Below are 55470 nucleotides of genomic sequence, written 5' to 3' on the forward strand. Positions count from 1 at the left end.
ACGGGCGGGTCATCGACGAGCAGACGGAACAGGCCGGGGAACGGCTCGCCGCCCTCCTCGGCCATCTGTCGTCGCGTCTGCGGGTGGGTGCCTTCCTCGCCGCCGCCCTGCACCTGCTCCCGCCCGCCCTCACCGCGCTGCGCCACCGGTATCCGCTCGCGGACGTCTCCGTGGAGGACCTGCTGTCCGACCGCGGGGTGGAGCGGGTCGCGGCGGGCGAACTCGACGTCGCGGTGATCGCCTCCTGGGCCCGGCCTCCAAAGCCGCCGCCGCACATCGCCGCGCACCCTCTGCTGCGGGACCCCATGGTGATCGTCCTGCCCGACGACCATCCGCTGGCCACCGGCTCCCCCGCGGACTCACCGCTGCGCCTGGAACAGCTGCGGGACGAGTCCTGGGTGACCATCCTGGCCGGGCACGCCGCCCGCGAGCAGCTGGACCGGGCGGCGGCCGGGGCCGGGTTCACCCCGAGGATCCGCTTCCAGACGGCGTCCTACGACGTGGCCCAGGCGCTGGTCGGCACCGGCATCGGCGTGGCGCTGGTCTCCCGGCTGGCCCTCACGCCGGTCCGCGGCACCACGCACCGTCCTCTCGCCGAGCCGGCGCTCCACCGCGATCTGCACGCCGTGACCAGGTCGGACACCGCGCTGACCCCGCTCGCGGACGTCTTCCGCACGCTGCTGACCGACGTGGCCGCCGACCTGCGGAGCACCTGGTCCCACGTCACACCCTGACCCCCTTGATCGATCATCGACCGGCCGGTTTAGCATATGAGCGCCACCTAGCTCGATCGAGAGTAGATCTGTGACTGTCAACGACGACTCGTTCACCAACTGGAAGAACCGCGAGGAGATCGCGGAGTCGATGATCCCGATCATCGGGAAGCTGCACCGGGAGCGGGACGTGACCGTCCTCCTCCACAGCCGCTCCTTGGTGAACAAGTCGGTGGTCAGCATCCTCAAGACGCACCGCTTCGCCCGCCAGATAGCCGGCGCCGAGCTGTCCGTCACCGAGACGATGCCCTTCCTCCAGGCGCTCACCACGCTCGACCTCGGCCCGTCGCAGATCGACCTCGGCATGCTCGCCGCCACCTACAAGGCCGACGACCGCGGTCTGGACGTCCGGGCGTTCACCGCGGAGGCGGTCGCCGGGGCCACCGGCGCCAACAAGATCGAGCGGCGCGAGCCGCGGGACGTCGTCCTGTACGGCTTCGGCCGCATCGGCCGCCTGGTCGCCCGGCTGCTGATCGAGAAGGCGGGCTCGGGCAACGGCCTTCGGCTGCGGGCCATCGTGGTGCGCGGGGCCGGCGGCGAGGACATCGTCAAGCGCGCCTCGCTGCTGCGCCGCGACTCGATCCACGGCCAGTTCCAGGGCACGATCACCGTGGACGAGGAGAACAGCACGATCCTCGCCAACGGCAACGAGATCAAGGTGATCTACGCCGACGACCCGTCCCAGGTCGACTACACGCGGTACGGCATCCGGGACGCCATCCTGATCGACAACACGGGCAAGTGGCGGGACCGCGAGGGCCTGTCCAAGCACCTGCGCCCCGGTGTCGGGAAGGTCGTGCTGACCGCGCCGGGCAAGGGCGACGTCCCGAACATCGTGCACGGCGTCAACCACGACACGATCAAGCCGGACGAGCAGATCCTGTCCTGCGCCTCCTGCACCACCAACGCGATCGTGCCGCCGCTCAAGGCGATGGCCGACGAGTACGGAGTGCTGCGCGGGCACGTCGAGACCGTCCACTCCTTCACCAACGACCAGAACCTGCTGGACAATTACCACAAGTCGGAGCGCCGCGGCCGGTCCGCGCCGCTCAACATGGTCATCACCGAGACCGGTGCCGCGTCCGCCGTCGCCAAGGCGCTGCCCGACCTCAAGGCGCGGATCACCGGCAGCTCGATCCGGGTCCCGGTGCCGGACGTGTCGATCGCGATCCTCAACCTCCAGCTGGCCCGCGAGGCGTCCCGCGAGGAGGTCCTGGACTACCTCCGCGAGGTCTCGCTGACGTCGCCGCTCAAGCGCCAGATCGACTTCATCACCGCCCCGGACGCGGTCTCCAGCGACTTCATCGGCTCGCGCCACGCGTCGATCGTCGACGCCGGCGCCCTGAAGGTGGAGGGCGACAACGCCATCCTCTACCTCTGGTACGACAACGAGTTCGGCTACTCCTGCCAGGTGGTCCGGGTCGTCCAGCACGTCTCCGGCGTCGAGTACCCGACGTTCCCCGCGACGGCGGTCTGACCCCCGCACCCGCGACGGCCCGGCCCCCGCACCCGCGGACGGCCGGGCCTGACGGATCCTCGGCGCACCCGTCGGCCCCGGCGCTCCGGCGTCAGACGAGGTGCGCGAAGACGACCAGGTTCTCCGTGTAGTCCTTGACGTCGTGGTCGTAGTCGCCGGCACAGGTGATCAGGCGCACCTCGGGCCTGCTGGTGTCCGCGTAGACGCGTTCGCTCGGAAAGTCGTCCTTGGCGAAGGTGTCCGCGCTGTCGACCACGAACTCCGCCTTGGTGCCGTCGGCCCGGAACACCGAGAAGCCGTCACCGGGCTCCAGTTCGTCCAGCCGGGCGAAGACGGCCGCCGAGACCTTGGTGTCGACGTGTCCGGCGATGATCGCGGTGCCCGCCTCGCCGGGTGCCGGACCCTCGGCGTACCAGCCGACGAGGTTGGTGTCGGCGGCGGGCGGCGGCTGGAGCTGGCCGGTGGCGGCCAGGGTGAGGGTGGTGAAGGGGGCGTCGACCGCGATCTTCGGGATGAGCAGGCGGGTGGGCGCGGACCGGGTCAGCGCGTCGCCGGCCTGGCGGCCCCGGCCCGAGGGTACGGCGTCCGCGCTCCCGTCCGGGGTGCGTCCCGAGGCGTCCGAGGTCTTGCCGTGTCCGCCGAGCAGCGCCACGGCGAGGAGCAGGACAGCGGCGACCCACACGGGCAGCCGTCCGGCACGCCGAGTGCCGTCTCTTTCCTCGGACTCGCAGGCGTCGGCGCCGGGGTCGTCGGGGGTCTGGCCTGAGGAGCCAGCGGCCATCGGAGGTCACCTTTCTGGGCGCGGCGGCGGAAGGGGCGGTACGGGGCCGCGGCCCCGTCCGAGACGGTCGGCGGCCGCGGCTCCCGTATGTACCGGCCCGTCAGGACGCGGACCCGGCGGCCTTCCTGCGCCGCAGCGCGTAGGCTCCGGCGGCCCCGACGCCGAGGACGGCCAGCCCGCCGGTCGTCACCCCGGGCGTGGCGAGAGCGCCGCCGCCGGTGTGCATACCGCCGTGCGGCTTCTCGTTGTCCTCGTCGTCGCCCCAGGAACCACCGCTGTCACGGCCCTCGCCGCTCCCCTTGTCGCCCTGGTCGCCCCTGCCCCCCTGGTCGCCCTTGCCCCCCTGGTCTCCCTTGCCTCCCGACCCGTCGCCCTTGTCCTTGTAGGACTCGGGGTCGAACTTGCTGTCGTTGCCGCTGTCCGAGTCCCAGTCGTCGCTCAGCTTGGCCGCGGCGAGCACCGCGTGGCTGCTGTCGTCCTTGAGCTCCTTGCTGTAGGAAAGATCGTCACGGCCTCCGTTGTCCTGGTCCCCCGCGACCGCGGCCTGAGCGCCGGGTGCCGCGAAGGCGAGGGCGGCGGTGGCGGCCGTCGTCGCGAGGATGATGCGGGCAGAACGCATTTCGATGTCCTTCCGCCGGTGCCGGGCAGCGGATACTTCATCGGCTGGAACGACCCGGCCTCGACATGAACCACCGTCAGCCAGCGCCACGCCCCGCACCATCCAGGCCGCCCATCCGTGGCCACGACACGCCCAACACCATCCGGCTGGGTCAATCCCGCTCCGCGGTACAGGGCCGTTCGGGGGTTTTCGGCGCCGTCCTCGGCGTGTCGCGGCGTCAGGGGCCTGCCGCGCGGCCGGTGACCGACGCGCGGCAGGCAGCGCCGGAGGGGTGGAGGAGACGCGCGAGCGGGCCCAGGGCCGGGTGAGAACGGCCGTGCGGCGGAAGGCGGGCGTCCTGGGCGGACTCCGTCGTGCCGTCGTACCCGCACCGGGCGGCGGGTGGGCTTCGGGCAACGCGCAAGCACACCAATTCCCCTGTGGCGCGCATGAGTTGTCGAGCCGTCGGGAGGTCGTCCTCCCCCGTCCGGACCGGTCGGGTCGTGCGGCCCCGCGGCCGCGGCTAGCCTCGGTCCGACAGTCCGCCTGACCAGCACCAGGACGCCGTATGCCCAGCCGACTTCCCCGACGTGTGCTCACCCTCCTGCTCGGCGCCCTGACCGGCGTGAGCGCCGTCGCGGCGCCCGCCCGCGCCGCGCGGGGCGGCGGCCTGACGGAGTATCCGATCACCACCACCGCCGACAGTCTCCCGGCCGGGATCACCGCCGGGCCCGACGGCGCCCTGTGGTTCACCCAGTCCGGTGCCGACCGGATCGGGCGCATCGCGGCGGACGGCACCGTCACCGACCACCGCACCCCGACCCCCGGCAGCGCGCCCTTCGCCATCACCGCCGGACCCGACGGCGCCCTCTGGTTCACCGAGCAGGCCGCCGGACGCGTCGGACGGATCACCACCTCCGGCGCCGTCACCGAGTTCGCGCTGCCCCGGGCGGCGAGCGCACCCGCCGGGATCGCCGCCGGGCCCGACGGCGCCCTGTGGTTCACCGAGCCGGGAGCCGACCGGATCGGGCGGATCACCACCGCGGGCAGGATCAGCGAGTACCGGGTGCCCACGGCCGCCGCCCTCCCGTACGGCATCGCCGCGGGCGCCGACGGCGCCCTGTGGTTCACCGAACTGGGCGGCGGCCGGATCGGACGGATCGACACCGGCGGCCGGACCACCGAGTTCCCGCTGCCGAGCCGCGCCGACTTTCCCGAGGACATCGTCGCCGGGCCCGGCGGGATGTGGTTCACCGCCGCCGGGGCGGGCTCCGTGGACCGGATCGACACCGGCGGCCGGGTCACCCGGTTCGCGCTGCCCGGGACCGACGGCGACCCCGGCGGGATCGCCGCGGGGCCGGACGGCCGGGTGTGGTTCACCGACCGGTCCGGACGCGTCGGCCGGGTGTCGGCGGACGGCGCGATCAGCGTCGTCCCGGTGCCCGCCGGGCCCGACAAGTCCCTCTTCCGGCTCACGGCGGGGCCCGGCGGCACGGTGTGGTTCACCGAGCTGCTGGGCAACGCGATCGGCCGGATCGAGCCGTCCTGAGCGGCGCTACCAGGTCACCGGCAGCCGCTCCGGGACGCGCTTCATGAAGCCCGTGCGCCACACCAGTTGGGCGGGCGGCACGGCGAGGGCGAGATCCGGCAGCCGGCTGAGCAGGACCTCCAGGGCGATCCGGGCGTGCACCCGGCCCAGCGCGGTCGCCGGACAGTAGTGGGCTCCGCCGCCGAAGGAGAGGTGGTCGGCGGCGTTGTCCCGGTGCACGTCGAAGCGGTGCGGGTCCGGGAACTTCTCGGGGTCCAGGTTGGCGCCCTCCACGAGGACGAGGACGAGGTCGCCCGCGCGGACGTCGGTGTCGCCGAGCCGGACGTCCGCCAGCGCGAGCCTGGGCAGCGCGTCGGCGATGGAGAGGTTGACGCGCAGCAGTTCCTCCACCCCGGGGCCGATCAGGTCCGGGCGGCCCCTGAGGAGGTCGCGTGCCGTGGGACGGGTGAGCAGATACACCAGGGCCATGGCGAGGAACCCGGAGGTGGAGACGGTGCCGGCACCGAACATGGTGACGCCGACGGTGGCCAGCATCTCGTCGCTCGGGCGGTCGCCGCCGGGGCCGTCCCTCAGCGCGGCCAGGTCGCCCATCAGGCCGTGCGTGTCCGGGTCGTCGAGCAGGGCCGTCATCCGGGCGATGTCCCGGTCCCAGTTGATCCGGGCGCCGGTGACCGGGCACGCCGAGTTCATGAACGCGATGTCGAGGCCGCGCAGGAACGCCGGTGCCTCGGTCTGCGGGATGCCGAGGATGCGGCAGTGCAGGCCCGCCGAGTACGGCTCGCAGAACGCGCCCCGCAGGTCGGCCGTCGGGCCGTCCTCGACCAGCCGGTCGACGAGCCGGTGCGCCTCGGCGCGCAGCCACTCGACGAGGCCCGGCGCCTTCGGGTTGAGGGCCCGCAGCACCGCGCGGCGCAGCCCGGCGCCGGTGATGTTGCCCATGTTGTTCACCACCTCGGGCGGGATGGTGAGGGCGTACTGGCGGGGCACGCCGGGCGCCGAGGTGTCCTTGAGGGAGAACCGGTCGTCGCGCAGCACCTGGTGGCACAGCCGGTACGACGACACCAGCCAGGCCTCGTCGCCGGCGATCGTGCGGACGCGCCGTACCGGGGTGGCCGCGCGCAGGCCGGCGACCTCGTCCGGCACCCGGATGCCGTCCCAGGAGAACGGGAAGGCCGGCAGGTCGGTGGCGGCGGTCATGCCGGGGCTCCTTCGGCGGCGGGGGTGACGATCGCGTGCCCCTGGTTGCGGGAGGCGCGCAGTCCTGCGCCGCGGGCGTACAACAGCTCGGCCATCGGGAGCAGTTGGTGGTAGCAGTTGAGCGAGGACGGGACCTGGAGGATGGCGGGCGTGTCGAGGAAGAGCGGGGCCTCCGCGCACACGTACTCCAGGCACACGGCGCGCTGCCGGTCGCTCGCCTCCTCTCCCCTGGCCGTCAGGAAGCGGCTGACCAGGGCGTCGCAGACGGCCCTGAAGTCGGCGTCCTCGGCCAGCCGGTCCCGCAGCCCGCGGTGGATCTCCCGGTAGGCGGCGTTGGTTCGGAAGTGGGACATCGGCTGCCAGCGCAGCCGGGTGCCCCGCGGGTCGGCCTCGGTGACGGCGTCCCGGACCTTGGCGCGTACGCCGCGCAGGTTCTTCACCGCCTTGCGGCGGGCGGCGTCGGGCGGGTAGCCGGACGCCTCGTACATCTCGGCGACGTACAGGTCGGTGTAGACGAAGTCGGCTCTGTCGAAGTGGTCCAGTCCCCAGTGGGCGAGGTCGTGCAGGCGCCGGGCGGAGAAGTAGCTGTTGCCCGGGGACACGCCGATCACGGCGTGCGCGCCCTCGTCGTGGATGACGTGGCAGTGGGAGGTGTAGGGCTGAACCTCGAAGACGTCGGCCATCAGCACGGATGCTGTGGTCAAGGGGGGTACCCTCCGCCGCTCGCTAGTCCCTGCGGGGCCCAGTGCCCCCGGTGTGGCGACGCGGCGGCCCTCACGCTAGCCGCACCCGTCCGACACGGGTAGTTACCGCTTGGGTTTGGCCGGAATCCGTCGTGGCGGTGCGGCCGGCCCCCGGGAAATACAGGTGCTTTCAGGACGGGGAGGTGGGACTCTCCTCTACGGCCCGATGAGTACCGCAGGGGGAGGTTCCGTGCCGTCGACCAGGGCGCCTTGGGTTTTTGAGCCGCGACGGCCCCTACTCTGGGGGCCGTGGCGCAGCACGACGAAGATCCCGGCGCGGCGGCCGCCCGGCTCACCGGGCGGCCCGTCGCGGCCGTGCGGGCACGCTCGGCCGGCCTGGCGGAGGCGACGCTCGCGGACGGGCGCGCCGTGATGGTCAAGCGAGGTGACGGTGCCGGGGCGGCGGCGGCCGAGGCGGCCGGGCTGCGCTGGCTGGCCGCCGCCGGTGCGGTCGCGGTGCCGGGGGTGCTGGGGCAGGACGGGCGGTGGCTGGTGACCGAGCTGGTCGCGGTCGGACGTCCGGGCGCCGAGGCTGCGATCCGGTTCGGCCGGGGACTCGCGGCCCTGCACGCGGCCGGGGCGGCCGACTTCGGCGCGGCGCCGCCAAAGGGCCCGCGCGACGCGTGGATCGGCACCGCCCCGATGCGCAACGAACCGGGTGGCGACTGGCCGCACTGGTACGCCGGGCACCGCGTGCTGCCGTACCTGCGGACGGCGGTCGACCGCGGGACGCTGCGGCCCGGCGAGGCCGCGGTGGTCGAGCGGGTCTGCGAGCGGCTGCCGGAGCTGGCGGGGCCGCCGGAGCCGCCCGCCCGGCTGCACGGGGACCTGTGGAACGGCAACGTCCTGTGGGGCGCCGACGGCCGGGTCCGGCTGATCGATCCGGCCGCGCACGGCGGGCACCGCGAGACCGACCTCGCGATGCTCCGGCTCTTCGGCTGCCCCTACCTTGACCTGGTTCTGAAGGGGTACCAGGAAGTGGCCCCCCTGGCCGCCGGCTGGGCGGAGCGCGTGGGAGTGCATCAGCTGTTCCCGCTGCTGGTGCATACCGCGCTCTTCGGACGGGGCTACGCCGAACAGACCCTGGAGACATCCCGGACCATCGCGGGCATGTGACGCCGTCACATGCCGTACGGGCATGTGAAATCGGCCACGGGCGGGAACGATTCGTCGCTGATTTCCGGCTGGTTCCTTAACGAGCCCTTAATTAGGACTGAGATTACGGAGAGTAAGGAAACCAACCACGCGTTCGAATCGTATAAGTGCATGGAAGAACGAAACAGGGAGAGACCATGCAACCGTTCGCGCTCAACTACGCACGCCCCGCAGTGCAGTTGGACGTCACCACTCCGTACGCGTATGACTCCGGACTGCAGTTGAACGTTCTCCTCGATGGCCGGATCGCGGCCACCGATCACGCAACGCTCAGAGCCTTGGGGACCACGACATCAACCGCGGGCTCCAAGACGCACTTCGACGACTGAACGCGGGTCCCGACGATGACCGTGCTCATCCTGACCAGTGACGAGGACGTGACGGCGGACATGGTGGTCCTCCGGCTGCACGAGGCCGGAGTGCCCGTCGTCCGCCTCGATCCTGCCGATCTGACCAGCGGTGTGGCCCTGTCGGGCGAGTATGTGCAGGGCGCCAGTCGCGGACATCTGTCCGTGAACGGGCGCCTGGTGAGCATGCAGGGCCTTCGCTCCATCTGGGTGCGCAGGCCGGGAGTGGCCGCCGCCCGGGCCGCCCAGCCGTCCGACTGGCTGACCGAGGAGTCCGAACAGGCCCTGTACGGCATGCTGCGTGGGACCGACGCGCGCTGGATGAACCATCCGGACGCGGCCCGCCGGGCCCGCCACAAGCCATGGCAGCTGCGGCTGGCGCAGCGCAGCGGCCTCGCCGTGCCCGCGACCCTCATCACCACGTTCCCGCAGGCGGCCCGGGAGTTCGCGGCGCGCTTCCCGGACCTGGTGGTCAAGCCGGTGTCGGGCGCGCATCCGCAGGAGCCGCCGCGGGCCGTGCCGACCAGCCGGGTGGCGCCGGACGCCGACTTCTCGGCGGTGGCGTTCGGGCCGACGCTGCTGCAGCGGCGGGTGGCCAAACGCGCCGACATCCGGCTGACGGTGGTCGGTGAGCGGCTGCTCGCCGCCCGCAAGCCGGTCAGCCCGGACGCGCGCCCCGACGACGTGGACGTACGCTTCGCCCCGTCCGACTCGCCCTGGCTGGCGGCGGAGGTGCCCCCGCGAGTCGCCGAGGCCGTCCATACGTATATGAAGGACGCCGACCTGGCCTACGGTGCCTTCGACTTCGCGGAGGACGCCGACGGCATCTGGTGGTTCCTGGAGTGCAACCAGTCGGGCCAGTTCGGTTTCGTCGAGATGGACACCGGTCAGCCGATCGCCGAGACCATCGCCGGCTGGCTGGCGCACGGCACGGAGCAGTACCGGCCGTACGTCGACGGCGGGCGGAGCACGACGCCCTGACGGTCCGGGCAACGTGGCGGGACCGGGTACGGAGAGAGGAACGCGAGATGCGCATCGGACTGCTGGGGACGGGCCCCTGGGCACGGGCGGCGTACGCCCCCGCGCTGGCGGGGCACGGGTCGCTGGAGTTCACCGGGGTGTGGGGCCGCCGCCCGGCGGCGGCGGCCGAACTGGCCGAGGAGTACGGGGTCCGGGCGTACGACGACGTGGAGGCGCTGTTCGCCGACGTCGACGCCGTGGCGGTGGCGCTGCCGCCTGCCGTCCAGGCGGAGCTGGCGGTGCGGGCCGCGGCGGCGGGCCGGCACCTGCTGCTGGACAAGCCGCTCGCGCTCGGCGTCGCGGAGGGGCGGGCGGTGGTGGAGGCCGCCGAGCGGGCCCAGGTCGCCTCCGTGGTGTTCTTCACCACCCGCTTCCAGAGCGAGCCGGAGGAGTGGATCGCCGAACAGGCGGGCACGGGCGGCTGGTTCACGGCCCGGGCACAGTGGCTGGGATCGGTGTTCACCGACGAGAGCCCGTTCGCGGCGTCGCCGTGGCGTCGTGAGAAGGGCGCGCTGTGGGACGTGGGCCCGCACGCCCTGTCCGTGCTGCTGCCGGTGCTGGGCGACGTACGGCGGGTCGCGGCCGCGGTGCACGGGCCCGCGGACACCGTGCACCTCGTCCTCGAACACGCCACGGGGGCGACGAGCACGGTGACCCTGAGCCTGACGGCTCCCCCGGCGGCGGCCGGGGCCGACGTGGAGCTGCGGGGCGCGGCGGGGGTGACGCTGCTGCCGAGGAGTGCGGAGGGAGCGGTCCCCGCGCTGTCCCGGGCGGCCGACGCCCTGGTCACCGCCGCCGGCACGGGCCGGCGGCATCCGTGCGACGCCGCGTTCGCCCTGCGGGTCACCGAGCTCCTCACGGAGGCGGAGACCCTGCTGGGCAAGGACGTCGGCTAGGGCGTGTCGCGAAGGCCGCGTCAGCCGCCGAGCGCCGCGCTCCCCGCGGGGCGCTCGGCGTCGGCCGGCGCGAAGAAGTTCACCCGCTCCCGTACGACCGGGTAGCCCGCCCTGGTGAAGTGCGCGGCCATCGGGAAGTTGCCCTGGTCGGTGGCGGCCCCGATGGTCCGCGCGCCCTGTTCGACGAGGAACCGGGTGCACTCGACGAGCAGGTCGTAGGCGTAGCCGTGGCCGCGCCGGGCGGGCAGGACCCCGATGAATCCGACGCACGGCCCGGACGGATTGCGGGCTGGGATGTGGATGCCGACCGGCTCGCCGCCGGGCGTGCGGGCGATCTGCCACCACGCACGGGGCGAGGGGAACCAGTGGAAGATCTCCAGGTCCTCCTGGGCCGCCCGTTCCACCCCGCCCTCCGCGATGGCGCGGCGGGCGTGCGCGTCGAGGGTGGCGGAGCTGATCTCCCGCAGGATGTCCAGGAAGACCGCATCGTCGGGTTCGGGGGTGAAGACGAGGCGGCCGGGGCGCTCGGGAAGGCCGCATTCGGGTGTCCAGCGGTAGGTGTAGCGTTCCGCCAGCAGTGCGTAGCCGGCCGCGCGGGCGGCGTCGAAGCGGGTCCGGGCCGCCGCCCGCTGGGCGGGGACGTCACGCCAGCCGGCGGGCAGGTCGAGTTCCAGCTCGTCCACCTGCCAGGGCGCGCCGCGCAGCAGGGCGGCGCCGGCCTCCTCCTCGCCCTCGGCCACGTCGAGCCAGTTCACGAGGAGCGGTTCGGAGTCCTCGGGTCGGCCCCACCAGGCGGCGCGGGCGACCACCCGGCCGTCGCGCAGGGCGACGCGCTTCCAGTCGGCGCGGTGCCGGGTGCGCCGGTGCGTCTCGGCCAGGCGCAACGGATCGGGCAGGGTGTCGAAGAGGTGAGCGGTGCTGTCGTCGAGCGTACGGATGACCGGATCGGTCACGGATTCCTCCGGGAGGTGTACTGCGCGAAGCGCTCCCGGGCCGGCTCAGACCTGTCACGCCCGGACGTCGGGGAGGGAGCGCGCAATGGCGGGAATGGACATCGCACTCGCCTCCTTCCGTCCGGTCCTGGGCGTGCGTCCCACACAGTAGGGCTCCCGGTGCGGACGCGTCCACGGGATTACCGGCGCGGCCGTCGAAGATCGGCAGGCGTGCCCGGAGTGCGGACACGGGCGTAGCTTGGGGATGTGACTTCGGTGCGCGGCTGGTGGTCGCGCGACTACGGGGACGGGCGTGGCTGGTTGCAGGGTGCACCGCCACCGCTCTGGGTCCGGGTGCTTCCCGTGCTGCTGCTCCTGGTGGTCACGGTGGCGACGCTGGTCAGCCCCGACGGACACGACTTCGGCTTCCTGCTCGGGGCCATTCCGCCGCTGGCCGTGCTGTCGTACGGCCCGCTGGCGACCGCCGTGCTCAGCTGCCTGGTCGTGATCCTGCTGAACGTGCCCGCCACCCATCTGAACCATCCCGGCGACACCGATCTGCTCACCGTCACGTTCGTCGCGCTGCTGAGCGTGTTCGTGTCCTACGTGCGCAGTCACCGGGACGCGCAGCTGGTCACGGAGCGGGCGGTGGGCGAGGCGGTGCAGCGGGCGGTGCTGCCGCCGCTGCCGGAGCGGGTCGGCTCGGTGGGGTGCGCCGGGCTGTACCGGGCCGCACAGCACGGCACGCTGGTGGGCGGGGACTTCTTCGACGTGCGGGACGGACCGTTCGGCGTGCGGGCGGTGATGGGCGACGTGCGCGGGCACGGCCTGGCGGCGGTCTCCACCGTGGTGTCGCTGCTCGGCGCGTTCCGGGAGGCGGTCCTCGACCAGCCGGACCTGGAGTCGGTGGCGGCGCGGATGGACCGCCGGCTCACCGTGGACTCGGTCGACGTACCGAACGCGGAGCTGTTCGCGACGGCCCTGCTGCTGGAGTTCTCCGCGGATCTGCGGTCGGTCCGGGTGGTGGCGTGCGGCCATCCGGCGCCGGTGCTGCTGCGCGACGGCCTGGCCCAGGAGCTGGCGGTCGCGCCGGGAGCGCCGGTGGGGCTCGCCCTGACGGGGCTGGAGCCGCCGAAGGAGATCACGGTGGAGCTGGGACCCGGCGACCGGCTGTTCATCGCCTCGGACGGGGTCTGGGAGGCGCGTGACCGGGCCGGGCGGTTCTATCCGCTGCCGGAGCGGCTGGCCGGGTTCGCCGACGCCGGGTCGGCCGAGCTGCCCCGGCGGGTGTGGGCCGATCTGGCCCGGCGGTGCGAGGTACGGGACGACGCGACGATGCTCGTCCTGACGCCCGAGATCACCTGAGCCGCCGGCTCGTGTCCCGGCTCAGCCCACGTCCCACAGGAAGCGGTGGGTGTGGATGCCGAAGTAGGGGAACGAGCGGACCTCGCGGACGCCCTCGACGGGCCGGACCACGTCGTTGACGAAGTCGAGCAGGTCCCCCGGCCCGGGGGTGACCACCTCGGCGAACAGGTCGAAGCCGCCCGAGGTGAACACCGAGTACACCACCTCCGGGTGTACGGCGAGGGTGTCGGCGACGGCTCTGGGATCGCCGTCCACGCCGATGCCCAGCAGCGCCATCGCCTGGCCGCCCATGGCCATCGGGTCGGTGACGCCGACGACCTGGACGGCCCGGGAGTCCAGCAGGCGCTGCAGCCGCTGGCGGGCCGCGGAGGCGGACAGGCCGACCCTGGGGCCGAGGTCCGCGTAGGCGATCCGGCCGTCGGCCTGCAGTTCCCGCAGGATGGCCCGGTCGATGTCGTCCATGTGCACGGGGCTCTCCCTGGTCAGCCGACGAGTTCGTGCAGGGCGGCGCCGAACACCTCGGTGTGCGTGTCGACATCCTGCTCGGTGGTGTCGGGGCACATCAGCGCCATGTTGTGGAACGGGGTGAGGAGGATGCCCCGGTTGGCGAGGTAGAGGTGCAGGAAGTCCTCCAGTTCGGCGTCGGCGGCGGCCGCGGACTCGGTGCCGGTGCGGGGTGCCGGGTCGGCGAAGCGGTACTCGGTGCGGGCTCCGAGGCGGCTCACCGACCACGGCAGGCCGTGCGCCCCGACGGCCTGCCGGACGCCGGTCTCGAAGCGCTCGGAGAGGTCCGTCATGCGGGCGAACGCCTCGTCGGTGAGCACGTGCTCCAGGGTGGCGCGGGTGGCGGCGAGGGAGAGCGCGTTGCCGGCGAGGGTGCCGCCGACGCCTCCCATGTCGACCAGGTCCAGGTCGGCGCGGGCCAGCAGGCGGTCGGCGAGGTCGGCGGAGAGGCCGTAGGCGCCGGCCGGGATGCCGCCGCCGATGGCCTTGCCGATGGTCAGCAGGTCCGGTTCCAGGTCCCAGGCCGCGGTGCAGCCGCCGGGTCCCGCGGAGAAGGTGTGGGTCTCGTCGTTGATGAGCAGCGTGCCGTGCTGCCTGGTCAGGGCGCGCACGCCGGCCAGGTAGCCGGGTTCGGGCAGGACGATGCCGATGTTGGTGAGCGCGGGCTCCATGAGGACGGCGGCCACGTCGCCGTGGGCGAGTTCGCGCTCCAGCTGCGCCAGGTCGTTGAACTCGGCGACCCGGCTGGTCAGGGTGACGTCGCAGGGCGCGCCGACGTTTCCGGGGCGGGGCGCGCCCTCGCCGTCGGGGCCCACCACGATGAGGGACTCGTCGACGCTGCCGTGGTAGCTGTAGCTGTTCACGAGGATCTTCGGGCGGGCGGTGACGGCCCGGGCGAGCCGGATCGCCCACCGGTTGGCGTCGGTCGCGGTGAGCGAGAAGCTCCAGCGGGCGAGCCCGAAGCGGCGCGTGAGTTCCGCGCCCACCCACTCCGCGTCCTCCGTCGGCAGCATCGCGGTGGCCCCGCCCAGCTCGGCGAACCTGCGGTGCGCCGCCTCCGTCACGACGGCCGGCGAGTGCCCGGCCATCGCGCCGGTGTCGCCGAGGCAGAAGTCGATGTACGTGTGCCCGTCGATGTCGGTGACCCGGGCTCCGCGCGCGGTCGCCAGGTAGCGCGGGAAGGCGCCCGCGGTCTTGTTCATCCAGGTCATCGGGACCCGCCCGAAGAGGTGGTCGGCTCCGGCATATGCGGCTCGGGAGCGGGGGTTGCGGCGCTCGGCCTCGGCGCTCTCCCGGGCCAGCAGGGCGTTCAGTCGGGCGCGGTCCATGGAGTACCCCAGTCGGGATCGACGACGGCGGAACGAGTGGAGAGTACGACCGAAAACGGCGCCTTTTCAAGATCTGGCACTCGAATCGATTGCCAAGTCGATCGATTCACGCGTCGACGCGCCCGCCGACCGCCGACCACCGCGGCTGATACGGAAACGTCCGTTCCGTGTTCGAACATTCACCCCAAAACGCCAGGGTTCGCCACCCCTTCCGCCACGTAGAAATATCTACCAGCATGCATATGCCGGGTTGGCGTGCGAGCGCACCGAGTGCCCGGTGTCGGACGTTCCCTGCCCCGAGGCAGGTGCGCGGTGAACCCCGGAGCGGTGCATGACGAACGCGATGTGGATGCAGGGCGTGGAATGGCTGGCGGCCGCCGCCTCGGACCCCCGGACCTGCAAGTGGGAGTGGGACCACGGGGAGGGCGTCGCACTGCTGGAGGCGGGCCGCTACTGGGACGTGCTCAGCGTCCCGGACCGGCTCGGCCTGCTCACGCTGGACCTGCTGTGGCGGCCGTCGCTGCCGGTGCCGGGGCCGACCCTGGCGGACAGCACCGCCGGCCGGATCGGCTTCTTCCTGCCGCCCGACCCGTCCGGCGGCTGGATCGGCTCCGGCCTGCGCTACGCGACCAGGGGCTCGTGGGTCGCCGTTCCCCCGCCGTACCGGCCCGCACGGTACCTGGAGTGGCTGGTGCCGCCGGACGGCACCGGCGCGCTGCACGTACCGGCCACCCTGGAGCTGGCCCTGCGCGAGGCCAACGGCACGCTCGCGGTGCTGTCACCGATGTGCGGCGACCAGGAGACCGCGCCGATCCCCAACTCGCCTGCCTCGCACGGCATTTCCGACAGTTGACACAGAAGCGAACACCCGCCGAGCAGATTCGAAGGGATGTGACGATTCACCGTGCGGGGCCGGTCGATGACGGTGTGTACTGTGCTGCGAGCGCCACACGGGAGGGCCCAGGGCTCCCCGTGCCCACTGCTGCCCTACTCCCCTGGAAACCGATTCCATGATCGAATTGCCGGAACTGGTGGCCGGTGGTCTCGCCGCCGGAACCCTCTCCGCGCTCGTCCTCGGCGGCGGTCTGCTGCGGGCCCGGCGGCAGAAGGCGGCGCTGCGGGCCGAGGTGACGGAGTTGCGCGCCCGGCTGAGGGCCGCCGAGGGCGCGTTCGTCTCCGAGGTCGAGCACCTGGCCGCCCGCCGGATGCCCGCGGCCGCCGCGCAGCTCACCCATCCGCACCTCAAGGTGCCGGGTCCTGCCGGGCATCAGACGCCAGGGACCCCGACGGGGATCGCGCTGGAGTACGTACTCACCGCGCTGCGCGAGGAGCTGACCGCACAGCGCGCCCGGATCGACGCGGCCGCGCAGGCCGGGCTGCGCGGCGCCACCCGGGAGATCCAGGCCGCTCTCTACCGCCTCCAGGACGCGCTGCGCGGACTCCAGCAGCGCTACGACGAACCGGAGCTGGCGCAGACGCTGTTCGCGCTGGACCACGAGAACGAGCAGTCGCTGCGGCGGGCGCAGGTGGCCGCGGTGGTGTGCGGGGCCTGGGTGGGCCTGGCCCGTGAGGAGTCCCACGTGGTGGACGCGGTGACCGGCGGCCAGGCCCGGCTCGCCGGATACCGCCGGGTGCGCGTCCACAACCACCTGGAACCGGGCACCGCGCTGGTGTCGCACGCGGTCGAGCCGGTCGCGATCATCGTCGCCGAACTCCTCGACAACGCGCTGCGCCACTCGGCGCCCGACACCGACGTCGTGGTCAGTCTGGAGCACGTCCACCACGGGGTGTGCGTCACCGTCGACGACGCGGGCCTCGGCATGACGCAGGACGAACGGGCCCGCGCCCAGCGGCTGGTGGCGGGCAGCGACCCGATCCTGCTGACCGACCTCGGCGATCCGCCGCGGATGGGCCTGGCCGCGGTCGGCCGGCTCACCCGCCAGTTCGACCTGAGCGTCGACGTCTCCTCCCCGTCGCCGTACGGCGGGGTACGCGCGGTGCTCCGGGTCGACACCCACCTGCTCGGCCGGATCGATCCGGAGCTGCGTCCGCCGTCCGTCAGCGCACCGCGCTCCACCCGCGAGCGCGCGGCGCTACGGGAGTCGGCCGGGCAGGCTCCGGCGGCACCGGCCGGGACGGCACCGGCACCGGCACCGGCACCGACTGCCCCCGCCCCGGCCGTCCCGGCACCCGCCGCCGACGGGTCCGGCGGCGCCGAGCACGAACGCGCCCCCGGCCACCAGGAACCCGGGTCGCCGGGCGGGCTGCCGCAGCGGCGGCGCCGTATCCGTCCCGACGCGCCGGAAGCGCCACGGCGGCAACCCGCCGCCGAGCGGCGGCCCGAGGCGGCGGCCGCCGCGCTCGCGGCCCTGCAGTACGGCACGGCGGCGGCGCGCACCCCCAAGCGGGCCCCGGCGCCCGATCCACGACGGACCGACGACGAAGGAGAGGCGGCCCGATGACCAGCCGCGACGCGGGTGAGACGGCATGGGTGCTGGATCCCGTCCTGCAGGTACCGCACGTCCTCGCCGCCGTCCTGCTCACCCGGGACGGCCTCGCGACGGGATACACCGACTCCCTGTCCCAGGCGACCGCCGAGCGGGTGGCCGCGATCACCAGCACCGTGCAGGGCGCCTGCCGGGCCGCGGCGGCCGCGTTCGCGGACCGGGACCGGGCCGAGGTGCGGCAGGTGGTCATCGAGTCGGACCACGGGTACGTGCTGATCGTGCCGACCGACCACGGCACCTGCGTGGCGGCCTACGGCGACCCGGAGGTGCGCCTGGACCTGCTGGCGCACCGGGTGCACTCGCAGGTGGCCCGGCTGGGCGAGAAGGCGATGGCGGCGGCGCCCAGAGGCTCCGACGGCGGCGCGCCGGCATGACCGGCCGCCGTGGCGGCCGTCCCCTGGTCCCCGCGTACCTGTCCACCGGCGGGGTGGCCCGTCCCAGCCGTCCGCACCTGGAACGGCTCACGGTGCTCACCCGTGACGGGACGCCCGTGCCCGCCGGCCTGCCGGCGGCCGAACAGGCCCTGCTGGACCTGCTGTCCGGCGGCGCGCTGACCCTGGTGGAATCGGCGGCGCTGCTGCGGCTGCCGGTCTCCGCCGTCCGGGTGCTGGCGGCCGACCTCGTCGACCGGGGCCTGGTCCGGGCCCGCGCGCCCATCCCGCCCGCCGAACGGTTCGATCCCGACCTGCTGAAGAGAGTGGCCGATGGCCTCCGCGCCCTCAAGCACCGGTGAGCTGCCCCGCACGGGCGGCCCCCATCTCCCCGACACCGCCCGCGACCTGGTCAAGATCCTGGTCACCGGCCCGTTCGGAGTGGGCAAGACGACCCTGATCGACTCGGTGTCGGAGATCCGCCCTCTGCACACCGAGGAACGCCTCACCGAGGCCTCCGCCCGGGTCGACGAGCTGGACGGGATCCGGGACAAGGAGACGACGACCGTCGCGATCGACTTCGGGCGGATCAGCCTGGCCGGCGGCGTCGTGCTCTACCTGTTCGGGACACCGGGACAGCAGCGGTTCCGGACCCTGTGGGACGACATCTCCTACGGGGCGCTCGGGGCCCTGGTCCTGGTGGACGGCCGGCGGATCGACGCCTCCTTCGACGTGCTGGGCCTGGTGGAGGAGGCGGGTCTGCCGTACGCGGTCGCCTTCAACGCGTTTCCCGACGCGCCCGGCCACCACACGGCCGAACAGCTGCGCGCCGCCCTGGACCTGGAGCCCGGCACCCCGATGGTCACCTGTGACGCCCGGGACCCGCACTCCTCGGTCGACGCGCTGCTCGCCCTCGTACAGCATCTGATCGACGACCGGCCGGCGGAGGCCCGATGACCGCACAGCAGTCCTTCACCGCGGCCGCGCCGGTGCGCCTGTGGGAGGACGGTTTCGCCCGGAACCCGCACGGCTACTACGCCGCGCTGCGCGCCCAGGGCCCGGTCGGCTGGGCGGAACTGGCCCCGGACACACCGGCGTACGTCGTCACCGAGCGGCGCGCCGCCCTCGACGTGCTGCGGGACGCGGAGGCCTTCTCGCACGACCCGCGGGGCTGGGAGGCGACCGTCCCCGCGGACTCCCCGCTCCTCGGCATGATGCGCTGGCGGCCCAACGCCCTGTTCTCCGACGGCGACGCGCACCTCCGCTACCGCACCAGCCTCATCGACGTGTTCGACCTGATCGAGCCGCACGACCTGCGCGCGCTGGTGCACCGGGCGGTCCGGCTGCTCGTGGACCGGTTCGGGCCGCGCGGCGAGGCGGACCTCGTCGCCGAGTTCGCCCGGCCGCTGATGGCGCTGGTCTTCAACAACCTGTTCGGGCTGCCGGACAGCCAGGGCGACCGGCTCGACGAGGGCCTCCTGAAGATGATGGAGGGCGGCGCGCGGGCCGCCGAGGGCGAGGCGGAGTACGCCGACTACGTGCTGCGGCTGGTGGCCGCCAAGGTCGCCGAGCGCGGCGAGGATCTGCCGAGCATGCTCCTGGACCATCCGGCCGGCCTGACCCAGGAGGAGGTCACCTGGCAGGTCTTCCTCACCCTCGGCGCCGGGTACGAGCCGACCACGAACCTCGTCTCCAACGCGCTGTCCAGGATCCTCGGCAACTCCCTCTACTACTCCACGCTCACCAGCGGCGCCCGCCCGGTCATGGACGCGGTGGTCGAGGTGCTGCACCACGAGACCCCGCTGGCCAACTACGGCGTCTACTACGCGCGCCGGCCCGTCCCGCTGCACGGGACATGGGTCAGGCCGGCGGTCCCGGTCGTCGTCTCCTTCGGCGCCCTCGGGCTGTTCGCCGAACGCGAGGCCGGCGGCGGACGGCGGGGCGGGGACGCCTCGCACCTGTCGTGGGGCGCGGGGCCGCACGCCTGCCCGGTCCGGCACCACGCGCTGCTCGTGGCGACCGAGGCGATCGAGCGGCTGACCCAGTGGCTGCCCGATCTCGACCCGGTGCTGCCGCGGGACCGGCTCGGCTGGCGGCCCGGTCCCTTCCACCGCTCGCTCACCTCGCTGCCCGTCCGGTTCACTCCCCGCTCCCCCGACCGGCCCGGAGGCTCGTCGTGACCGTCACCGACCGCTTCGCCCTCGACCCGTTCGGCTCGGACATCGCGGCGGAGAGCGCCCGGCTGCGCGCCCTCGGCCCGCTGGTGCCCGTCGAACTGCCCGGCGGCATCCCGGCCTGGGCCCCCACCGGCTACGACGTTCTCAGGGAACTGATCCTCGATCCCCGGGTCAGCAAGGACCCGCGCAGGCACTGGCGGTTGTGGCCCCGGATCGGTGAACACCCCGCCTGGGGCTGGGTGCTCGGCTGGATCGGCGTGGTCAACATGCTCTCCGCCTACGGCCCCGACCACACCCGGCTGCGCAGGCTGGTGGCGCCGAGCTTCACGCACCGGCGCACCGAGGCGATGCTCCCGCGGGTGACGGCCATCGCCGGTGACCTGCTCGACGCGGTGGCGGCCGCGGGCGCCGACGGCTCGGTGGTGGATCTGCGGGCCGGACTCGCGCATCCGCTGCCGATGCGGATGATCTGCGAACTCTTCGGTGTCCCGGATGAGTTGACGGAGGACACCGGCGAACTGATCGCGGCCATCATGGACACCTCCGATCCGAGTCCGGAGCACGCCGCGTTCGTGCAGGAGCGGATCGGCACGGTCCTCGGGGCCCTGATCGCGCACAAGGCCGCGCACCCGGGCGACGACATGACCACGGAGCTGATCCGGGTCCGCGACGAGGACGGCGACCGGCTCGGCGACGACGAGTTGCTGTACACGCTGCTGCTGGTGATCGGCGCGGGCTTCGAGACCACGGTCAACCTGATCGGCAACGCCGTGGTGGCGCTGCTGACCCGTCCGGACCAGTTGGCGGCGGTACGTGCCGGGACGGTCGGCTGGGAGGCGGTGGTCGACGAGACGCTGCGGGTGCATCCGTCGATCGCCGCGCTGCCGCTGCGGTTCGCGGTGACCGATCTGAAGGTGGCGGACGTGACCGTGCCGGCCGGGGACGCGATCATCACGACGTACGCGGCGGCGGGCCTGGATCCGGCGCGCTACGGGGCGGACGCGGACGTGTTCGACGCGGCGCGCGGGGCCGGCGACCATCTCTCGTTCGGGCTGGGCGTGCACCGCTGCATCGGCGCGCCGCTGGCCCGTGCCGAGGCGCTCGCCGCGCTGCCCGCCCTGTTCGGCCGTTTCCCGGGACTGCGGCTGGCGGTCGGGGCGCGGGGGCTGCGGCAGGTGCCGTCGTTCATCGCCTTCGGCTGGCGGGAGATCCCGGTCCTGCTGGGCGGGTGAGGTCCCGGAACGCGTGCCGGAGCGCGGGGGCTGCGACCGGTCCCCCGTTCCGGTCGTGCCCCCGCGGGATGTGAACTTACGTGCGGATGTGGCCGTTGGGTATCGCAACGATGCCCGATCGGTCACCCGGAGGGCTCACCCGTGCACAGGTGAGTCCGGTTGGCCCGGATTCGCCCTGAGCAGGGCGGGGGCGGTGAGGTCGCCGAGGGCGAGGTGGGCCAGGACGACCTCGTACAGGTCGGTGCCGGCGGCCAGCAGTTGCCGTTCCAGCACGGGCTCGGCGCCCCGGACGTGTTCGCGGACGGTCTGGGCGTGCACTCCGAGGTCCTGGGCGGCGCGTTCGGCGTTGCCGCCAGCGGCGATCCAGGCCCGCAGGGTACCGCGCAGATCGCGTCCGTCGCGGGTCAGCCGGTCCAGCAGGTCGTGCGCCCAGGCGCGCAGGCCGGGTCCGGCCAGCAGGTCCGCGAGCCGTGCGCCGGGTACCGGAGGCGGCGCGCCGCCGAGGTCCTCGGTGCCGGCCGCCTGGGTGTTCAGGGCGAGGTGGGCGGTGGCGCGCACGGCGAGGTCGGAGAAGTCGGCGCCGAGCAGGCCCTCGACGCGGTCCATGCGGGCGCGGACGGTGTTGCGGCTGACGCCGAGCACCTTGGCCGCGCTGACCGCGGTGAACTCCAGGCCGAGGCGGGTGGTGGCGAGGAGTTCCGCGCGGGTGTGGTGGGGCAGGACGTCCAGCGGCCGGAGCACGGCGGCGGACCAGGCCTGCAGCGCGGCGGGGTCCATCAGCCGTTCCGGGTGGGTGCGTTCGGCGTAGACGGCGGCCTGGTCGGAGCGGAAGTGGGCGACGGCGAGGGCGCTGACGGCCTGGCCGTAGGCGGTGGCGGTGCGGGCGAGGCTCTGCCGGACGCTGCCGCCGAGGAAGGTGCCGGGACGGCCGTCGACCAGCGAGCGCAGCCACTGACCGGCGGTGGGCGCGGGGCTGACGACGATGACGTGGCCGTCGACCGCGGGACAGCGCACCACCAGGGCCTGGCCTCGGGTGATGTCGAGGCAGTCCTCGGCGAGGCCGTCGCGTTCGGCGGGGTCTCCCTCGACGACGAACACGCGGGCGCTGTCGGTGTCCAGGAGGCCGGGCCACAGGCCGGCGGCGACCCGGCGGGCGGAGACGGTGTCCTCGACCATCAGCAGTTGCAGGATGGCCAGCCGCAGGTCGGCGGTGGCCCGGCGCAGCCGGCGCCCGGCGGCCCTCGACTCGCGCTCGCGCAGCAGGAGTTCGATGACACCCGCGGCATGGGTGACGATCTCCGCGGCGCGCCGGTCGAAGGGGCTGTCGCGGGCCACCGCGAGCAGCGAGGCGGCCGCGGGGCGCGGCTCCGGGGCGGGCACGGAGACCAGGCGCAGGTGCCGGTCGCCGTCCTGGACGGCGGCGGCGGAGATCCGGCCGGCGACCACCTCGGCGACGAGGCCGGCGTCGAGGGGCAGCCGCTCACCGGCGAGCACGGCGCCGCCGGCGTCCTGGAGGCAGACCGTGGCCCGTACGGCGCGGGCGAGCCAGGTGACCACCCGGCGCGGGTCGCGGGCCCCGGGGCGCAGGTGGTCGAGGAGCTGCGCGGTCCACACGTCGTCCTGGGATGTCGGGGGGTGCGGGCCCTCGCCTGCCCGGCCAGCCATCTCGCCCTGCTCCTCGTCCGTAGCGTTGACCTCGGTCTATGGACGTTACCCGATGAACCCGTGCGGTCCGGGCCGCCGGGTACACCTTCGCCGGCGGCCCTCGGGGGAAGGGCCGCCGGCGAAGAACGCCTCACCCGGGGCCGGGGGGAGGGCCCTCGGGCGGCTGAGTGTGCGGGTTCCCCGGTTTCGACCGTCCATGCACACGAGTTCCCCGCGATCCGGGCCGCGGTTCCTTGCCGGAATCCGCTCGGCGCCGTTCCGGGTCCCGGCGGTCCACCGTCCCTCAGGTCGAGCCCGTCGGGCCGTGCGAGCCGGGTGGGCATAAGCTCGGCGGATGGCGAAGTACTTCGACGTGCACCCCGACAACCCGCAGCCGCGCAGCATCTCCCAGATCGCCGACGCGGTGCGCTCCGGTTCCCTCATCGCGTACCCGACCGACTCCTGCTACGCGCTGGGCTGCCAGCTCGGCAGCCGGGACGGCATCGACCGGATCCGCTCCATCCGGCACCTGGACGACCGGCACCACTTCACCCTGATGTGCCGCGACTTCGCCCAGCTCGGCCAGTTCGTGCGCGTCGACAACGACGTGTTCCGGGCCGTGAAGGCGTCGACCCCCGGCAGCTACACCTTCATCCTCCCGGCGACCCGCGAGGTGCCGCGCAAGCTGCTGCACCCGAAGAAGAAGACCGTCGGCGTGCGCATCCCCGACCACGTGGTCACCCAGGCGCTGCTGGCGGAGCTGGGCGAGCCGCTGCTGTCCAGCACCCTGCTGCTGCCGGACGAGAAGGAACCGCCGACCCAGGGCTGGGAGATCAAGGACCGCCTGGACCACCAGGTGGACGCGGTCGTCGACTCCGGGGAGTGCGGCACCGAACCGACCACGGTCGTCGACTTCTCCGACGGCGAGGCGGTCATCGTCCGCCGGGGCGCGGGAGACGTCTCGCGCTTCGAGTGACGGCGGGCTCCCCGCGCGGAGGTCCTCTCACCTTCGCGTGCCACGATGATCGTGACATGCCGCGCCGGGCCTCCCCCGACCCGACGCCGACTCCACAGAGAGGCACTGCGCCATGACCGCCGTACAGGGATCCGACGTGGACATCACCACCGAGGACGGCGTCGCCGACGCCTACCTGGCTCACCCCGCCGACGGCCTCCCCCACCCCGGGGTGCTCTTCTACCAGGACGCCTACGGCATCCGCCCGCACCTGAAGGCAATGGCGGACCGGCTCGCCGGCGAGGGCTACACGGTCCTGCTGCCGAACGTCTTCTACCGCAGCGGCCGTACCCCGGTCTTCGACCTGCCCGAGTTCATCGACCCGTCGGCGGACCCGACGATCTGGCAGCAGATCATGCCGGTCATGTCGTCGCTGACGCCGGAACTCAGCGTCCGTGACTCGGGCGCCTACCTGGACTGGATGGCCGGGAACCCGCTGGTGGCCGACGGTCCGGTGGCGATCACCGGCTACTGCCTGGGTGCCCGGCTGGCGGTGCGGACCGCCGCCGCGTTCCCCGACCGGATCGCGGCCGCGGGCGGCTTCCACGGCGGCCAGCTGGTCACCGAGGACGCGGAGAGCCCGCACCTGCTGGCCGACCGGATCACGGCGGAGCTGTACTTCGGCTTCGCAGACCAGGACCAGTCCATGACGGAGGAGCAGATCCGCACCTTCGAGCGGGCGCTGACCGCCGCCGGGGTCCGCAACACCTGCGAGGTCTACCCGGGCGCCGGCCACGGGTACACCCAGGCCGACACGCCCGCGTACTCCGCCGAGGCCGCCGAACGGCACTGGGACGCGCTGCTCGGTCTGCTGAAGCGCACCTTCTGATCCGGCCGCGTCCGCAGGATCGGGGGCCCGTCGTCCGGCGGGCCCCCGATTCCGTCCCCACTCATTGACATGCACCCGTCCCACCGGCACGCTGAGAGCGCTCTCAAACTGGTACGGACCAATATCCGTACGACCCCGACCCCACACGGAGGTGGAGAGTGCGCACAGGATTCGCACGCCGCACGCTGCCCCTGGCGGCCGCCGCGGCGCTGATCGGCGGGGCGCTCACCCTGGGCACCCCGCAACCGGCCGCCGCCGCGGTGCCGGACACCATCCCCCTGAAGATCACCAACAACTCCGGCCGCGGCGACCAGGTCTACGTCTACGACCTCGGCACCCAGCTCTCCACCGGACGGCAGGGCTGGGCCGACGCGAACGGCACCTTCCACGCCTGGCCGGCCGGCGGCAACCCGCCGACCCCCGCACCGGACGCCTCGATCGCGGGCCCGGCGGCCGGACAGTCCAAGACGATCCGGATCCCGAAGTTCTCCGGCCGGATCTACTTCTCCTACGGCCAGAAGCTCGACTTCAGGCTGACCACCGGCGGCCTGGTGCAGCCCGCCGTGCAGAATCCGAGCGACCCCAACCGCAACATCCTCTTCAACTGGTCCGAGTACACGCTCAACGACGCGGGCCTGTGGATCAACAGCACCCAGGTCGACATGTTCTCGGCGCCGTACGCGGTCGGCGTGCAGCGCTCGGACGGCTCGGTGGCCAGCACCGGCCACCTCAAGTCCGGCGGCTACAACGCGGTCTTCAACGCGCTGCGCGGACAGTCGGGCGGCTGGGCGAACCTGGTGCAGACCCGGTCGGACGGCACCGTGCTCCGCGCGCTCTCCCCGCTGTACGGCGTGGAGACCGGGGGGCTGCCCGCGAGCGTCCTGAACGACTACGTCAACCGGGTCTGGACGAAGTACGCGTCCACGACCCTGACGGTGACGCCGTTCGCCGACCAGCCGAACACCAAGTACTTCGGCCGGGTCTCGGGCAACGTCATGAACTTCACCAACTCCGCGGGGGCGGTGGTGACCAGCTTCCAGAAGCCCGACTCGGGCAGTGTCTTCGGCTGCCACAACCTGCTGGACGCGCCCAACGACCAGGTGCGCGGCCCGATCTCGCGCACCCTGTGCGCGGGCTTCAACCGGTCCACGCTGCTCACGAGCGCGAACCAGCCGGACACCAACCCGGCCGACTTCTACAAGGACGCGGTGACCAACCAGTACGCGCGCGCCGTCCACGCGCAGATGGCCGACGGCAAGGCGTACGCCTTCGCCTTCGACGACGTCGGCAACCAGGAGTCGCTGGTCAACGACGGCGGTCCGCAGCAGGCGTACCTCACACTGGATCCGCTGAGCTGACACACACGGGCGTCCCGCGGCCGGAGACCGGCCGCGGGACGCGCGTTCTGTCAAAGGATCAGCCTGTCGTCACGGCGGTGTCGTCGACGACGAAGCTGGTCTGCAGCGAGGAGTCCTCCACGCCGGTGAACTTCAGCGTCACGGTGCTGCCCGCGAAGGAGCCGAGGCTGAAGGACTTCTGCACGTACCCGGTGGCCTTGTTGAGGTTGGAGTACGTGGCCAGGGTGGTCGAACCGGCGGTGACCGTCAGCTTGTCGTACTGCGTGCTGCTGGTGGTCTCGGCGGTGTCGATGTGCAGGTAGAACGTGAACGTGGTGTTGGTGCAGCCGCTCGGGATCGTCACCGACTGGGACAGCGAGTCGGTGTGGGTCGAGCCGTAGCCGTCCAGCCACGCCTTGTACGAGCCGCCGTGGGCCGCCTGGCCGGTGTCGTTGGTGATGACCCCGCTGGTGGCGGTCCAGGTGGTGTTGCCCGACTCGAAGCCCGCGTTGCCGAGGAGCTGCGTGGCGGTGCAACTGCCGCCGCCCCCGCTGGAACTGACGGTCCAGGTGAAGGAGGCGGTGCCGGTGGCGCCCGTGGAGTCGGTCACCGTGACGGTCGTGCTGGAGGTGCCGGCCGTCGTCGGGGTGCCGGTGACGGCACCGGTGGAGCTGTTGATCGACAGGCCGGCCGGCAGTCCGGTCGCCGCGTAGCTCAGCGAGCCGCTGTTGGTGCTGCTGGCCGAGATCTGCAGGCTGACCGCGGTGCCCACGGTGGAGGACTGGCTGCCCGGGTTGGTGACCGTGACCCCCGAGGTCGGCGGGGTGACGTGGCTGCCGACGTTGATGCCCGCGAAGGCGTTGGCCACACCCGCGTACTGGGCGGAGCTCGCGCCGTACAGCGCGGTCGCGGCGTTGAGCGCCGCGGTCCTGGCGGCCGCGTAGTTGGTGCTGGACGTCATGTACGTCGTCAGCGCCTTGTACCAGATCTGCAGGGCCGCGGCCCGGCCGATGCCGGCGACGGCGACGCCGTCGGAGGTCGGGCTGTTGTAGGTGACCCCGTTGATGGTCTTGCTGCCGCTGCCCTCGGACAGCAGGTAGAACATGTGGTTCGCGGGGCCAGAGGAGTAGTGCACGTCGAGGTTGCCGACGCCGGAGTACCAGCTGTCCGCGGAGGCACCGTCCTTGCTGGGCTTGTCCATGTAGCGCAGCGGGGAGCCGTCGCCGTTGATGTTGATCTTCTCGCCGATGAGGTAGTCACCGACGTCGGAGGAGTTGTTGGCGTAGAACTCGACGCCGGTGCCGAAGATGTCCGAGGTGGCCTCGTTCAGGCCGCCGGACTCACCGGTGTAGTTGAGGCCCGCGGTGTTGGAGGTGACGCCGTGGCTCATCTCGTGGCCTGCCACGTCCAGCGAGGTGAGGGCGTGGGTGTTGCCGGAGCCGTCGCCGTAGGTCATGCAGAAGCAGCTGTCGTCCCAGAACGCGTTGACGTAGCCGCTGCTGTAGTGGACCCGCGAGTAGGCCGCGACGCCGTTGTTCTTGATGCCGCTGCGGCCGAAGGTGTTCTTGTAGAAGTCCCAGGTCTCCTGGGCGCCGTAGGCCGCGTCGGCGCCCGCGGTCTGGGTGTTGGAGCCGGCTCCGGTGCCCCAGACGTCGTCGGCGTCGGTCATCAGGGTGCCGGTGCCCGAGGTGCCGTTGTTGAGGCTGTACGTCTTGTGGCCGCCGCGCGTGGTGTCGTACAGCTGGTACGTCGAACCCGACAGGGTCGTGTTCAGCGTGACCGTGCCGCTGTACTGGGTGTTGCCGGTGCCGGACTTGACCGCCTGGTAGCGGTACAGCTCCTTGCCGGTCGTGGCGTCCGTGACGACGTGCAGCTGGCTCGGGGTGCCGTCGTCCTGGAAGCCGCCGACCACGGTCTCCCAGGCGAGCTTCGGGGTGCCGTTGCCGGCCCAGATCACCTTGCGCGCGCTGTCGGCGGCGGGCTTCTCGGCGGCCAGCGACTTGGCGGTCTTGAGCGCCGAGGCCTGGGCGGCGGACTTGGTGACGGCCGCGGTGGTGGAGGCCACCTTGACGGTGCGCTGGTTGTTGAAGGTGGTGCTGACCGTGCCGGCCGCCAGCGAGGCGGGCGGGGTGTGCACGATCAGGTCGCCGCCGAGGACCGGCAGGCCCGCGTAGGTGCGCTCGTAACGGGTGTGCAGGGTGCCGTCGTTGTCCTTGACGACGTCCTTGACGACCAGCTTCTCCTTGGCGCCGAGGCCGATCTGCCGGGCGGTCGCGGCGGTCTGCTGCTGGGCGCTCTTGAGCAGCGCGGTGTGCTGGGCCGGGCTGAGTTCGGCCTCCAGGCCGCCGGCGCGGAGGGGGCTGGGGTGGGGGGCGGCGGGCTTGGCGTTCGCGGGGACCGACTGGATGCCGACGGCGAACAGCGCCACGGTGGAGACCAGGGCGGCTCCGACCGTGGCGCGTCTGTGGGGAAGACGTCTCACTCGAACTCCTCCTGCTGCGGCCGCCGGGTCGCGGCCGGTGACAGACCGGGCAGACGGGGTGTGCTGACCGGGACGAGCTGAGCTGTGCGGGGACCGGGATCGGCGGGACCGGGACAAGGGGTCCGTGATCCGTGGACACGCCGTGGAGAAAGCGTGCGCGGAGCGAGGATTCCAGCCTTGATGCGGCCATGTCATTCAAGTCGAGAGCAATCGAGGGTTTTCCCTCTACGCCGCGGGGCGGCCGGGGCCGGGCGGGGCCCAGGAAGACGGCGGGCGGACCATGAACACGTCCACGGCGTCCTCGGTCTCGACGGTGAACCCGTGCCGCTCGTAGAGCCGCCGGGCCGCGCTGCCGCGCAGGACGTTCAGCCGGACCCGGACGCCGTCACGGTCGCACCGCTCCAGCAGCGCGCGCAGCACGCCCGAACCGACCCCGCCGCCCTGGACGTCCGGGGCCAGGTAGAAGTGTTCCAGCCAGTGGGCGTCGGCGGCGGGCCGCAGCGCGACGCAGCCGGCGAAGGCGCCGCCCACCTCGATCACCCAGGTGTGGGCCGCGTCGAATCCGTCCCGCAGCCGCTGCCGGACGCGCCACGGGTCGTACCGGCCGAGCCGCTCCAGGTCGTCCCGCAGGACCACGGCGCGCAGCCCGGCCACCGCCTCGACGTCCGCCGGCGACGCCGGCCGCATCCCCCAGTCCCCCATGACGCGCCAGACTAGCCCGCCGCCGCGACGTCCGGCGACCCGCCCGAGCCGAGGCCGCCGGACCGTTTTATCCTGATTGTTCCGAGTGCGGACCGGTGCCGCGGTCTCCCGGTCCCGGTCCCGCGCCGGGGGCTCACACCCTCACGGAAGGGGCGCATCCATGCGGGTCTTCATCGTCGGCACGGGCAACATGGCGGGCGGTATCGCCACCCGGGCGCTGGCGGGCGGGCACACGGTCCGGCTGGTCGGCACCGATCCGGCCAAGGCCGCCGCCCTCGCCGACGCCCTCGGCGCACGGACGGACGGCGCCGACGTGGCACCCGCGGTGCCGGACGCGGTCGGGTCGGCGGACGTGGTGGTGCTGGCCGTGCCGTTCGACGCGGCCCGGCAGGTGGTGGCCGAGTACGGCGACCACCTCGCAGGCAAGACGGTCGTCGACATCTCCAACCCGGTGGACTTCGCCACCTTCGACTCGCTCACCGTGCCCGCGGACAGCTCCGGCGCCCAGCAGATCGCGGCGGCGGCCGCGCCGGGCACCCGAGTGGTGAAGGCGTTCAACACCACGTTCGCGGGCCCGCTGGTGACCGGCGAGGCGGGCGGACTGCCGCTGGACGTGTTCATCGCGGGTGACGACCCGGCGGCCCGCGACCAGGTCGCCGAGCTGGCCTCCTCCGGCGGGCTCAACCCGGTGGTCGTCGGCGGCCTGCGGCACGCCCGCGAACTGGAGGGCATCCAGTTGCTGCACATGGCCCTGCAGAACCGCCCCGAGGGGCACGGCTGGATGAGCGCCCTCAAGATCGTCGCCGACTGATCCGCGCCGAGGTGTCCGCGAGGCGCTCGGCCAACCCCTGCCCCCGGCCCGCCGGTTGATCATTGCTACGGTGCCCGCGTGTCTGACTCCTCACGCGAGACCGCGGAAGGCGCCGGCTGGGGCGAGGCCGAACGCGGGGCCTACCGCCAGTTGATGCCCAACCATGTCGAGAAGCTGTACTGGCTCAACCCGAGAACCATGTGGGCCGCCCGCAACGGCGTGCTGGCGTCCTGGTTCGGCGACCCGACCGGCCGCACCCGCGGCCGCTGGGTGGCGCAACGGGCGGCGGCCGGGGCGGCACCGGACAAGGTGATCCGGCGCGCCGACGCCGACCGCTTCTCGTTCATGGTGATCGGCGACACCGGCGAGGGCGACGACCCCCAGTACGCCGTCGTGCCCGGGTTCCTGAAGGTCAGTCAGGACACCGACTTCGCGGTGATCGCCAGCGACGTGATCTACCCGGTCGGCGCCGCCGACGACTACGCCACCAAGTTCTTCCGTCCCTACCAGGACTATCCCGCGCCGATCTACGCGATACCCGGCAACCACGACTGGTACGAGGACCTCGGCGCGTTCATGCGCGTCTTCTGCGGCGACGCGCCGCCGCTGCCGCCCGAGCCGAAGCCCCGTCCGCTCTCCCCCGCGTGGTGGCGGGCACTGCTGTGGCACCGGCCGAGCCGCACCGACGAACAACTGCTCGCGCAGGCACGGGCGTTGCGGTCGGCGCCGGAGCAGGGCGCCGAACAGCCCGGTCCCTACTGGGCGATCGACGCCGGTCCGGTGCGGATCGTCGGCATCGACACCGGGCTGCTCGGCACGCTCGACGCCGAACAGGGCGCCTGGCTGCGGGAGGTGTCACGGGGACCGCGTCCGAAGATCCTGGTGACCGGCTCCCCGCTGTACGTGGACGGCGAGCACCACCCGTGCCCGATCGACGGCGGCGGCACCGTCGACGACATCGTCCGCGACCCGGCGCACGGCTACGTGGCGGCGATCGGCGGGGACATCCACAACTACCAGCGCTACCCGGTCGACGTGGGCGGCCGGACCCTCCAGTACGTGGTCGCGGGCGGCGGCGGTGCGTTCATGCACGCCACCCACACCATCCCCCGCGTCTCCGTGGCGGACGTGACCGAGGACGACTTCCGCTGCTACCCGCTGCGCGGCGACTCCCTGGCCTTCTACAGCCGCCTCTACGGCCGCCGGCTGCGCATGCCCCGGTTCTTCACGCTGACCGCGGCGGAGGCGACGGCCGTGATCGCCGAGCGCCTCGGCATCAAGCCCAGCCGGGAGCCCGGTCCCGAGACCCGGGTCACCCGCCGCATCCGGCTGGTCGCGAGCCTGCTCGGCGCGGGCGGCCGCCCGGACCGCACCTCCCGGTTCCGGCTGCCGGTGAAGAAGATCTACACGCAGCTGTTCTCGCCGGGCTCGGCCACCTACAGTCCGCCGTTCTTCAAGTGCTTCCTGCGCCTGGACGTGACCCCGGAGGCGGTGCGGCTGCGCTGCTTCGCCGCGACCGGGAACCGGACGCAGGAGGTGGACCCGCCGGTCGAGGACGAGGTCGTCATCCCCCTGACCTGACCCGGAGCTGATCACACTCCCGCAATGTTCGGGTGCCACAATCAGGGCAGAACTGACGTACGACCGCTGGAGGACCCGTGCCGTCGACCCCGCGCCCGCTGCGCAGACTCGGCTTCCTGACCATAGGCCTGTTCGACGGGGCGGACCCGGGCCGGGGGCACGAGTCCACGCTGGAGATCATCGAGCTGGGCGAGCGGCTCGGCTTCGACAGCGCCTGGGTGCGTCACCGGCACCTCCAGTACGGCATCTCCTCGCCGGTGGCCGTCCTCGCGGCCGCCTCGCAGCGCACCAGCCGCATCGAACTGGGCACCGCCGTGATCCCGCTCGGCTGGGAGAACCCGCTGCGGCTCGCCGAGGACCTGGCGACCGTCGACGTCCTGTCCGGCGGCCGCCTCAACCCGGGCGTGAGCGTGGGCCCGCCCATGCACTACGAGCAGGTCAGGGAAGCCCTCTACCCGGACACGGCGGACGCCGAGGACTTCAGCTACGAGCGCGTGCGGCGGCTCCTCGACCTGGTGCGCGGCAAGCCCGCCACCGACTTCAGCGGCGTCGAGGGCTTCGAGGTGTTCGCGGACGTCGTCCAGCCGCACTCCCCGGGCCTCGGCCGGCGGCTCTGGTACGGCGGCGGCAGCCTCGGCTCGGCGCGCTGGGCGGGCGAGCACGGCATGAACTTCCTGACCAGCAGTGTCGTACGGGCCGCGGAACCGCAGGACTCCTACGACTTCGGGGAGATCCAGCGCGCGCACATCCGGGAGTTCCGCGCCCACCACCCCGACGGCGAGGCGGCCCGCGTCTCCCAGGGGCTGGTGGTCATCCCCACCGACTCCGCGACGCCCGAGCAGCGCGCGAGGTACGAGGCGTACGCGGCCCAGCGGCTGCCCCGCACCACGAGCCCGCAGGGCCCGGCGCGGCTGCTGTTCGCGCCGGACCTGGTGGGCACCTCGGCGGAGCTGGTCGAGCGGCTGCACGCGCACGCCGGGTTCCGGGAGGTCGACGAGGTGGCCTTCGCGCTGCCGTTCACGTTCGAGCACGAGGACTACGTGCAGATCCTGACGGACATGGCCACCCGCCTGGGCCCGGCGCTCGGCTGGCGGCCGGGGGCCGCCGGCTGAGTCACCAGTGACCCGCCCGGGTGCCGGTGACCGGCTGCGACGGCTCGCCGTCCACGCCGACCGGCACCTCGCCGTGCAGCATCACCCGGTGCATGACCCGGGGGAAGCCGAGGTGGGTGTTGTCGCTCGGCGCGAGGTGGATGGTGGCCCGGTTGTCCCAGAAGGCGACGCTGCCGGGCTCCCAGCGGAAGCGGACCGTGTACTCGGGACGCACCGCCTGTTCGAGCAGCATCTCCAGGAGGGCGGCGCTCTCCGGGCGGGACACGCCGGCGATCTGCTCGACGTAGTAGCCGTTGACGTACAGCACCCGCTCGCCGGTCTCCGGGTGGACGCGCACCAGCGGGTGCACCGAGGCGACCTGGTGGTCCAGGAGATGGCGGAGGTAGGAGTCGTCGCCTGGCCGCGGCTGGTAGCCGACGCCCAGGCGGTGCTCGGCGCGCAGTCCGTCGACGAAGGCGCGCACGGGCGCGGAGAGCCCGGCGTAGGCGGCGGCGAGATTGGCCCAGGTGGTGTCGCCGCCGTACGGCGGGACGGTCTCGGCGCGCAGGATGGTCGCGGCCGGCGGGTCGACGCGGGCGCCGTGGTCGCAGTGCCAGCCGCGCAGCAGCGTGTGCCGGCGCCGCTGGAGCCACTCCTCGTGCTCCATCCCGAACCGTCCGCCCAGTTCCAGCCGGTCGGCGGTGGTCTCCACCTCGGGGAACCCGGCGGGTGAGGCGCTGCCCCGGCGTCCGAGCACGACCGGTTCGCCGAAGAGGCGGGCGAAGGCGACGTGACCCGCGTGGTCCAGCCGCTGCTCACGGAAGAAGACGACCTTCCAGCGCAGCACGGCCTCCCGGATCAGCGCGACGTCGGCGTCGTCGAGGCCGCCGCCGAGGTCGACGCCGGTGATCTCGGCCCCGATGTGCCCGGCGACCGGTCTCACCTCGGCTCCGCCGGCCCCCCGCGTCCGTCCAGCCGTGCCCCGGTCCGTCGTCATGCGTACTCCGAGTGGTCGTCGGTACCCGTCCAGGGAAGATCGTGTCAGCCCGGCGCGCACCGCGGAAGGGAGCACCGGGACCGGGTTGATCATCGCCCGCCCGGTCGGCGAGGCTGGGGGTACGACACAGCCGAGGGAAGGCCCCATCGTGATCAGCATTCCGGCGTACACGCTCAACGACGGCACGGCGCTGCCCGCCGTGGGCCTGGGCACCTGGCCCATGGACGACGCGCAGGCCGAGGAGGCCGTCGGCCATGCGCTCCAGGCGGGCTACCGGCTCCTGGACACGGCCGTGAACTACGGCAACGAGTCCGGGGTCGGCCGGGGCGTCGCGCGCGGCGGCGTCCCCCGCGAGGAGGTGGTGGTGACGACGAAGCTGCCGGGCCGCCACCACGGGTACGAGGAGACGCTGGCCTCCTTCGAGGAGTCCCGGCGGCGGCTCGGCGTGGAGTACGTGGACCTGTACCTGATCCATTGGCCCAACCCGCGGGTCGACCGGTACGTCGACTCCTGGAGGGCGATGATCAAGCTGCGCGAGGAGGGGCTCGTGCGCTCGATCGGCGTCTCCAACTTCACCGAGGAGCACCTCACCCGGCTGGAGAAGGAGACCGGGGTGCTGCCGTCGGTGAACCAGGTGGAGCTGCATCCGCTGTTCCCGCAGGAGGAGTTGCGCACCTTCCACGCCGGGAAGGGCATCGTCACCGAGAGCTGGAGCCCACTGGGCCGCGACGGCCGGCTCCAGCGGGACCCGGCCGTCGCCGGTGTCGCGGAGACGCTGGGGGTGACGCCCGCGCAGGTGATCCTGCGCTGGCACGTCCAGCTCGGCGCCGCGGCCGTCCCGAAGTCGGCCGACGCCCGCCGCCAACGCGAGAACCTGGACGTCTTCGGTTTCCACCTGAGCGATGCCCAGATGGCGGCGGTCTCCGGCCGCCCCCACGAGCGCCTGGGCGGCGACCCGGACCACCACGAGGAGTTCTAGGGCGCGTCCGTCCCGGGTGAGCCGCCACTGCTGTCTCCCCGACGGAAACGGCCACCCCTAGCACACATGTGCATGAGCCGGTTGAGAGCAAGATCAATTTTCTCTCAATTCTCCGCGAAAATTTCTACAACCATCCACCCAGGGTGTCCGTCTGGTTAACGCGAGGTTCTTTTGAGGTTGACGTAGAGGAGCTCAGAACGTGACCGTGCGTTCCTTTGCCCGGCGGGTCCGACCGCGAGTCGAGCGGAAGGCCGCCGAGAAGGTGTGGGAGCTGCGTACCCTGCGCCGCCGCCGCAGGGCGGCGGACACCGACCCGGTGCTCCGCCCGGTCGCGGTACGCGGCCAGCAGCTCTACGGACGGGTGGTGACCGGGTTCACCGCCGCCGGAGCGGCCGCCGCCAACCTGGGCCTGGTCCTCGGCGCGCTGGAGCAGGAGGGCATCCCCTACTTCCTGGTGCCGGCCTCGCGCACCCGCCACACCGTCGGGGTGAACGCCCTCGACCGGGAGCGTCTCCTCACCGCCCTGGAGGCGCGCAACGCGGGCAAGGCGGTGTTCATCGGCAGGCCGCTGCCCGGCGGAAAGCTCAAGCATCCGGCCCTGTTCATGGACGGCGTGCTGCCGGCCGGGCTGCGCAGGGCCCCGGTCCTGCGCATCGGCGAGAACCACCTCGGCCCCGCCGGCCAGTTGCTCGCCGGTCCGGAACTCGCCTGCGACGTGGAGTTCTGGGAGGACGGGGCGGCACTCCTCGCCTCCGACAGCGGCGCCCGGCGCCTGGCCGCCGTCCAGCCGCAGGCGTCCGAGGACATCTTCGCGGAGTCCCTCGTCGCGCCGCGGAACAACGGCATCACCGACGTCCTGCCGGTCTCCGAGCAGAAGCCGGCCCTGGTGCGGGTCGGCGGACGGGACCTGCCGAGCTTCGCCGCGCTCACCCGGCCGACCGTGCACGACGTGACCTTCCCGGTCGACGTCGTATACACCTGGGTGGACGGCGAGGAGCCCGCGATGCGGGCCAAGCGCGCCCGCTACCAGCAGCGCGGCACCGCCGAGATCCTGGACAAGGAGACCAACGCCTCCCGCTACACCAGCCACGACGAGCTGAAGTACTCGCTGCGCTCGCTCGCCATGTACGCCGACTTCGTCCGCCACGTCTACGTGGTGACCGACGGCCAGAAGCCGCACTGGCTCGACGACTCCGCACCGGGGATCACGGTCGTCGACCACCGCGACATCTTCCCCGCCGACGTCCTGCCGGTGTTCAACTCGCACGCGATCGAGACCCGCCTGCACCACATCCCGGGCCTGTCGGACCACTACCTCTACTTCAACGACGACGTGTTCGTCGGCCGCCGCGTCACCGCCGAGCACTTCTTCCACGGCAGCGGCCTGATGAAGGTCCCGGTCTCCCCGCTCAAGATCGGCGTCGGCAAGCCGCACGCCGAGGAGACGGCCACCAACTCCGCGAGCAAGAACGTCCGGGGCCTGCTCCTGGAGAAGTTCGGGCGGATGACCACGCACAACTTCATGCACACCCCGCTGCCGCAGCAGCGGCGTACCCTGCGGGCGCTGGAGGAGCTCTTCCCCGAGGACATCGCCCGCACCACGGCCTCCCGCTTCCGTTCGCCGCAGGACATCGCCGTGACGGCCCCGCTGCTCTACCAGTACGCGCTGATGACCGGCCAGGGGGTGCCGGGCCGGTTCGGCTTCCGGTACGTCAACATCAGCCGCCCGGACGCCGAGGCCCGCCTGGCCGACCTGCGCCGCACCCGGCGCTTCGACTTCTTCTGCCTCAACGACGTCGACGTACCGCCCGAGGAACGGGAACGGGTCGGGATCCGGATGGGTGAGTTCCTGGAGGACTACTTCCCCTTCCCCAGTCCCTTCGAGAAGCAGGACTGACGGGGGCCGGGGGGCATGGACATCCGTCACCGTCTTACGGCACCGGCGGGCCTGCGCGCCGCCGGGAGCCTTCTGAACCGCCTGTGGACCTGGGTGTCGGCCGGGCTCTGGGCCCTGCGCGCGTCCCGGGCCCGCCGGCGCCTGCGGAGCGCCGTCCCCGGAGCGCGGCACATCGCCCTCGGGCCGTCGCGGCTGTACGGCCGTACGGTCGCCGCGTACACCGCGTCGGACGGCGTCGAGGCCGATCTCGAAGGCGTCTGCACGCTCCTGGAGGGGCTGCGCGTCCCGTACTTCCTGGTGCCCTGCGACCACGGGCGCGGTGCGCCGCGGCAGGTCGTGGGCGTCGAGGAGGCGCACCGCGGCGAGATCCTCGCGCGGGCGACCCAGCGCTTCGCGGGCACCTGCTGCTACGTCGGCGCCGTCGGGCCTGACGGCTCGGTGACGACCGCGGTGCTCTGGGCCGACGGCCGGCTGCCGCGGGCCCTGCGGCGGGCCGCGGTGCTCCGCACCGGTGTGGTGCGCCTCGGTCCCGACGGGCAGGTGCTCAGCGGGCTCGAAGCCGGGTGCGACATCGAGTTCTGGCGCCACGGCCGGGACCTCGGCATCGCCTCCGCCACGGCCGCGGGCGCCGATCCCGCGTGGCTGACGGTGCCCGGCGCCCGGCTGCCGGACGTCTTCGGCACGGCGCTCGTCGCCCCGCGCCGCAATCCCGTCACGGAAGTGCTGCCGGCGGCCGCGCGACGGCCGGCGACGGCCCGCCGCCGGAGCGTCCCGACCTTCGCGCCGTTCGCCGAGCCGGGCATCGACGAGGTGCTGTTCCCCGTCGACGCCGTGTACACCTGGGTCGACGGCGACGACCCGGCGATGGCCGCCAGGCGCCGGGCCCACCGGGAACGCTCCGACGGCGTCATCGCCGCGCGCGAGACCGGCGCCTCCCGCTACACCAGCCACGACGAACTGAGGTACGCGCTGCGCTCGCTGGAGATGTACGCCGGTTTCGTCCGGCACGTCTACCTGGTGACCGACTCCCAGGTCCCGGCCTGGCTGGACCCGGACGCGGCGGGCCTGACCGTGGTGGACCACACGGACATCCTCCCGGCCGACGCGCTCCCCGTCTTCAACTCCCACGCCATAGAGAGCGCCCTGCACCACATCCCGGGCCTGTCGGAGCACTACCTGTACTTCAACGACGACGTCTTCATCAACCGCCCGGTGGGGCCGGGGCACTTCTTCCACGGCAACGGCATCGCCCGGATCCCGCTCTCCCCGCTCAAGCTCGGCGTCGGCGCCCCGCACCCGCTGGAACCGGCGCCGAACTCCGCGGGCAAGAACGCCCGCGAGGTGATCAGGCGCTACCACGGCCGGCAGATCACGCACAAGTCGCTGCACACCCCGCATCCCCAACTGCTGCCGGTCATGCGGGAGATGGAGAGTCTCGGAATCGAGGAGCTGGAACGGACCGCCTACTCGCGGTTCCGGTCCCTGTCCGACGTCGCGCCCGCCTCCACGCTCCACCACCACTGGGCGATGGCGACCGGCCGGGCCGTCCCGGCCGACTACCGCTTCCGCTACGTCCAGCTCGGCACACCGGACATGGGCCGGCGCCTGGCCCGGCTCGCGGCCGGCGAGGACGTCGACTTCTTCTGCCTCAACGACGTGGACACGCCCGCGGAGGCCAGACCGGCCGCGCGGGCGGCCATCCACGCCTTCCTGGACCGCAAGTACCCGTTCCCGAGCCGCTTCGAAGGCCCGGCCGCGCCGCTGCCGCCGCGGGAGGCCACCGCCGGCCCGGCGGACCGGGCCGGCAGGCCGCGGGCCGAACGGAGCGGCGCCAGGGCGGCTCGCGGGGTCAGGGGTCGCTGACCGGCAACGGGCCCTGCGGCAGGGGCTGTTCGGCCCAGATGGTCTTGCCGCTGCAGGTCTGGCGGCTGCCCCAGCGCTGGGTGAGCTGCGCGACCAGGAGCAGGCCGCGGCCGCCCTCGTCGAAGGCGTGCGCCCGCCGCAGGTGCGGGGAGGTCGAACTGCCGTCGGACACCTCGCAGATGAGCGCGCGGTCGCGGATCAGCCGTAGCTGGATGGGCGGTTCGCCGTAGCGGATGGCGTTGGTGACCAGTTCGCTGACGACCAGTTCGGTCACGAAGGCGGCTTCGTCCAGGCCCCAGTCGGCGAGGCGTTCGGTGGCCGCCTGCCGGAAGTACGCGACCTCGGCGGGATCGGGCGGGACGTCCCAGGTGGCGACCCGGTCGCCGCCCAGGGCACGGGTGCGGGCCAGCAGCAGGGCGACGTCGTCGGAGGGCTGTTCCGGCAGGACGGCCTTGAGCACGTTGTCGCCGAGGTCCTCCAGCGAGTCGGCGGGCGCGCTCAGCGCCCGGCACATCTCCTCGGTGGCGCGGTCCACGTCCCGGTCCCGGTCCTCGATCAGGCCGTCCGTGTAGAGGGCGACGACCGCGCCCTCGGGCAGGTCCAGTTCGGTGGCCTCGAAGGGCAGTCCGCCGACGCCGAGCGGCGGTCCCGCGGTCATCGGGATCAGCGCGGCCTCGCCGCCAGGCAGCACCACGGCGGGCGCCGGATGGCCCGCGGCGGCGAGGGCGAGACGGCGCGAGACGGGGTCGTAGACGGCGTACAGGCAGGTGGCGCCGAGTTCGGCGACCTCCTCTCCGGTGCCGTCGGCGGCCAGGTGGGTGACCAGGTCGTCGAGGTGGGTGAGGAGTTCGTCGGGGGGCAGGTCGACGTCCGCGAGGGTGCGCACGGCGGTGCGCAGCCGGCCCATGGTGGCGGAGGAGCGGATGCCGTGGCCGACGACGTCGCCGACCACCAGGGCGACCCGGCTGCCGGAGAGCGGGATCACGTCGAACCAGTCGCCGCCGATGCCGGCCACCGACCCGCAGGGCAGGTAGCGGTGCGCCACCTCGACGGCGGCCTGGCCGGGCAGGCCGCTGGGCAGCAGGCTGTGCTGGAGGGCGAGGGCGGTGGAGCGCTCGCGGGCGAAACGGCGGGCGTTGTCGATGCAGACGGCAGCGCGGCTGCCGAGTTCCTCGGCGAACACGGTGTCGTCGCTGGCGTAGTCGTCTGGGTGGCGCATGCGCACGCCCACGGCGACGCCGAGCAGGACGCCACGGGCCCGCAGCGGTACGGCGATCATGGAGTGGACGCCCTGCCGGTATCTGCGGCCCTCGGGCGCGCGGGCGTTGCGCTCCTGGACCCAGCGCCGGAACTCCCGTTCGCCGGCCTGGCTGACCACGGCGCGGCCCTCCCGCAGCGCCCGGGCCGGGGGTGACCACTCCAGGTGCACCTCGGTCTCCCCGATCGGTACGGCGGCCTCGGGAGTGCCCTCGTTCGCCGAGCCGTGGGCGACGCGGCGCAGCACGATGTCCCCCTGCGGGAGGCCGGGCAGTTCCTCGGCGGAGAGCACCCAGTCGAGCAGGTCGACGCTGGCGAAGTCGGCGTAGCGCGGGACGATCAGTTCGACGACCTCCTCGGCGGTGCGCACCACGTCCAGGGTGGTGCCGATGGAGGTGGCCGCCTCGTTGAGCAGGGCGAGCCGCAGCCGGGCCAGGTACTGCTCGGTGCTGTCGAAGGCGGCGAGGGCGACGGCGGTCAGTTCGCCCCCGGGGTCGCGCAGGGGCCACATCTCGATGCTCCAGGCGTGCTCGCGGCTCAGGGCCGGGGCGCCGGTGAAGCTCTCGTAGCGGGTGGGGCGCCCGGTCTCGACGACCTGGCGCAGGTGGTTCAGAAATCCCCGGGTGTGCGGCAGGTCTTCGACGGTGTCCAGGAAGAAGCGGCCTCGCAGGGACTCCTCCGGGAGGCCGGCGGCCCGGCAGACCGCGTCGTTGACGCGCAGGTAGCGCTGCCGGACGTCGAAGACCGACATGGACATGGAGGCCTGCTGGAAGGCCTGTTCCGCGAGGCCGGTGCCGGGCGGCGGGAGCGGGCCGGCGGTGAGGACGTGGCCGGTGGTCTCCCCGTCGGCGCCGAGGACGGGGGACGCGGTCAGGGCGATCTCCGTGCGGCGTCCGTCGGCGTGGCGCAGCGCGACGGTCCCGGCGCGGGCGGCGAGCACGGTCGCGGGCACCGCTTCGGCGAGCAGGTCGGCGGCGGGGCGGCCGACGACCTGCGCCGCCGGGCGTCCGGTGAGGGTCCGGGCGCCTTCGCTCCACCCCGTCACCCTGCCCAGGGCGTCGATGACCGCCACGGCCGCGACACGCTCCATACGCCCCAGGATGGGACCTGTGCCCCAGCGCATCAAGCGCGGGGGCGGCCCGTCTCAGCCCTGCCGGGCGCGCAGGGCGGCGAGCGCCCGGTCGGCGTGCGTGTTCATCCGCAGCTCGCTGCGGACCACCTCCAGGACGGTGCGGTCCCGGCCGATCACGAAGGTGGCCCGCTTGGTGGGGGCCAGCGCGATCCCGCGTCTGACGCCGAACCGCTCGCGGACCGTGCCGTCGGGGTCGGAGAGCAGCGGCATGCCGAGCGTGTGCTTGCCGGCGAACTCCTGCTGCCGTTCGACGCTGTCCCCGCTGATCCCGACCGGCCGGGCGCCGGCGGCCGCGAACTCGGCCGCGAGGTCGCGGAAGTGGCAGGCCTCGGTGGTGCAGCCGGGCGAGAGCGCGGCCGGGTAGAAGAAGAGGACCACCGGCCCGTCGGCGAGCAGTTCCGTCAGGGTCCGGGTCGTGCCGGTCTCGTCCGCCAGCGCGAAGTCCTCGACCGTGCTTCCGACCTCGATGATTCCCGCCATCTATCAGCCCTCCTCGGTGCGTGTGACCTGGTGTGCGACGCCGCGGGCCCAGAGCACCAGGGGGATCTGGAGCGGCAGGCGGGCCAGTGCCGCGGTCCTCAGCGGCTCGGGCCGCCGCCGCCAGTCGACGGCCATCTGCACGTTGGCGGGGAACACGCCGACGAAGAACGCGGCGGCCGCGCGGGCCGCCGGCCGGCGGGTGAGCGGCAGTGCGATCCCGGCCGCCAGTGCCAGCTCGACCGCTCCGCTGCCGTACGTCCAGGCCCGGCGCGAGCCGGGGAGCGCGCCGGGGACCATGGCGTCGAACGACTTCGGCGCCGCGAAGTGCGCCATTCCGGCGGTGGCCAGCAGCCCCGCCAGGAGCAGGGGTGAACGTCGGGACCGGGCCACGCCGCCTCCTCGGGAAGACCTGGCGCCGCACATTACCGGGTGGTACGGACCGGCTGCGCACCGGGTCCGGGGTGACCGCGGTCGCTTCACGGGGTGCGGTCGGCGGGTCCCGCTGCGCCGGGGTCCTGGCCTTGCTCGTCGTCGCCCGTGCGGGCCAGGAAGTCGTCGACCATGCGGTGGAACAGCGTGGCCAGCGTGCGCAGCTCCGCGGGCTGCCACCCGCCGAGGGCCAGCTGCATGCCGCGCGCCCCCGCCTCCCTGATCCGGTCGACGGCCTCGCGTCCGGCGCCGGTCAGCTCGATCCGCTGGGCACGGCGGTCGGCGGGGTCGGGGACCCGGGTGACATGGCCCGACCGCTGGAGCTGCTGCACCGTGCGCGTCACGTGGGAGGCCTCCACTCCGAGCCGCTGGGCCAGCTCACCGGGGCGCAGCGGCTCGGAGTCGGCGATCTGGCGCAGCAGCGCCACGGCGGCACGGTCCAGCGGGACCCCGGCGAGCGCCATCAGCCGCTCGTGCTGCCGGGCCCGGGTGCTCAGATAGGTGATGCGCGTCAGCGCACGCTCGATCTCGGCGACCTCCGGGGTGACGGCCGGCAGGGGTTCGGTGGACATACCGGCCAGTTTACCATCTGGTTGCGTAACTCAAGTAAGTTGCCGCACGGGGTGGGCGGACGCGTGATCCATGCTGGAATCGGGGTACCGGACCCGGCCCTCGGAGGTACGCATGGCTTACACGGTCGTAGCCCACTACCGCTGCGCGCCCGAGGACGAGGCGACGGTGCGCGCCGCGCTGGTGAGGGCGCGGGAAGCCACCCGCGCGGAGCCCGCGAACCTGATGTACGAGGTCCACGCCGTGGAGGGCGAGCCCGGCGGGTTCCTGCTGTACGAGCGGTACACCGACCGGGAGGGGTTCGAGGCGCACAAGGCCTCGGCCCACTTCGCCGAGGTGATCGTGGGCGTGGTGCTCCCGCTGCTGACGGAGCGCACCATCACCTTCGGCGAGGTGATCTAGGGGCCGGCAGGCCCGCCCGGAGCGGCGGTTCGACACCACGTAGGCCCCGTCTCCCGTCCCGTGTCCGTCCCGCACCACCGGGAACACGGCGCCGCGGATCCCGTGGGCGTGTTCGCCGGGACACGTCACGCGGGCCGTCACGGAGCCGGGCCGCGCGGTCGGGCACCTCGGCGCCCGCAGCCCGACGGGCCGGGCCGACGTCCCCGGGGATGTCCCACGTGTCCCGGGGAACGCGGGGACGACATGACCGGCGGCGGCCACGGCAATCCTCCCCATCGTGATCACGGTTCGTGGTCACGAGCACGACAGCACGGAGGTTTCCATGTCCCGTCGGATCCTGAAGAACGGCCTGCTGGCCACGGTCGCGGTGTTCGCGTTCCTGCCCACGGCCGGGGTCGCCACCGCGAGCGCCGCCACGATCCCCGCACCGCAGGGAATCGCCCAGAACCAGTCCTCCACCGTCCTGTCCGCCCCCGCGGCGCAGGGCCACCGCGCCTACCGCACCGTGGGACGGGTGACCACGCGTCACGTCCGGCTCAACGTCCGGTCCGGCCCGAGCACCCGCTACCGCGTGGTCGGCCACCGGCACAGCAACCGGCTCGTCCCGGTGGCCTGCAAGTCGTACGGCGGCGCGGTGCATGGCAACCACACCTGGTACCGGCTCCCGCACCGCAAGGGCTACGTCTCCGGCCACTACGTCCGGGTCGGCCACGCCGTCCCGTGGTGCTGACGGTTCCGGCCCGCCGTACTGCCTGACCGCTGAAGGCCTGTTCGGGAACGCGGTTCCCGAACAGGCCTTCGGCATGCACCCCCTGACGCACCGTCTTCACACCACGACGGCGATTGCGACCCCGGTCCGCAGGGGAACCCATTCCGACAACAGGGGCGAAACGCCCATAGCGTAATGAAGTTGAGGCACGCACCATGCGGCACTCCGAAGGAGCGACCACCACCCCACCCCACGAGTCGCCGACGGCGAACCTGCGTGAACTGAAGGAGCGTACGGGACTGAGCCTGGCGGCACTGGCGGCCCGCACTCCGTACAGCAAGTCCGCCTGGCACCGCTATCTGAGCGGCACCAAACCGCCGCCGCGTCCGGCCGTCGAGGCCCTGGCCCGGCTCGCGGGCGTCGACCCGGCGGCTGTCCTGGCGCTGTGCGAGGCCACCGGGGAACCGGCTCCCGCCTCCCCCGCACCGCAGGCACCCCGGGCCAGGCGGTGGTGGCGGCTGCCGCTGACCGCGCTCGCGCTGCTGGCCGTGGCCGGGGTCACCGCGGCGGCGTTCAGCGTGTCCGACCGGCGCGCCGGCCAGGGCACGCAGCCGGTGTCGGGGGCACCGCGCTGCCACGGGCGTTCCTGCCAGGGCGAGTTGCCGGACACCTCGGCGTGCGCCCGCGACGCGCAGACCAAGAGCAGGGTCACCGGCACCGCGTACGACGTCCGGCTGCGCTACTCCCCCACCTGCGGGACCGCCTGGTCGGAGGTGCGGATGCGGGCCTCGCGCGCCCGTGAGGTCTCGGTGCGGGCCGGGCAGGACGTGCTCTCGGCGAGCTATCCGGCCGCCGACTCCATCGGCTACACCAGCCCGATGCTGGCGGTCGCGACGCCCCGGGGAGTGGAGGCGTGCGCGGACGTGGAGGGGAAGCTGGCGTGCACCGGGCTGGAGGCCGAACCGGAGGAACCCGAGGAGTGAGCGCGGCGCCGCGCCCGGGACCGGAGCGCGGCGCCGACCCTGATCGGGAGACGGGTCAGTGCGCGGCGGCCACCGCCTCCCGGTCGCCGCCGGTCCGCGGCTGCCGGGCGGAGCGCAGCGCGGCGACGCCGATGAACACCGCCGAGGAGACGCCGGCCAGCGCGAAGGCGGTGAAGCCCCAGTCGCCGTGGCCCGCGGCGAGCAGCTGCCCGCCGAGCCAGGGGCCGAAGACCGCGCCGAAGCGGCCCATGCCGGAGGTCCAGCCGACGGCGGTGGCCCGGTTGTCCGGGGTGGAGCGCAGGGAGACGGTCGCGTAGACCATCGTCTGGGCGCTGTTGAGGAAGACGCCGGTGAGGAAGACGACCACCATGGTCACGCCGGTGGCCAGGTGGACGCCGAGCAGGTGGACGCCGGCGGCGGTCAGCGCGAACCAGAGGGCGGAGACGCGCGGGGCGCCGAACCGGTCGGCGGCGCGGCCCGCGGCGAGCATGCCCACGATGCCGCCGAGGTTGAAGACGACGACGAAGGTCAGGGCGCTGCCCAGCTCGTAGCCCTCACCGCGCATCAGGGTGGGCAGCCAGGTGGCGACGCCGTAGACCAGCAGCAGGCCGCCGAAGGAGGCGAGCCAGTACAGCAGGGTCTGGAGCCACTCGCCGCCGCGGAACAGGCCGAGCAGCGCGTCCCAGCGGTCGGCGGCGCTCTTCCCGCCGGCGGCGGCGGGCAGTTCGACCTCGTAGCGGTCGGCCAGCGCCCGGGCCTCGGCGTCGCGCCCCTTGGCGACCAGGAAGCTCAGCGACTCCGGCAGGAACCTGAGCAGCACGGGCACGAAGAGCAGCGGGAGCACGCAGACCCAGAAGGCGGCGCGCCAGCCGACCGGTTCCACCAGCCACTTGGCGACGTAGGCGGAGAGGATGCCGCCGGTGTGATGCGCGGTCATCAGCAGCCCGATGGTGAGGGCCACCCGGCCGCCCCTCGCGTAGTCCGAGACCATGCTGATCGCGGTGGGCAGCAGGCCGCCGAGACCGACGCCGGCCAGCGTGCGGCCGAGTCCGAAGACCGCCACCCCGCCCGAGACCGCGCAGATGCCGGAGGCGAGCGAGAACAGCGTGACGCAGCCGGTCATCAGCCGCTTGCGGCCGATCCGGTCGGCGACCGTACCCGCGGCCAGGGCGCCGACCAGCATGCCGAAGGTGGCGTAGGAGCCGAGGTCGCCCGCCTGGTCCGCGGTGAGGCCGAAGGTCCTGGTCTCCAGCAGGTGGGGCAGCACCGAGCCGTAGATGAACATGTCGAGGCCGTCGAAGAGCACGGCGAGCCAGCACAGGCCGACGACCAGGACGGCCAGTCTGCCGCCGCGGGGGGACAGGGCGGGGGAGGAGGACATCGTCGTTTTCCTCTCGTCCAGGAGGCGTTGCCCGGAGGGGAAGCGGTGAGGGGGCCGGCGCGGCGCGTGCGGCCGGTCCGTGGTGCGTCGACGCTAGGGACCGGGTCCAGAAGTGTCAACGTTTTTGTCAACAATCGCAGCGGACGACAGGGCCGAGAGGGCGGGCGGCGCACGGCAGCGCGTCGCCCGCCCCCTTCGACGGCCGGACGGCTCAGCCGGCCTGCGGTGTCCCGTGGGTGTGGAAGGACTCGATCGTCTTCAGGCCCCAGGCCTGGCCCTTGGCGCGCTCGGCCTCGGTCCAGGTGATCAGCGGCCAGTCGGGCGCCAGCACCAGCCTGGTGAGCGGGTTGCAGAGCTCGACACGGTTGCCGCCCGGCTCGTAGACGTACAGGAAGAACGTCTGCTGGATGGCGTGCTTGTGCGGGCCGGTCTCGATGAACACGCCGGTGTCGATGGCGAGATCGGCCGCGCGCAGCACGTCCTCGCGGGTGTCGGTGGCGAAGGCGATGTGGTGCAGCCGCCCGTGCGAGCCGGTCCGGTCCGCGGTGTACACGACGTCGTACGACTTGTTCGTGAAGGTCAGCCAGCGGGCCGCGATCCGCCCGGTGTCCAGCCGTATCTGCTCGGTCGGCCGGGCGCCGAGGACCTGTTCCTGGAACTCGGCGTTGGCGAGCACGTCGGCGGCCAGGAAGTTGACGTGGTCCAGGCGCCGCACGCCGACACCCCGGTTCGGCTTGGCCTGCGGCTGGTTCTTCAGCGCGGGCCCGAGCCCAGTTGGGGCCCGGTAGTGCTCGCTCTCCCAGTAGAGGGCGTGCTCGTGGCCGTCCGGGTCGGTGGTGACGTACAGCTTGCCGAGCCCCGGCTCGTCCTCGGCCCAGCGGCCGACGCCGCCCGCCTCCTCGACCGCCCTGACCCGGCGGTCCAGCGCCTCCTCGCTGGAGGTGCGCAGGGCGAGCCGGCCGGGGCCGGGCCGGTCCCGGGCGGTGAGGACCAGGCTGTGGTGCTCGTAGTCGTCGAAGGCGCGCAGGTAGACCGTGCCGCCGTCCTGGCCGTTGACGGTCAGGCCGAGGAAGTCGGTGCAGAAGGCGACGCTCGCGTCCAGGTCCGGGGTGAACAGCTGGGCGTGGCCGACATGGGCGATGTCACCGAGGGGCGGAGCCATCGTTGCCTCCTTGGGGCGGTACGGGGGTGGCGGCGGCGCGCGGGAAGACCGTGCCGTCGAAGATCTTGCGGGCGGTGCGGACCACCGCGGTGCGGCGGACGGCAGGCCGGGCGCCGCCGGCACCGGGGTCGACGCTGATGTCGATGTCCAGGAATCCGGTGGGGTGTTCGACGCGGATCCGGTCGCCGCGGTCCGGGAGCCGGGCGATCCCCTCCCCCGCGCCGCCGGGCAGCCTGAGGCCCGCGGCCACGCTCGCGGCGCCGAGGACGCCGATCGAGGTGTGGCACCGGACCGGGATGAAGGTCCTGGTGGTGACCGCGCCGCCGGTGCGGGGCGGCGCGAGCAGGCTGAGCTTGGGCACGGTGGCCCCGCGCACGTCCCCGAGTCCCATCAACTCCCCCGCCGCCAGCCGGATCTCGTGCAGCCGGCCGGCGAGCGTCCGGTCCTCCTCCAGGTCGCCCGGTGTCTCGTACCCGGTGACGTCGAGGTCGCGGGCGGCGACGAGCACGGTCGGCATGCCGTTGTCGACGCAGGTCACCGGCGTACCGGCGACGGTGTCGCGGACGTTCCCGGTGGGCAGCAGCGGGGTGCGGGCGGCCGGGAACCCGATGACCACCGGGGCGGCCGTGCCGGGCACGCCGGAGATCTCGGCGTCCCCGGTGTAGTCGACCCGCCCGCCGGGGGTGGGAAAGCGGGCGACGGCCTGCTCCCCGGTGTTGAGCATGCGGATCCGTACGGAGGTCGTGGCGTCGCCGGGGGCCACGAGCCCGCGCTCCACGGCGAACGGGCCGATTCCGGCGAGGATGTTGCCGCAGTTCTGACGATCCATCACTACCGCGTCTTCGATGGAGACTTGGAGGAAAAGGTAGTCGACGTCCGCCTCAAGATCGGCGGACGGCCCGACCACCGCGACCTTGCTGGTGAGGGGGTGGCCCCCGCCCAGGCCGTCGATCTGGCGCGGATCCGGGCTGCCCATCACGCGCAGCAGCAGGTCGTCGCGGGCGGCGGGGTCGGCGGGAAGGTCCGCGGCCAGGAAGTACGCGCCTTTGGAGGTGCCGCCGCGCATCAGCATGCAGCGCACCCCCGCGGCCCCGGTCACCGGCCGGACTCCCCGCGCGCCTCGCGCGCCCGGTGCTCCTCGTAGGTGCGGTACTCGACGCCGAGCCGTTTCAGCGTGTCCCGCAGTCCGTAGCGGTCAAGCCCCAGCTCGCCCGCGGCGAACGCGGCGCGGGTCGCGGCCTCCTTGGCCTCGCGGGCCGCCGACCTCCGGGCCGTCTCGCGCGCCCGCTCGCGGGGGACGACCACGACGCCGTCGTCGTCGGCGAGGATCACGTCACCCGGTTCGATCACCTGGCCGTCGATCGCGATCGGCACGTTGACCGAGCCGCCGGTGGCCTTGACCGTGCCCTGCGCGCAGACCGCCCGGGACCAGGCGGCGAACCCCATGTCCCGCAGTTCCCGGGTGTCCCGGATCCCGGTGTTCAGGACCGCCCCGCGCACTCCGCGCCGTGCCAGGGCGGTGGCGAACAGCTCACCGAAGAGGCCGTCCTGGCAGGGCGAGGTGGTGGTGACGACCAGGATGTCGCCCTCGCCGCACTGCTCGACGGCCGCGTGGATCATGAGGTTGTCGCCGGGCCAGCCGATGACGGTGACGGCCGTTCCGGCGACCCGGACGCCCTGCTGGACGGGCCGGATGCCCGGACCCAGCAGGCCCGTGCGGCCCATCGCCTCGCCGACGGTGGCGACCCCGAAGGCGGCGAGGGCGTCGACGTCCCGCGCCTGCGCCTTCGGCGGATCGGTGACGATCACGCCGCTCATGCCAGCTCCCGCGCGATCTGCGGGAACGGCCGCATGAACGCCTCGGCCCTGGTGTCGTGCGCCAGGCCCAGGTTGGGACCGGCGTTCCGCCGGAGCTGGACGCCCCGGCGGACGGCGAGGTCGGTGTAGTAGGCCCACAGGTGCTCCTGGGCGCCGAGGCACTCCATCGCCTTGCGCTTGGTGTCCCAGACCTCGGTGATGTCCAGCAGGACCTCGGGCCGGAAGCCGCTCATCTCGGGCTGGTGCGGCTCGAAGAGGAAGACCGGCGGGGCTCCGATGACGTCGCCCTCGCCCGGGTATCCGACGGCCTGGGCGAGGATCCGGGCCTGGAGGGCCATCCGGTGGGCGGCCGGGTGGTCGCCGTTGTAGGGGTCCTCCGCGGGGTGGGTGAGCACGACGTCGGGCCGGGTCTCCCGGTAGAGGGCGACGAGCCGGTCGGTCAGCTCGGCGGACGCGGTCAGCGGGTAGTCGCCGGCGTCGAAGAAGCGGACGCCGGCGCCGAGCACGGCGGCGGCGCGCTCCGCTTCCTCCCCGCGCATCGCCTTGATCTCCGCCAGCCCCTTGCCCGCGCGCCACGCCTTCGCGGACTCGCCCCGCTCCCCAAAGGTCAGGCAGGCGACGGTGACCTTCTCGCCACGGGACGCGGCCAGGGCGATGGCTCCGCCCGCCCGCCACACGAAGTCCCCGGCGTGCGCGGTGACGACCAGGGTGGAGCGGGGTGGGGCGGGCACGTTGGCGTGCGTCATCGCAGAAATCTCCTTGGTGGACGGATGTGCGCCCACCCCGCCCCGGGCGTGCTCAGTCGCTCAGTGCGTCGATCACGCTCGTGAGGTGGGCGCGGACGGCCGCCTCGGCCGCCTGCGGGTCCCTGGCCGTGATGGCCTCGATCATCGCCAGGTGCTCGCTCAGGGATTGCTGCGGACGCCCCGGCCGCAACGCCAACTGGAAGCGGTGCCTCACCAGTTGCGCGTTGAGCCGCTCCAGCAGTGCCACGGCGGTCCGCTGGCCGGAGATCTCCCGGATCCTGTCGTGCAGCGCGTGGTTGAGCTCGGAGTAGGTGACCGGCTCGCCATCCGCGACGGCCTTGGTCATGGCCGCCCCGAGGTCCGCGAGTTCGGCGAGGTGCCCGTCGTCGGCCACGACGGCCGCCTTCGCGGCGCACAGTCCCTCCAGGACCATCCGGCACTCCGTGATCGCGACCGCCTCCTCCACGGTCACCACCCGCACCCGCGAGCCGCGGTTGCGGATCCGCTCGACCAGTCCCTGGGCCTCCAGATCGATCAGTGCCGCGCGGATGCTGGCCCGCGTCACACCGAAGTCCTCGGCGAGTTCGTTCTCCACCAGCCGCTGGGCCGGTGCCATCTCGCCGTGCAGGATCGCCTGCCGCAGCAGCGCGAGCGCGTGCTGCTTGGCCTGCTCTCCGGTGCTCGGACGGGCTTCTTCCGGCATCGTTCGCCCTCCCTGAGTGAGTGCCTGTCGAACGTAAATCTAGCCCGACAAGATTGTCAACAATTTTGTCCGCCGTATTGCCGGGCGCCGATCCCCGGGTGACCGCTCAGCCGGTGCGGTACAGCTCGCTGAGCAGTTCGAGGACGGCCTGCCGGGCCGGGTGCGGATCCTCCCGCCACCAGGCCAGCCGGACGGCGACGGGTTCGGCGTCCCGCACCGACCGGTACACGATGCCGGGCCGCGGGTACTGGTTGGCGGTCGACTCCGCGGTCACGCCGATCCCGCGCCCGGCGGCGATCTCGGTGAGCCAGTCGTCCACGGAGTGCGTCTCCTCGACGGCCGGACGGGACGGCTCCGGCCACAGCTCGGGGGTGGTGGTGCCGGTGCGCCGGTCGGTCAGGACGGTCCGGCCGGTGAGGTCGGCGAGCCGCACGGACCGGCGGCGGGCCAGCGGGTCGTCGGCGGCCACCGCGCACAGCCGCCGCTCCAGCCCCACGATCGCCGACTCGAACCGCCGGTCGGCGAGCGGCCGCCGGACGACGGCCAGGTCGCAGGTTCCCTCGGCGAGCCCGGCGGAGGGCGTGTTCACCCGGACGAGATGCAGATCGGTCCCGGGGTGCGCGGCCGTCCAGTTCCGCTGGAAGGCGACGGTGTGCCGGCCCACCGCCGACCAGGCGTAGCCGATCCGCAGCAGGGTGTGCCCCGAGCCGGCCTCCTGGACCAGGTCGGCGACGTCCGCGAGCACCCGGCGGGCCCGCCGCACCACCCGCAGCCCGGTCGCCGTCGGCGTCACCTCGCGCGAGGTCCGCCGCAGAAGCCGTACCCCCAGGGCCTGTTCCAGTCCCGCGAGGGTCCGGGACACGGCCGCCTGGGACACCCCGAGGGCGATCGCCGCGTCGGTGAAGGTGCCCTCGTCGACGATGGCCACCAGGCAGCGCAGCTGCCGCAGCTCGACCTGATCCATACGCTCAGCGTATCGATGCCGGGGCGCATGCATTTTGCGCAACGTCTCCCCCGGCCGACCCTGCTGTCATGCGACGAGTCCAGGACCGCCCGGCCGCCCCCTCCGCCTCCTCCGCCTCCGTCCCCTCCCCGGCCGCCGTACCCGGGCGGCTGGCCGGCGTGGCGGCCATGGCGGGCAGCGGCCTGTCCAACCAGACGGGTGCGGCGATCGGCGCCCTGGCCTTCCCGGTCCTCGGCCCGCTCGGCGTGGTGGCGGTACGGCAGTACGTGGCCGCGCTCGTCCTGGTGGCCGTCGGTCGGCCCCGGCCATGGGCCTTCACCCGGCGGCAGTGGTGGCCGGTGCTGCTGCTGGCGGCGGTCTTCGGCACCATGAACCTGACCCTGTACTCCGCCATCGACCGGATCGGCCTCGGTCTCGCGGTGACGCTGGAGTTCCTGGGCCCGCTGACCGTCGCGCTGGCGGCGTCCCGCCGCCGGCTGGACGCGGGGTGCGCGGCGCTGGCGGCGGCCGGGGTGGTGGTGCTGATGCGCCCGCGGCCCTCGACGGACTACCCGGGAATGGCCCTGGGGCTGGTCGCCGCGGGCTGCTGGGCGTCGTACATCCTGCTCAACGGCGTGGTGGGGCGGCGGATACCGGGCGTGCAGGGTCCGGCGGTGGCCGCGTCCGTGTTGGCGCTGACGTTCCTGCCGGCCGGAGTGGTGGTGGCGCTGCGGCATCCGCCGACGTCCGGAGCCGTGCTGTGCGCGGTGGCGGCCGGTGTCCTGTCGTCGGCGGTGCCCTACCTCGCCGACCTGCTGACCCTGCGCAGGGTTCCGGCCCAGACCTTCGGCCTGTTCATGAGCGTCAATCCGGTACTGGCGGCGCTGGTCGGCCGGGTGGTGCTGGGGCAGAGCCTGGGGGCGCCGGAGTGGGCGGGAATCGGGGCGGTGGTCGCGGCGAACGCGGCCGCCCTCGCGGCACGGCCCCGCCGAGGCGCGGCCCCGGATCACGCGTGATGGGCGAAGTGGGCCCGGCGGACCGCCCGTTGGACAGGTGCCGAGCGGATCCCTCGGCGGGCGCCGGGGCGAGGGGCGCCGTCAGCTTCGGCGCGTGGCGGTGACGGGTGCCAGCCACAGACCGAGGAGCGCGTCGGTGAGTCCGGTGGCCGCGTCGCTCCAGGTGGCGCGGGGCGTGTCGGTGCCCTCGGCGAGGGCGCGCTCGCGCTCGGCGCAGGTGTGCAGGATCAACGTCCGTGCCATCTGGCCGCGTTCGGCACGGACGTCGGCGGGCAGTTGCGGCAGGCACCGGACGAGCCCGGCGACGGCCTCGCGCAGCGAGGGCGAGGCGAGGGACTCCTCGACCATGATCTCGTAGAGCGCCGGGTCGGTCGCCACCTGGGCGCAGAAGCGGGCGTACCAGGTGGGGCTGCCCAGGCTCGCGAGGTGTTCGGTGATCGGGCGGACCAGGCAGTCGACCCGGTCGCGGACGTCGTCGGTGTCGCCGACGGCGGCCAGCAGCCGGACCCGGATCTCCTCGATCCGCTCGAAGTGCCGGGCGGCGATCGCGCGGACCAGGTCGGCCTTGGTGCCGAAGTGGTAGCCGACGGCGGCGTTGTTGCCCTGGCCCGCGGCCTCGCTGACCTGACGGTTGGACACGGCGTACACGCCCTGTTCGGCGAAGAGCCGTTCCGCCGTGTCGAGGATGGCCTCCCGTGTCGCGCTGGCCTGCTCCGCCCGCGCCGCCCTGCCCGCCATGCCCACCACCGCTCCGGGACCGCGCACCCTCCCGGTGCGGCCGGTCCCGCGAGCCGTACCGGGGCCTCGCCCGGGGCGGCGAGGTCCAGCCGGGAAAGCCTACGCGGCGGTGGCGCGCGACGCCTCCGCCCCTGCCAGTAAAGTAAGTCAAGCGACTGACTTAAGCACGGTCGTGCCGCTGCGTGCCGTCCCGCGCCGCGCACCGTCCCGCCTACGGAGGCCCCTTTCCCATGTCCGAAGCCCCAGTCCGGCCCGCCGGTTCCGCGAGAGAGGCACGCCCCCGCCCCAACGCGGTGGTGGCGGTGCTCGCCCTGGCCGGCATCACCGTCTCGCTGATGCAGACCCTGGTGATCCCGATCGTCCCGGAGCTGCCGAAGTTCCTGAACGCCTCCGCGTCCGACGCGGCCTGGGCGGTCACCGCCACCCTGCTGGCCGCCGCCGTCGCCACTCCGGTGGCCGGCCGCCTCGGCGACATGTTCGGCAAGCGGCTGATGCTGCTGGTCAGCCTCACCCTGCTGGTCTGCGGCTCGGTGGTGGCCGCGCTCAGCGACTCGCTGGTCCCGATGATCGTCGGCCGCGCGCTGCAGGGACTCTCCGCGTCCGTGGTGCCGCTCGGCATCAGCATCATGCGCGACGAACTCCCGCCGGAGCGCCTGGCGGGCTCCACCGCGCTGATGAGCGCCTCGCTGGGGGTCGGCGGCGCGCTGGGCCTTCCTGCCGCGGCCTTCATCGCCGACCACTTCGACTGGCACGTGCTGTTCTGGACCTCCGCCGCCCTCGGCGTCGTCGCCTTCGCGCTGGTCATGCTGCTCGTGCCGGAGTCCGAGGTGCGCTCGGGCGGGCGCTTCGACGCGGTCGGCGCCCTCGGCCTCGCGGTCGGCCTGGTCTCGCTGCTGCTCGCCGTCTCCAAGGGCGCCGACTGGGGCTGGACCGACGGCACCACGCTCGGCCTGTTCGGGCTCGCGGTCGTGGTCCTGGCCGCCTGGGGCGTCTTCGAACTGCGCACCGCCGAGCCGCTCGTCGACCTGCGCACCACCGCCCGCCGCCAGGTGCTGTTCACCAACCTCGCCTCGATCGCGTTCGGCTTCTCGATGTTCGCGATGTCCCTGGTGCTGCCGCAGCTGCTCCAGCTGCCCACCCAGACCGGCTACGGCCTCGGCAGGTCGATGATGACCGTCGGCCTGGTGATGGCCCCGCAGGGTCTGGTCATGATGGCCTTCGCGCCGGTCTCGGCCGCCATCACCCGGGCCAGGGGCCCGAAGATCACCCTGATGACCGGCGCCGTGATCGTCGCGGCGGGCTACGGCCTGAACATCGTCCTGATGTCCGAGGTCTGGCAGCTGGTGCTGGTCTCCTGCGTCATCGGGGCCGGTGTCGGCTTCGCGTACGGCGCGATGCCCGCGCTGATCATGGGCGCCGTCCCGGCGTCGGAGACGGCCGCCGCCAACAGCCTGAACACGCTGATGCGGTCCATCGGTACGTCGGTGGCCAGCGCCGTCGCGGGAGTGATCCTCGCCCAGCTGACCGTCAGCCTCGGCGGCGCCACGCTGCCCTCCGAGAACGCCTTCAAGACCGTCATGGCGGTCGGCGCGGGCGCGGCAGCGCTCGCCTTCCTCCTCGCCTGCTTCCTGCCCGGCCGCCGTCCCGCGGACGCGCGGCCCGCCGCGGCCCCGGCCGAACCGGCGGCCGAGTCGGTCCACTGACCGCCCGGACGGTGTCCGCGGATCCCGGCCCGCCCGCGGACACCGTCCGGCCGCCACCACGCCCCCGCTCTCCCCGCCCCCGCGCGCCGACGGCATCCCGGGCGGACCCCCGGCTCCCGGCGGGTCCGCCCGGCGGCTGTTCGGGGGAACCCGTGGCGCGGGACGCGTGCCGCGGCCGTACGCGGTTCACATCTTGTGCCGTGACCACCGCCCTGCCACTGATCCCACCCATGCTCGCCACGGCCGGCGCGCTGCCGCCCGCCGCGCAGGACGACCGGTGGGCGTACGAGACCAAGCAGGACGGCCAGCGCGCGATCGTCTACCTGCCCGGCGACGGCACGGTGCTGGTGCGTGCCCGGTCCGGCGAGGAGATCACCGCCGCGTACCCCGAACTCTCCCCGCTGGGCGGGGTGCTGGGCCGGGTGCCGGCGGTCCTGGACGGCGAGGTGCTGGCCCTCGACGAACACGGGCGCGCCGACTTCCAGTTGCTGCAGAGCCGGATGGGCCTGGCCCACGCCCCGGCACGGGCCGCCCGGATGGCGGCCCGGGTCCCGGTCCACCTGGTGCTGTTCGACGTGCCGCACCTGGCGGGCCGCCCCCTGCTGCGGGTGCCCTACGCGCAGCGGCGGACCCGGCTGGAGGAGCTGGGCCTCCACGGGCCCCACTGGTCGACGCCCGGCGCGCTCGTCGGGCACGGGGCCGAGGCGCTGCGGGCGACCCGGGAGCACGGTCTCGAAGGCCTGGTCTGCAAACGGCTCGACTCGCCCTACGAGCCGGGGACGCGGTCCCGTGCCTGGATCAAGATCCGGAACATCCGGGCGGAGGACGTGATCGTCGGCGGCTGGCTGCCGGGCAAGGGACGGCTGACCGGGCTCCCCGGCGCGGTGCTGGTCGGCCAGCGGTCCGCCGACGGGCGGCTGCGGTACGTCGGCGGGGTGGGCACCGGCTGGAGCGAGGCGGAACGGACCGAACTGGCCGCGCTGCTGCGGGCCGCCGCCACCGACGCCTGTCCTTTCGACCCGGTCCCGGCGGTCCCGGGCGCCCGCTGGGTGACGCCCCGGCTGGTCGGCGAGGTCGGCTACAGCACCCGGACCCGGTCCGGACTGCTGCGCCACCCG

General features: G+C 73.4%; 53 protein-coding genes (2 of these 53 cut by a window edge). 30 read left to right on the forward strand and 23 right to left on the reverse strand.

Features of this window, described 5'->3' with window-relative positions:
* On the forward strand, positions 1 to 734 hold the 3' portion of the coding sequence (locus ACIQOE_RS33185) for a LysR family transcriptional regulator (protein WP_401415407.1). 208 nt of this gene lie to the left of the window's left edge; only the last 734 of its 942 coding nucleotides appear in the window; its start codon lies beyond the left edge, outside the window; it ends in the stop codon at positions 732 to 734.
* A gap of 70 nt (positions 735 to 804) precedes the next feature.
* Entirely contained in the window at positions 805 to 2250 is a 1446-nt protein-coding gene (locus ACIQOE_RS33190; protein WP_362648400.1) for a glyceraldehyde-3-phosphate dehydrogenase, read from the forward strand.
* A gap of 91 nt (positions 2251 to 2341) precedes the next feature.
* Here ACIQOE_RS33190 and ACIQOE_RS33195 read toward each other — a convergent pair whose 3' ends face one another.
* Both ACIQOE_RS33195 and ACIQOE_RS33200 read right to left on the reverse strand, forming a co-directional pair.
* Positions 2342 to 3031 (reverse strand): class F sortase, encoded by a 690-nt coding sequence (locus ACIQOE_RS33195; protein WP_399010644.1) that lies wholly within the window; start codon positions 3029 to 3031, stop codon positions 2342 to 2344.
* 100 nt (positions 3032 to 3131) lie between these two features.
* Positions 3132 to 3650: a hypothetical protein gene (locus ACIQOE_RS33200; protein ID WP_351323183.1), complete on the reverse strand. Its 519-nt coding sequence runs from the start codon at positions 3648 to 3650 to the stop codon at positions 3132 to 3134.
* 547 nt (positions 3651 to 4197) lie between these two features.
* On the opposite strand from ACIQOE_RS33200, the gene ACIQOE_RS33205 reads away from it, so the two are divergent.
* Positions 4198 to 5178, forward strand: a complete 981-nt coding sequence (locus ACIQOE_RS33205; protein WP_401415410.1) for a hypothetical protein — start codon at positions 4198 to 4200, stop codon at positions 5176 to 5178.
* A 6-nt stretch (positions 5179 to 5184) separates the two neighbouring features.
* On the opposite strand, the gene ACIQOE_RS33210 is transcribed toward ACIQOE_RS33205, so the two are convergent.
* Positions 5185 to 6375: a cytochrome P450 gene (locus tag ACIQOE_RS33210; RefSeq protein ID WP_365556768.1), complete on the reverse strand. Its 1191-nt coding sequence runs from the start codon at positions 6373 to 6375 to the stop codon at positions 5185 to 5187.
* Entirely contained in the window at positions 6372 to 7079 is a 708-nt protein-coding gene (locus tag ACIQOE_RS33215) for a tRNA-dependent cyclodipeptide synthase (protein ID WP_365574584.1), read from the reverse strand. Before ACIQOE_RS33215 ends, ACIQOE_RS33210 begins: the two co-directional genes overlap by 4 nt.
* Positions 7080 to 7367: 288 nt before the next feature.
* On the opposite strand from ACIQOE_RS33215, the gene ACIQOE_RS33220 reads away from it, so the two are divergent.
* From ACIQOE_RS33220 to ACIQOE_RS33235, 4 genes are all read left to right on the forward strand, one after another.
* Positions 7368 to 8234 carry a fructosamine kinase family protein gene (locus tag ACIQOE_RS33220; protein ID WP_401415412.1) on the forward strand — a complete coding sequence of 289 codons (867 nt, stop codon included), beginning with the start codon at positions 7368 to 7370 and terminating at the stop codon, positions 8232 to 8234.
* 176 nt (positions 8235 to 8410) lie between these two features.
* A complete protein-coding gene (gene tgmA / locus ACIQOE_RS33225) occupies positions 8411 to 8602 on the forward strand; it encodes a putative ATP-grasp-modified RiPP (protein ID WP_133024031.1) in 192 nt (63 codons plus the stop codon).
* 15 nt (positions 8603 to 8617) lie between these two features.
* Positions 8618 to 9601: an ATP-grasp ribosomal peptide maturase gene (gene tgmB, locus ACIQOE_RS33230; protein ID WP_351323178.1), complete on the forward strand. Its 984-nt coding sequence runs from the start codon at positions 8618 to 8620 to the stop codon at positions 9599 to 9601.
* A gap of 47 nt (positions 9602 to 9648) precedes the next feature.
* Complete coding sequence (locus ACIQOE_RS33235) at positions 9649 to 10536, forward strand: Gfo/Idh/MocA family oxidoreductase (RefSeq protein WP_365574590.1); 888 nt, start codon at positions 9649 to 9651, stop codon at positions 10534 to 10536.
* Positions 10537 to 10556: 20 nt separating this feature from the next.
* On the opposite strand, the gene ACIQOE_RS33240 is transcribed toward ACIQOE_RS33235, so the two are convergent.
* Positions 10557 to 11489 carry a GNAT family N-acetyltransferase gene (locus ACIQOE_RS33240; protein ID WP_401415415.1) on the reverse strand — a complete coding sequence of 311 codons (933 nt, stop codon included), beginning with the start codon at positions 11487 to 11489 and terminating at the stop codon, positions 10557 to 10559.
* A 246-nt stretch (positions 11490 to 11735) separates the two neighbouring features.
* On the opposite strand from ACIQOE_RS33240, the gene ACIQOE_RS33245 reads away from it, so the two are divergent.
* The gene (locus tag ACIQOE_RS33245) at positions 11736 to 12833 is read left to right on the forward strand and encodes a PP2C family protein-serine/threonine phosphatase (protein ID WP_399010649.1); all 1098 of its coding nucleotides are present in this window, start codon (positions 11736 to 11738) and stop codon (positions 12831 to 12833) included.
* A gap of 21 nt (positions 12834 to 12854) precedes the next feature.
* On the opposite strand, the gene ACIQOE_RS33250 is transcribed toward ACIQOE_RS33245, so the two are convergent.
* Together ACIQOE_RS33250 and ACIQOE_RS33255 are read right to left on the reverse strand one after the other, a co-directional pair.
* The gene (locus ACIQOE_RS33250) at positions 12855 to 13295 is read right to left on the reverse strand and encodes an Lrp/AsnC family transcriptional regulator (protein ID WP_362648429.1); all 441 of its coding nucleotides are present in this window, start codon (positions 13293 to 13295) and stop codon (positions 12855 to 12857) included.
* Positions 13296 to 13315: 20 nt separating this feature from the next.
* On the reverse strand, positions 13316 to 14665 hold the full coding sequence (locus tag ACIQOE_RS33255; RefSeq protein WP_401415417.1) for a transaminase: 1350 nt from the start codon (positions 14663 to 14665) through the stop codon (positions 13316 to 13318).
* 331 nt (positions 14666 to 14996) lie between these two features.
* Here ACIQOE_RS33255 and ACIQOE_RS33260 point away from each other — a divergent pair, with 331 nt between their 5' ends.
* The 7 genes from ACIQOE_RS33260 (at position 14997) to ACIQOE_RS33290 (ending at position 20952) form a co-directional block, all read left to right on the forward strand.
* The gene (locus tag ACIQOE_RS33260) at positions 14997 to 15518 is read left to right on the forward strand and encodes a hypothetical protein (protein WP_365556755.1); all 522 of its coding nucleotides are present in this window, start codon (positions 14997 to 14999) and stop codon (positions 15516 to 15518) included.
* Positions 15519 to 15675: 157 nt separating this feature from the next.
* Positions 15676 to 17127, forward strand: coding sequence for an ATP-binding protein (locus ACIQOE_RS33265; RefSeq protein WP_401415420.1), 1452 nt, complete (start codon positions 15676 to 15678; stop codon positions 17125 to 17127).
* Positions 17124 to 17546, forward strand: a complete 423-nt coding sequence (locus ACIQOE_RS33270) for a roadblock/LC7 domain-containing protein (RefSeq protein ID WP_351937257.1) — start codon at positions 17124 to 17126, stop codon at positions 17544 to 17546. Before ACIQOE_RS33265 ends, ACIQOE_RS33270 begins: the two co-directional genes overlap by 4 nt.
* Positions 17543 to 17905, forward strand: coding sequence for a DUF742 domain-containing protein (locus ACIQOE_RS33275; RefSeq protein ID WP_365556751.1), 363 nt, complete (start codon positions 17543 to 17545; stop codon positions 17903 to 17905). The genes ACIQOE_RS33270 and ACIQOE_RS33275 overlap by 4 nt, the downstream gene beginning before the upstream one ends.
* The gene (locus ACIQOE_RS33280; protein ID WP_401415422.1) at positions 17877 to 18500 is read left to right on the forward strand and encodes a GTP-binding protein; all 624 of its coding nucleotides are present in this window, start codon (positions 17877 to 17879) and stop codon (positions 18498 to 18500) included. The genes ACIQOE_RS33275 and ACIQOE_RS33280 overlap by 29 nt, the downstream gene beginning before the upstream one ends.
* A complete protein-coding gene (locus ACIQOE_RS33285; RefSeq protein ID WP_401415424.1) occupies positions 18497 to 19723 on the forward strand; it encodes a cytochrome P450 in 1227 nt (408 codons plus the stop codon). The genes ACIQOE_RS33280 and ACIQOE_RS33285 overlap by 4 nt, the downstream gene beginning before the upstream one ends.
* On the forward strand, positions 19720 to 20952 hold the full coding sequence (locus ACIQOE_RS33290) for a cytochrome P450 (protein ID WP_401415426.1): 1233 nt from the start codon (positions 19720 to 19722) through the stop codon (positions 20950 to 20952). The genes ACIQOE_RS33285 and ACIQOE_RS33290 overlap by 4 nt, the downstream gene beginning before the upstream one ends.
* Before the next feature lie 135 nt (positions 20953 to 21087).
* On the opposite strand, the gene ACIQOE_RS33295 is transcribed toward ACIQOE_RS33290, so the two are convergent.
* On the reverse strand, positions 21088 to 22617 hold the full coding sequence (locus ACIQOE_RS33295; protein ID WP_401415428.1) for a helix-turn-helix domain-containing protein: 1530 nt from the start codon (positions 22615 to 22617) through the stop codon (positions 21088 to 21090).
* 334 nt (positions 22618 to 22951) lie between these two features.
* Between ACIQOE_RS33295 and ACIQOE_RS33300 the strand changes: the two genes are divergently transcribed.
* From ACIQOE_RS33300 to ACIQOE_RS33310, 3 genes are all read left to right on the forward strand, one after another.
* A complete protein-coding gene (locus tag ACIQOE_RS33300) occupies positions 22952 to 23572 on the forward strand; it encodes an L-threonylcarbamoyladenylate synthase (RefSeq protein WP_351323165.1) in 621 nt (206 codons plus the stop codon).
* Positions 23573 to 23684: 112 nt separating this feature from the next.
* Entirely contained in the window at positions 23685 to 24440 is a 756-nt protein-coding gene (locus tag ACIQOE_RS33305; protein WP_399010657.1) for a dienelactone hydrolase family protein, read from the forward strand.
* A gap of 158 nt (positions 24441 to 24598) precedes the next feature.
* The gene (locus tag ACIQOE_RS33310; protein ID WP_401415431.1) at positions 24599 to 25798 is read left to right on the forward strand and encodes a glycoside hydrolase family 64 protein; all 1200 of its coding nucleotides are present in this window, start codon (positions 24599 to 24601) and stop codon (positions 25796 to 25798) included.
* 58 nt (positions 25799 to 25856) lie between these two features.
* On the opposite strand, the gene ACIQOE_RS33315 is transcribed toward ACIQOE_RS33310, so the two are convergent.
* The gene (locus ACIQOE_RS33315; RefSeq protein ID WP_362648458.1) at positions 25857 to 28259 is read right to left on the reverse strand and encodes a M4 family metallopeptidase; all 2403 of its coding nucleotides are present in this window, start codon (positions 28257 to 28259) and stop codon (positions 25857 to 25859) included.
* A gap of 225 nt (positions 28260 to 28484) precedes the next feature.
* The gene (locus ACIQOE_RS33320) at positions 28485 to 28961 is read right to left on the reverse strand and encodes a GNAT family N-acetyltransferase (RefSeq protein WP_401415433.1); all 477 of its coding nucleotides are present in this window, start codon (positions 28959 to 28961) and stop codon (positions 28485 to 28487) included.
* 160 nt (positions 28962 to 29121) lie between these two features.
* Here ACIQOE_RS33320 and ACIQOE_RS33325 point away from each other — a divergent pair, with 160 nt between their 5' ends.
* From ACIQOE_RS33325 to ACIQOE_RS33335, 3 genes are all read left to right on the forward strand, one after another.
* Positions 29122 to 29772 carry an NAD(P)-binding domain-containing protein gene (locus tag ACIQOE_RS33325; RefSeq protein ID WP_362648461.1) on the forward strand — a complete coding sequence of 217 codons (651 nt, stop codon included), beginning with the start codon at positions 29122 to 29124 and terminating at the stop codon, positions 29770 to 29772.
* A gap of 78 nt (positions 29773 to 29850) precedes the next feature.
* The gene (locus ACIQOE_RS33330; RefSeq protein ID WP_401415435.1) at positions 29851 to 31353 is read left to right on the forward strand and encodes a metallophosphoesterase family protein; all 1503 of its coding nucleotides are present in this window, start codon (positions 29851 to 29853) and stop codon (positions 31351 to 31353) included.
* Between the two features lie 77 nt (positions 31354 to 31430).
* Positions 31431 to 32465: an LLM class flavin-dependent oxidoreductase gene (locus ACIQOE_RS33335; RefSeq protein ID WP_401415437.1), complete on the forward strand. Its 1035-nt coding sequence runs from the start codon at positions 31431 to 31433 to the stop codon at positions 32463 to 32465.
* Between the two features lies 1 nt (position 32466).
* Here the strand turns inward: ACIQOE_RS33335 and ACIQOE_RS33340 are convergent, their stop codons facing one another.
* Positions 32467 to 33441, reverse strand: coding sequence for a TauD/TfdA family dioxygenase (locus ACIQOE_RS33340; RefSeq protein ID WP_363013422.1), 975 nt, complete (start codon positions 33439 to 33441; stop codon positions 32467 to 32469).
* Between the two features lie 148 nt (positions 33442 to 33589).
* On the opposite strand from ACIQOE_RS33340, the gene ACIQOE_RS33345 reads away from it, so the two are divergent.
* The 3 genes from ACIQOE_RS33345 to ACIQOE_RS33355 all read left to right on the forward strand — a co-directional run bounded on the left by ACIQOE_RS33345 (position 33590) and on the right by ACIQOE_RS33355 (position 38180).
* On the forward strand, positions 33590 to 34420 hold the full coding sequence (locus tag ACIQOE_RS33345) for an aldo/keto reductase (RefSeq protein WP_401415439.1): 831 nt from the start codon (positions 33590 to 33592) through the stop codon (positions 34418 to 34420).
* A gap of 199 nt (positions 34421 to 34619) precedes the next feature.
* A complete protein-coding gene (locus tag ACIQOE_RS33350; RefSeq protein ID WP_401415441.1) occupies positions 34620 to 36317 on the forward strand; it encodes a stealth family protein in 1698 nt (565 codons plus the stop codon).
* Positions 36318 to 36332: 15 nt separating this feature from the next.
* Positions 36333 to 38180 (forward strand): stealth conserved region 3 domain-containing protein, encoded by a 1848-nt coding sequence (locus ACIQOE_RS33355; RefSeq protein ID WP_401415443.1) that lies wholly within the window; start codon positions 36333 to 36335, stop codon positions 38178 to 38180.
* Here the strand turns inward: ACIQOE_RS33355 and ACIQOE_RS33360 are convergent.
* The 4 genes from ACIQOE_RS33360 to ACIQOE_RS33375 all read right to left on the reverse strand — a co-directional run bounded on the left by ACIQOE_RS33360 (position 38167) and on the right by ACIQOE_RS33375 (position 42050).
* Positions 38167 to 40527, reverse strand: coding sequence for a SpoIIE family protein phosphatase (locus tag ACIQOE_RS33360; RefSeq protein ID WP_401415445.1), 2361 nt, complete (start codon positions 40525 to 40527; stop codon positions 38167 to 38169). The two genes, ACIQOE_RS33355 and ACIQOE_RS33360, sit on opposite strands and share 14 nt — an antisense overlap.
* Positions 40528 to 40581: 54 nt before the next feature.
* The gene (locus ACIQOE_RS33365) at positions 40582 to 41049 is read right to left on the reverse strand and encodes a peroxiredoxin (RefSeq protein ID WP_399010667.1); all 468 of its coding nucleotides are present in this window, start codon (positions 41047 to 41049) and stop codon (positions 40582 to 40584) included.
* A 3-nt stretch (positions 41050 to 41052) separates the two neighbouring features.
* Complete coding sequence (locus tag ACIQOE_RS33370) at positions 41053 to 41439, reverse strand: hypothetical protein (RefSeq protein WP_401415447.1); 387 nt, start codon at positions 41437 to 41439, stop codon at positions 41053 to 41055.
* Between the two features lie 86 nt (positions 41440 to 41525).
* Positions 41526 to 42050, reverse strand: a complete 525-nt coding sequence (locus ACIQOE_RS33375; protein WP_351323151.1) for a MarR family transcriptional regulator — start codon at positions 42048 to 42050, stop codon at positions 41526 to 41528.
* A gap of 112 nt (positions 42051 to 42162) precedes the next feature.
* Here ACIQOE_RS33375 and ACIQOE_RS33380 point away from each other — a divergent pair, with 112 nt between their 5' ends.
* The 3 genes from ACIQOE_RS33380 (at position 42163) to ACIQOE_RS33390 (ending at position 44142) form a co-directional block, all read left to right on the forward strand.
* Entirely contained in the window at positions 42163 to 42450 is a 288-nt protein-coding gene (locus tag ACIQOE_RS33380) for a putative quinol monooxygenase (protein WP_362648492.1), read from the forward strand.
* Between the two features lie 322 nt (positions 42451 to 42772).
* Positions 42773 to 43180: an SH3 domain-containing protein gene (locus tag ACIQOE_RS33385; protein WP_351323149.1), complete on the forward strand. Its 408-nt coding sequence runs from the start codon at positions 42773 to 42775 to the stop codon at positions 43178 to 43180.
* A 194-nt stretch (positions 43181 to 43374) separates the two neighbouring features.
* Entirely contained in the window at positions 43375 to 44142 is a 768-nt protein-coding gene (locus tag ACIQOE_RS33390) for a DUF2690 domain-containing protein (RefSeq protein ID WP_351323148.1), read from the forward strand.
* A 55-nt stretch (positions 44143 to 44197) separates the two neighbouring features.
* Here ACIQOE_RS33390 and ACIQOE_RS33395 read toward each other — a convergent pair whose 3' ends face one another.
* The 7 genes from ACIQOE_RS33395 to ACIQOE_RS33425 all read right to left on the reverse strand — a co-directional run bounded on the left by ACIQOE_RS33395 (position 44198) and on the right by ACIQOE_RS33425 (position 50916).
* Positions 44198 to 45523, reverse strand: coding sequence for an MFS transporter (locus tag ACIQOE_RS33395; RefSeq protein WP_365556716.1), 1326 nt, complete (start codon positions 45521 to 45523; stop codon positions 44198 to 44200).
* Positions 45524 to 45734: 211 nt separating this feature from the next.
* Positions 45735 to 46685 (reverse strand): VOC family protein, encoded by a 951-nt coding sequence (locus ACIQOE_RS33400; RefSeq protein ID WP_401415450.1) that lies wholly within the window; start codon positions 46683 to 46685, stop codon positions 45735 to 45737.
* Complete coding sequence (locus ACIQOE_RS33405; protein WP_401415452.1) at positions 46666 to 47784, reverse strand: 4-oxalomesaconate tautomerase; 1119 nt, start codon at positions 47782 to 47784, stop codon at positions 46666 to 46668. Before ACIQOE_RS33405 ends, ACIQOE_RS33400 begins: the two co-directional genes overlap by 20 nt.
* Positions 47781 to 48503 (reverse strand): 4-carboxy-4-hydroxy-2-oxoadipate aldolase/oxaloacetate decarboxylase, encoded by a 723-nt coding sequence (locus ACIQOE_RS33410; protein ID WP_365574645.1) that lies wholly within the window; start codon positions 48501 to 48503, stop codon positions 47781 to 47783. The genes ACIQOE_RS33405 and ACIQOE_RS33410 overlap by 4 nt, the downstream gene beginning before the upstream one ends.
* The gene (locus ACIQOE_RS33415; protein WP_365556708.1) at positions 48500 to 49249 is read right to left on the reverse strand and encodes a PIG-L deacetylase family protein; all 750 of its coding nucleotides are present in this window, start codon (positions 49247 to 49249) and stop codon (positions 48500 to 48502) included. Before ACIQOE_RS33415 ends, ACIQOE_RS33410 begins: the two co-directional genes overlap by 4 nt.
* Positions 49250 to 49301: 52 nt before the next feature.
* Entirely contained in the window at positions 49302 to 49952 is a 651-nt protein-coding gene (locus ACIQOE_RS33420) for a GntR family transcriptional regulator (RefSeq protein ID WP_351329095.1), read from the reverse strand.
* Between the two features lie 106 nt (positions 49953 to 50058).
* The gene (locus ACIQOE_RS33425; RefSeq protein ID WP_401415455.1) at positions 50059 to 50916 is read right to left on the reverse strand and encodes a LysR family transcriptional regulator; all 858 of its coding nucleotides are present in this window, start codon (positions 50914 to 50916) and stop codon (positions 50059 to 50061) included.
* 158 nt (positions 50917 to 51074) lie between these two features.
* Between ACIQOE_RS33425 and ACIQOE_RS33430 the strand changes: the two genes are divergently transcribed.
* Positions 51075 to 51911: an EamA family transporter gene (locus tag ACIQOE_RS33430; protein WP_401415477.1), complete on the forward strand. Its 837-nt coding sequence runs from the start codon at positions 51075 to 51077 to the stop codon at positions 51909 to 51911.
* Between the two features lie 81 nt (positions 51912 to 51992).
* Here the strand turns inward: ACIQOE_RS33430 and ACIQOE_RS33435 are convergent, their stop codons facing one another.
* Positions 51993 to 52649, reverse strand: a complete 657-nt coding sequence (locus ACIQOE_RS33435; RefSeq protein ID WP_351329100.1) for a TetR family transcriptional regulator — start codon at positions 52647 to 52649, stop codon at positions 51993 to 51995.
* 230 nt (positions 52650 to 52879) lie between these two features.
* Here ACIQOE_RS33435 and ACIQOE_RS33440 point away from each other — a divergent pair, with 230 nt between their 5' ends.
* Positions 52880 to 54352: an MFS transporter gene (locus ACIQOE_RS33440; RefSeq protein ID WP_401415458.1), complete on the forward strand. Its 1473-nt coding sequence runs from the start codon at positions 52880 to 52882 to the stop codon at positions 54350 to 54352.
* Positions 54353 to 54582: 230 nt separating this feature from the next.
* On the forward strand, positions 54583 to 55470 hold the 5' portion of the coding sequence (locus ACIQOE_RS33445; RefSeq protein ID WP_401415479.1) for an ATP-dependent DNA ligase. Its footprint extends 72 nt past the window's final position; only the first 888 of its 960 coding nucleotides appear in the window; it begins with the start codon at positions 54583 to 54585; the stop codon falls past the right edge of the window.

Origin of the sequence: Streptomyces sp. NPDC091282 (assembly GCF_044757385.1) — a bacterium.
In the GTDB taxonomy this organism is placed as follows: Bacteria; Actinomycetota; Actinomycetes; order Streptomycetales; family Streptomycetaceae; genus Streptomyces; species Streptomyces gramineus.

Bases quoted from the DNA above. Each gene is read 5' to 3' on its own strand.
- ACIQOE_RS33195 (WP_399010644.1), bottom strand. From the start codon at position 3,031: ATGGCCGCTGGCTCCTCAGGCCAGACCCCCGACGACCCCGGCGCCGAC.
- ACIQOE_RS33200 (WP_351323183.1), bottom strand. From the start codon at position 3,650: ATGCGTTCTGCCCGCATCATCCTCGCGACGACGGCCGCCACCGCCGCC.
- ACIQOE_RS33205 (WP_401415410.1), top strand. From the start codon at position 4,198: ATGCCCAGCCGACTTCCCCGACGTGTGCTCACCCTCCTGCTCGGCGCC.
- ACIQOE_RS33210 (WP_365556768.1), bottom strand. From the start codon at position 6,375: ATGACCGCCGCCACCGACCTGCCGGCCTTCCCGTTCTCCTGGGACGGC.
- tgmA (WP_133024031.1), top strand. From the start codon at position 8,411: ATGCAACCGTTCGCGCTCAACTACGCACGCCCCGCAGTGCAGTTGGAC.
- tgmB (WP_351323178.1), top strand. From the start codon at position 8,618: ATGACCGTGCTCATCCTGACCAGTGACGAGGACGTGACGGCGGACATG.
- ACIQOE_RS33235 (WP_365574590.1), top strand. From the start codon at position 9,649: ATGCGCATCGGACTGCTGGGGACGGGCCCCTGGGCACGGGCGGCGTAC.
- ACIQOE_RS33250 (WP_362648429.1), bottom strand. From the start codon at position 13,295: ATGGACGACATCGACCGGGCCATCCTGCGGGAACTGCAGGCCGACGGC.
- ACIQOE_RS33255 (WP_401415417.1), bottom strand. From the start codon at position 14,665: ATGGACCGCGCCCGACTGAACGCCCTGCTGGCCCGGGAGAGCGCCGAG.
- ACIQOE_RS33260 (WP_365556755.1), top strand. From the start codon at position 14,997: ATGACGAACGCGATGTGGATGCAGGGCGTGGAATGGCTGGCGGCCGCC.
- ACIQOE_RS33265 (WP_401415420.1), top strand. From the start codon at position 15,676: ATGATCGAATTGCCGGAACTGGTGGCCGGTGGTCTCGCCGCCGGAACC.
- ACIQOE_RS33270 (WP_351937257.1), top strand. From the start codon at position 17,124: ATGACCAGCCGCGACGCGGGTGAGACGGCATGGGTGCTGGATCCCGTC.
- ACIQOE_RS33275 (WP_365556751.1), top strand. From the start codon at position 17,543: ATGACCGGCCGCCGTGGCGGCCGTCCCCTGGTCCCCGCGTACCTGTCC.
- ACIQOE_RS33280 (WP_401415422.1), top strand. From the start codon at position 17,877: ATGGCCTCCGCGCCCTCAAGCACCGGTGAGCTGCCCCGCACGGGCGGC.
- ACIQOE_RS33285 (WP_401415424.1), top strand. From the start codon at position 18,497: ATGACCGCACAGCAGTCCTTCACCGCGGCCGCGCCGGTGCGCCTGTGG.
- ACIQOE_RS33295 (WP_401415428.1), bottom strand. From the start codon at position 22,617: ATGGCTGGCCGGGCAGGCGAGGGCCCGCACCCCCCGACATCCCAGGAC.
- ACIQOE_RS33300 (WP_351323165.1), top strand. From the start codon at position 22,952: ATGGCGAAGTACTTCGACGTGCACCCCGACAACCCGCAGCCGCGCAGC.
- ACIQOE_RS33305 (WP_399010657.1), top strand. From the start codon at position 23,685: ATGACCGCCGTACAGGGATCCGACGTGGACATCACCACCGAGGACGGC.
- ACIQOE_RS33320 (WP_401415433.1), bottom strand. From the start codon at position 28,961: ATGGGGGACTGGGGGATGCGGCCGGCGTCGCCGGCGGACGTCGAGGCG.
- ACIQOE_RS33325 (WP_362648461.1), top strand. From the start codon at position 29,122: ATGCGGGTCTTCATCGTCGGCACGGGCAACATGGCGGGCGGTATCGCC.
- ACIQOE_RS33340 (WP_363013422.1), bottom strand. From the start codon at position 33,441: ATGACGACGGACCGGGGCACGGCTGGACGGACGCGGGGGGCCGGCGGA.
- ACIQOE_RS33355 (WP_401415443.1), top strand. From the start codon at position 36,333: ATGGACATCCGTCACCGTCTTACGGCACCGGCGGGCCTGCGCGCCGCC.
- ACIQOE_RS33360 (WP_401415445.1), bottom strand. From the start codon at position 40,527: ATGGAGCGTGTCGCGGCCGTGGCGGTCATCGACGCCCTGGGCAGGGTG.
- ACIQOE_RS33365 (WP_399010667.1), bottom strand. From the start codon at position 41,049: ATGGCGGGAATCATCGAGGTCGGAAGCACGGTCGAGGACTTCGCGCTG.
- ACIQOE_RS33375 (WP_351323151.1), bottom strand. From the start codon at position 42,050: ATGTCCACCGAACCCCTGCCGGCCGTCACCCCGGAGGTCGCCGAGATC.
- ACIQOE_RS33380 (WP_362648492.1), top strand. From the start codon at position 42,163: ATGGCTTACACGGTCGTAGCCCACTACCGCTGCGCGCCCGAGGACGAG.
- ACIQOE_RS33385 (WP_351323149.1), top strand. From the start codon at position 42,773: ATGTCCCGTCGGATCCTGAAGAACGGCCTGCTGGCCACGGTCGCGGTG.
- ACIQOE_RS33390 (WP_351323148.1), top strand. From the start codon at position 43,375: ATGCGGCACTCCGAAGGAGCGACCACCACCCCACCCCACGAGTCGCCG.
- ACIQOE_RS33395 (WP_365556716.1), bottom strand. From the start codon at position 45,523: ATGTCCTCCTCCCCCGCCCTGTCCCCCCGCGGCGGCAGACTGGCCGTC.
- ACIQOE_RS33400 (WP_401415450.1), bottom strand. From the start codon at position 46,685: ATGGCTCCGCCCCTCGGTGACATCGCCCATGTCGGCCACGCCCAGCTG.
- ACIQOE_RS33410 (WP_365574645.1), bottom strand. From the start codon at position 48,503: ATGAGCGGCGTGATCGTCACCGATCCGCCGAAGGCGCAGGCGCGGGAC.
- ACIQOE_RS33415 (WP_365556708.1), bottom strand. From the start codon at position 49,249: ATGACGCACGCCAACGTGCCCGCCCCACCCCGCTCCACCCTGGTCGTC.
- ACIQOE_RS33420 (WP_351329095.1), bottom strand. From the start codon at position 49,952: ATGCCGGAAGAAGCCCGTCCGAGCACCGGAGAGCAGGCCAAGCAGCAC.
- ACIQOE_RS33425 (WP_401415455.1), bottom strand. From the start codon at position 50,916: ATGGATCAGGTCGAGCTGCGGCAGCTGCGCTGCCTGGTGGCCATCGTC.
- ACIQOE_RS33435 (WP_351329100.1), bottom strand. From the start codon at position 52,649: ATGGCGGGCAGGGCGGCGCGGGCGGAGCAGGCCAGCGCGACACGGGAG.
- ACIQOE_RS33440 (WP_401415458.1), top strand. From the start codon at position 52,880: ATGTCCGAAGCCCCAGTCCGGCCCGCCGGTTCCGCGAGAGAGGCACGC.